At 53.4% G+C, this 57671-nt stretch carries 48 protein-coding genes and 1 tRNA gene (1 of these 49 running past the window's edge); 37 read left to right on the top strand and 12 right to left on the bottom strand.

Going from position 1 to position 57671, the window contains the following annotated elements; all coding sequences use genetic code 11:
* The 4 genes from RDM26_RS01955 to secA form a co-directional block, all read left to right on the top strand.
* Positions 1–260: type II toxin-antitoxin system RelB/DinJ family antitoxin (locus tag RDM26_RS01955; protein WP_307737380.1), on the top strand; the 260-nt coding region annotated here is incomplete at its 5' end.
* Positions 253–516, top strand: a complete 264-nt coding sequence (locus RDM26_RS01960) for a Txe/YoeB family addiction module toxin (protein WP_307737381.1) — start codon at positions 253–255, stop codon at positions 514–516. The genes RDM26_RS01955 and RDM26_RS01960, both read left to right, overlap by 8 nt.
* 65 nt (positions 517–581) lie before the next feature.
* Entirely contained in the window at positions 582–1775 is a 1194-nt protein-coding gene (metK, locus tag RDM26_RS01965; protein ID WP_307737382.1) for a methionine adenosyltransferase, read from the top strand.
* Positions 1776–1937: 162 nt separating this feature from the next.
* Positions 1938–4715, top strand: a complete 2778-nt coding sequence (gene secA, locus RDM26_RS01970; protein ID WP_307737383.1) for a preprotein translocase subunit SecA — start codon at positions 1938–1940, stop codon at positions 4713–4715.
* A gap of 146 nt (positions 4716–4861) precedes the next feature.
* Here the strand turns inward: secA and RDM26_RS01975 are convergent, their stop codons facing one another.
* A complete protein-coding gene (locus tag RDM26_RS01975) occupies positions 4862–5485 on the bottom strand; it encodes an Rv3235 family protein (RefSeq protein WP_307737384.1) in 624 nt (207 codons plus the stop codon).
* A 209-nt stretch (positions 5486–5694) separates the two neighbouring features.
* On the opposite strand from RDM26_RS01975, the gene RDM26_RS01980 reads away from it, so the two are divergent.
* The gene (locus RDM26_RS01980) at positions 5695–6342 is read left to right on the top strand and encodes a hypothetical protein (RefSeq protein WP_307737385.1); all 648 of its coding nucleotides are present in this window, start codon (positions 5695–5697) and stop codon (positions 6340–6342) included.
* Here RDM26_RS01980 and RDM26_RS01985 read toward each other — a convergent pair.
* Complete coding sequence (locus RDM26_RS01985) at positions 6339–6767, bottom strand: HIT domain-containing protein (RefSeq protein WP_307737386.1); 429 nt, start codon at positions 6765–6767, stop codon at positions 6339–6341. The genes RDM26_RS01980 and RDM26_RS01985 overlap by 4 nt on opposite strands.
* Positions 6768–6961: 194 nt before the next feature.
* Here RDM26_RS01985 and ftsZ point away from each other — a divergent pair, with 194 nt between their 5' ends.
* The 11 genes from ftsZ (at position 6962) to RDM26_RS02040 (ending at position 16400) form a co-directional block, all read left to right on the top strand.
* Entirely contained in the window at positions 6962–8299 is a 1338-nt protein-coding gene (ftsZ, locus tag RDM26_RS01990) for a cell division protein FtsZ (RefSeq protein ID WP_307737387.1), read from the top strand.
* 6 nt (positions 8300–8305) lie between these two features.
* A complete protein-coding gene (gene pgeF, locus RDM26_RS01995) occupies positions 8306–9052 on the top strand; it encodes a peptidoglycan editing factor PgeF (RefSeq protein ID WP_307737388.1) in 747 nt (248 codons plus the stop codon).
* 109 nt (positions 9053–9161) lie between these two features.
* Positions 9162–9626: a cell division protein SepF gene (locus tag RDM26_RS02000; protein WP_024059281.1), complete on the top strand. Its 465-nt coding sequence runs from the start codon at positions 9162–9164 to the stop codon at positions 9624–9626.
* Positions 9627–9629: 3 nt separating this feature from the next.
* Complete coding sequence (locus RDM26_RS02005) at positions 9630–9959, top strand: YggT family protein (protein WP_307737389.1); 330 nt, start codon at positions 9630–9632, stop codon at positions 9957–9959.
* A 192-nt stretch (positions 9960–10151) separates the two neighbouring features.
* Entirely contained in the window at positions 10152–10952 is an 801-nt protein-coding gene (locus RDM26_RS02010) for a DivIVA domain-containing protein (RefSeq protein WP_307737390.1), read from the top strand.
* Between the two features lie 124 nt (positions 10953–11076).
* Positions 11077–11619 carry a signal peptidase II gene (lspA, locus tag RDM26_RS02015; protein WP_307737391.1) on the top strand — a complete coding sequence of 181 codons (543 nt, stop codon included), beginning with the start codon at positions 11077–11079 and terminating at the stop codon, positions 11617–11619.
* Positions 11612–12532, top strand: a complete 921-nt coding sequence (locus tag RDM26_RS02020; protein ID WP_307737392.1) for an RluA family pseudouridine synthase — start codon at positions 11612–11614, stop codon at positions 12530–12532. The genes lspA and RDM26_RS02020 overlap by 8 nt, the downstream gene beginning before the upstream one ends.
* Positions 12533–12626: 94 nt before the next feature.
* Positions 12627–13403: a helix-hairpin-helix domain-containing protein gene (locus tag RDM26_RS02025; protein WP_307737393.1), complete on the top strand. Its 777-nt coding sequence runs from the start codon at positions 12627–12629 to the stop codon at positions 13401–13403.
* Between the two features lie 7 nt (positions 13404–13410).
* Positions 13411–15024 carry a ComEC/Rec2 family competence protein gene (locus RDM26_RS02030; RefSeq protein ID WP_307737394.1) on the top strand — a complete coding sequence of 538 codons (1614 nt, stop codon included), beginning with the start codon at positions 13411–13413 and terminating at the stop codon, positions 15022–15024.
* The gene (gene holA, locus RDM26_RS02035) at positions 15006–15974 is read left to right on the top strand and encodes a DNA polymerase III subunit delta (RefSeq protein ID WP_307737395.1); all 969 of its coding nucleotides are present in this window, start codon (positions 15006–15008) and stop codon (positions 15972–15974) included. The genes RDM26_RS02030 and holA overlap by 19 nt, the downstream gene beginning before the upstream one ends.
* Positions 15975–16010: 36 nt before the next feature.
* Complete coding sequence (locus tag RDM26_RS02040) at positions 16011–16400, top strand: transcriptional repressor (protein WP_307737396.1); 390 nt, start codon at positions 16011–16013, stop codon at positions 16398–16400.
* A 17-nt stretch (positions 16401–16417) separates the two neighbouring features.
* On the opposite strand, the gene RDM26_RS02045 is transcribed toward RDM26_RS02040, so the two are convergent.
* The 5 genes from RDM26_RS02045 to rpmB form a co-directional block, all read right to left on the bottom strand.
* A complete protein-coding gene (locus tag RDM26_RS02045) occupies positions 16418–17248 on the bottom strand; it encodes a TrmH family RNA methyltransferase (RefSeq protein WP_307737397.1) in 831 nt (276 codons plus the stop codon).
* 23 nt (positions 17249–17271) lie between these two features.
* Positions 17272–17652, bottom strand: a complete 381-nt coding sequence (gene rplT, locus RDM26_RS02050; protein ID WP_024059267.1) for a 50S ribosomal protein L20 — start codon at positions 17650–17652, stop codon at positions 17272–17274.
* A 21-nt stretch (positions 17653–17673) separates the two neighbouring features.
* Entirely contained in the window at positions 17674–17874 is a 201-nt protein-coding gene (gene rpmI / locus RDM26_RS02055; RefSeq protein ID WP_238127527.1) for a 50S ribosomal protein L35, read from the bottom strand.
* 61 nt (positions 17875–17935) lie between these two features.
* Positions 17936–18691, bottom strand: coding sequence for a translation initiation factor IF-3 (infC, locus tag RDM26_RS02060; RefSeq protein ID WP_307737398.1), 756 nt, complete (start codon positions 18689–18691; stop codon positions 17936–17938).
* Between the two features lie 246 nt (positions 18692–18937).
* On the bottom strand, positions 18938–19123 hold the full coding sequence (rpmB, locus tag RDM26_RS02065; protein WP_038109147.1) for a 50S ribosomal protein L28: 186 nt from the start codon (positions 19121–19123) through the stop codon (positions 18938–18940).
* Positions 19124–19319: 196 nt separating this feature from the next.
* Between rpmB and RDM26_RS02070 the strand changes: the two genes are divergently transcribed.
* The 9 genes from RDM26_RS02070 to RDM26_RS02110 all read left to right on the top strand — a co-directional run bounded on the left by RDM26_RS02070 (position 19320) and on the right by RDM26_RS02110 (position 28596).
* Positions 19320–21254 (top strand): hypothetical protein, encoded by a 1935-nt coding sequence (locus tag RDM26_RS02070; protein WP_307737399.1) that lies wholly within the window; start codon positions 19320–19322, stop codon positions 21252–21254.
* Positions 21251–23488 (top strand): helicase-related protein, encoded by a 2238-nt coding sequence (locus tag RDM26_RS02075; RefSeq protein ID WP_307737400.1) that lies wholly within the window; start codon positions 21251–21253, stop codon positions 23486–23488. Before RDM26_RS02070 ends, RDM26_RS02075 begins: the two co-directional genes overlap by 4 nt.
* A gap of 66 nt (positions 23489–23554) precedes the next feature.
* Positions 23555–24157, top strand: coding sequence for an RsmD family RNA methyltransferase (locus tag RDM26_RS02080; RefSeq protein WP_307737401.1), 603 nt, complete (start codon positions 23555–23557; stop codon positions 24155–24157).
* 63 nt (positions 24158–24220) lie between these two features.
* Positions 24221–24745 carry a pantetheine-phosphate adenylyltransferase gene (gene coaD / locus RDM26_RS02085; RefSeq protein ID WP_307737402.1) on the top strand — a complete coding sequence of 175 codons (525 nt, stop codon included), beginning with the start codon at positions 24221–24223 and terminating at the stop codon, positions 24743–24745.
* 16 nt (positions 24746–24761) lie between these two features.
* On the top strand, positions 24762–25451 hold the full coding sequence (locus RDM26_RS02090; protein WP_307737403.1) for a hypothetical protein: 690 nt from the start codon (positions 24762–24764) through the stop codon (positions 25449–25451).
* A gap of 55 nt (positions 25452–25506) precedes the next feature.
* Positions 25507–26097, top strand: coding sequence for a YceD family protein (locus tag RDM26_RS02095; protein WP_307737404.1), 591 nt, complete (start codon positions 25507–25509; stop codon positions 26095–26097).
* Positions 26094–26813: a ribonuclease III gene (gene rnc, locus RDM26_RS02100; RefSeq protein ID WP_307737405.1), complete on the top strand. Its 720-nt coding sequence runs from the start codon at positions 26094–26096 to the stop codon at positions 26811–26813. The genes RDM26_RS02095 and rnc overlap by 4 nt, the downstream gene beginning before the upstream one ends.
* 55 nt (positions 26814–26868) lie before the next feature.
* Positions 26869–27777 carry a bifunctional DNA-formamidopyrimidine glycosylase/DNA-(apurinic or apyrimidinic site) lyase gene (gene mutM / locus RDM26_RS02105; RefSeq protein WP_307737406.1) on the top strand — a complete coding sequence of 303 codons (909 nt, stop codon included), beginning with the start codon at positions 26869–26871 and terminating at the stop codon, positions 27775–27777.
* 198 nt (positions 27778–27975) lie between these two features.
* On the top strand, positions 27976–28596 hold the full coding sequence (locus RDM26_RS02110; RefSeq protein ID WP_038109924.1) for a response regulator transcription factor: 621 nt from the start codon (positions 27976–27978) through the stop codon (positions 28594–28596).
* A gap of 474 nt (positions 28597–29070) precedes the next feature.
* Here RDM26_RS02110 and dapD read toward each other — a convergent pair whose 3' ends face one another.
* Both dapD and RDM26_RS02120 read right to left on the bottom strand, forming a co-directional pair.
* Positions 29071–30054: a 2,3,4,5-tetrahydropyridine-2,6-dicarboxylate N-succinyltransferase gene (gene dapD, locus RDM26_RS02115; protein ID WP_307737407.1), complete on the bottom strand. Its 984-nt coding sequence runs from the start codon at positions 30052–30054 to the stop codon at positions 29071–29073.
* 23 nt (positions 30055–30077) lie between these two features.
* The gene (locus tag RDM26_RS02120) at positions 30078–30794 is read right to left on the bottom strand and encodes a Maf family nucleotide pyrophosphatase (protein WP_307737408.1); all 717 of its coding nucleotides are present in this window, start codon (positions 30792–30794) and stop codon (positions 30078–30080) included.
* Positions 30795–31006: 212 nt separating this feature from the next.
* Between RDM26_RS02120 and RDM26_RS02125 the strand changes: the two genes are divergently transcribed.
* The 3 genes from RDM26_RS02125 to RDM26_RS02135 are packed head-to-tail and all read left to right on the top strand — an operon-like array spanning position 31007 to position 34177.
* Entirely contained in the window at positions 31007–32107 is a 1101-nt protein-coding gene (locus tag RDM26_RS02125; RefSeq protein WP_307737409.1) for an adenylate/guanylate cyclase domain-containing protein, read from the top strand.
* 60 nt (positions 32108–32167) lie between these two features.
* A complete protein-coding gene (locus RDM26_RS02130; RefSeq protein ID WP_307737410.1) occupies positions 32168–32848 on the top strand; it encodes a response regulator in 681 nt (226 codons plus the stop codon).
* 6 nt (positions 32849–32854) lie between these two features.
* Positions 32855–34177: an ATP-binding protein gene (locus RDM26_RS02135; protein ID WP_307737411.1), complete on the top strand. Its 1323-nt coding sequence runs from the start codon at positions 32855–32857 to the stop codon at positions 34175–34177.
* A 106-nt stretch (positions 34178–34283) separates the two neighbouring features.
* Here RDM26_RS02135 and RDM26_RS02140 read toward each other — a convergent pair whose 3' ends face one another.
* Complete coding sequence (locus RDM26_RS02140) at positions 34284–35564, bottom strand: DUF4032 domain-containing protein (RefSeq protein WP_307737412.1); 1281 nt, start codon at positions 35562–35564, stop codon at positions 34284–34286.
* A 110-nt stretch (positions 35565–35674) separates the two neighbouring features.
* On the opposite strand from RDM26_RS02140, the gene RDM26_RS02145 reads away from it, so the two are divergent.
* From RDM26_RS02145 to RDM26_RS02160, 4 genes are all read left to right on the top strand, one after another.
* Entirely contained in the window at positions 35675–37357 is a 1683-nt protein-coding gene (locus RDM26_RS02145) for a protein kinase (protein ID WP_307737413.1), read from the top strand.
* A 103-nt stretch (positions 37358–37460) separates the two neighbouring features.
* Positions 37461–38366, top strand: coding sequence for a thioredoxin domain-containing protein (locus tag RDM26_RS02150; protein ID WP_307737414.1), 906 nt, complete (start codon positions 37461–37463; stop codon positions 38364–38366).
* Positions 38367–38459: 93 nt separating this feature from the next.
* Positions 38460–38535: transfer RNA gene (locus RDM26_RS02155), tRNA-Thr, on the top strand.
* A gap of 425 nt (positions 38536–38960) precedes the next feature.
* A complete protein-coding gene (locus RDM26_RS02160) occupies positions 38961–42470 on the top strand; it encodes a SpaA isopeptide-forming pilin-related protein (RefSeq protein ID WP_307737415.1) in 3510 nt (1169 codons plus the stop codon).
* A 361-nt stretch (positions 42471–42831) separates the two neighbouring features.
* On the opposite strand, the gene RDM26_RS02165 is transcribed toward RDM26_RS02160, so the two are convergent.
* Complete coding sequence (locus RDM26_RS02165) at positions 42832–44061, bottom strand: MFS transporter (RefSeq protein WP_307737416.1); 1230 nt, start codon at positions 44059–44061, stop codon at positions 42832–42834.
* 61 nt (positions 44062–44122) lie between these two features.
* A complete protein-coding gene (locus RDM26_RS02170) occupies positions 44123–46795 on the bottom strand; it encodes a Cna B-type domain-containing protein (protein WP_307737417.1) in 2673 nt (890 codons plus the stop codon).
* A gap of 304 nt (positions 46796–47099) precedes the next feature.
* Here RDM26_RS02170 and RDM26_RS02175 point away from each other — a divergent pair, with 304 nt between their 5' ends.
* The 5 genes from RDM26_RS02175 to RDM26_RS02195 all read left to right on the top strand — a co-directional run.
* Entirely contained in the window at positions 47100–47543 is a 444-nt protein-coding gene (locus RDM26_RS02175) for a hypothetical protein (protein WP_307737418.1), read from the top strand.
* A gap of 190 nt (positions 47544–47733) precedes the next feature.
* Positions 47734–53604, top strand: coding sequence for an Ig-like domain-containing protein (locus RDM26_RS02180; protein ID WP_307737419.1), 5871 nt, complete (start codon positions 47734–47736; stop codon positions 53602–53604).
* Positions 53601–54569 carry an AAA family ATPase gene (locus tag RDM26_RS02185; RefSeq protein WP_307737420.1) on the top strand — a complete coding sequence of 323 codons (969 nt, stop codon included), beginning with the start codon at positions 53601–53603 and terminating at the stop codon, positions 54567–54569. Before RDM26_RS02180 ends, RDM26_RS02185 begins: the two co-directional genes overlap by 4 nt.
* Positions 54570–54573: 4 nt before the next feature.
* Positions 54574–55824, top strand: coding sequence for a DUF58 domain-containing protein (locus RDM26_RS02190; protein ID WP_307737421.1), 1251 nt, complete (start codon positions 54574–54576; stop codon positions 55822–55824).
* A protein-coding gene (locus RDM26_RS02195; protein WP_307737422.1) for a transglutaminase domain-containing protein crosses the window boundary here: on the top strand, positions 55821–57671 show its 5' portion. It continues 729 nt past the right edge of the window; the window shows 1851 of its 2580 coding nt (coding positions 1–1851); its start codon is at positions 55821–55823; the stop codon falls past the right edge of the window. Before RDM26_RS02190 ends, RDM26_RS02195 begins: the two co-directional genes overlap by 4 nt.

Raw genomic sequence — 57671 nt, forward strand, 5'->3', positions numbered from 1 at the left:
AGATGGCGCAAGCAACTGTTAACTTTCGGATGGACGCGAGCTTGAAAAAATCACTTGAAGCCACCTGTAAGGAACTGGGACTTACAGCTACCAGCGCATACACCATGTTTGCTGCAAAGGTCGTGCGGGAGAAGCGGATACCGTTCGAGGTGTCTATTGATCCGTTCTATTCAGAATCCAATATGAAGCGTTTGCGTAGCTCAATAGCGCAGATGGAACGTACGGGCGGCGCTGTTCACGAGGTTCTGCCCGGTGATTAAGGCGTGGACAGATTATTCTTGGGAAGAATTTCAGTATTGGCTGAAGCAAGACAAGAAAACTTTAAGACGGATATTACAGTTAATACAGTCGATTGACCGTAATGGGTACAACTGCATAGGTAAACCTGAACCTTTAAAGGGAGAGCTATCGGGGTACTGGAGTGCCCGGATCGATCAAAAGAACCGGCTGGTTTTCAAGATTGATGGCCAGGTATTGCGCATAGTGCAGTGCGGAACTCATTATGGTGACTTCTGACGCTTAACTCCGCTTACGTCCCTCCTAATTCCCGCAACCGCCAGCCCTGCCATAAACTGGAAACCATGAGCTCAAAGCAGTCGATTTTTACTTCTGAATCCGTAACCAGTGGACACCCCGATAAAGTCTGTGACCGTATCGCCGACTCCATAGTCGATGCCCTGCTAGAACAAGACCCGGAAGCCCGGTCTGCCGTAGAAGTCATGGCTACCACCGGGCAGGTACATCTGGCCGGCGAAATCACCACTTCCGGATATGTAGACCTGCAAACCCTGGTGCGCGAAACCATCAATGAAATCGGCTACACCTCCTCCGATATTGGTTTCGACGGAGATTCTTGCGGGGTGCTGGTATCTATCGACCGCCAGAGCCCCGATATCGCTCAAGGGGTGCAGGATTCCTGGGAAACCCGCGAAGGCTCGGCGGTAGATGCGTTTGACCAGCAGGGAGCCGGCGACCAGGGAATGATGTTTGGCTACGCCTGCAACGAAACTCCCGATTTAATGCCCGCCCCGATTTGGTTGGCGCACCGTTTAGCGAAGCAACTGGAAAAAGTCCGGCGCGAAAAAATCCTCGACTACCTGTGCCCTGATGGGAAAACCCAGGTAACCGTACGTTACGAGGACGGGCGTCCAGTAGGGCTAGACACCATCGTGCTTTCGACTCAGCATCGAGCATCCGTCAGCCTCAAAGACTTGCGCGAAGAAGTAAAAGCCGCGGTGATCGATCCGGTTATCTCCCAGGTTCCGTGGATTGACGACAGTGACTTCCGCACCCTCGTAAACCCGGCGGGACGCTTTATCTTGGGAGGTCCAGCCGCTGACACCGGAGTTACCGGTCGCAAACTAATCGTCGACACCTACGGGGGGATGGCGCGGCACGGTGGAGGCGCGTTCTCTGGAAAAGACGCTTCCAAAGTTGATCGCTCCGCAGCCTATGCCGCCAGGTGGGTAGCCAAGAACGTGGTGGCAGCCGGCCTTGCGGATCGGGCAGAACTGCAGGTGGCTTACGCTATTGGCTCGGCGCACCCAGTTTCGATAGAACTGGAAACTTTCGGCACCGAAAAGGCGGATAAGACCCAGATTTTGCAGGCTGTACGGGAAACTTTTGACTTGCGTCCAGCAGCTATTATCGACCGGCTTTCGCTGCGCCGACCTATCTATTCGCGCACCGCCGCCTACGGGCATTTCGGGCGTTCCGGGTTCACCTGGGAAGATACCGATATGGCGCGACAGCTGCGAGCAAAGTTAGGGGCGTAAAACCAGCAGGCAAGCTGGGAACGTAATAACCTGCGAACAAACTTAGAGGCGTAAAACTAGCGCCACCAGGGCTAAGCCTAAAGGGAAAACTAGAATAACTAATCGTGCTTTTTGCCGCAGCCATATAGAATCGGTAAACGGAGCGAACACACGGGAGAACTGATGTCATTTTTTGAAAAAATCCTGCGCATGGGTGAGGGGCGTATCCTTAAGCGTCTAGACCGGACAGCTCACGAAGTTGTGGCGAAAGAGGACGAATACGCCGCCCTCAGTGACGAAGAGCTAAAAGCCAAGACCGCCGAGTTTAAAGAGGCACTGGCAAATGGGGCAAGCGAGGATGAAATCCTGGTTGACGCTTTCGCTACCGTGCGGGAAGCCGCCTGGCGCGTCCTCAAACAAAAGCCCTATCACGTGCAGGTAATGGGAGGTATCGCCCTCCATAACGGTAATATCGCCGAAATGAAAACCGGTGAAGGTAAAACCCTGGTTGCCACCATGCCCAGCTATCTCAATGCGCTTAGTGGCAAGGGCGTGCACGTAGTTACGGTCAACGACTACCTGGCCAGCTATCAAAGTGAACTGATGGGGCGCGTCTATCGCTTCCTGGGGCTAACCGTGGGTTGTATCGTCAACGGCCAAACCCCCACCGAGCGGGTAAAACAATACCAAGCGGATATTACTTACGGCACCAATAACGAGTTCGGATTCGACTATCTGCGCGACAATATGGTGCAGCGGGTAGAGGATATCGTCCAGCGGGGACATAATTTCGCGATCGTTGACGAGGTGGACTCGATTCTAATCGACGAGGCGCGTACCCCGCTGATTATTTCCGGTCCTGCCCAAGGCGAGGCAGACCAGTGGTACAACAAATTCGCCTCCCTGGTAACCCGCTTAGAAAAAGATATGGATTATGAGGTCGATGAAAAGAAACGCACCGTGGGGGTTACCGATGTGGGGATCGCCGCAGTCGAGGATTTCTTAGGAATCGAGAATCTCTACGAAGCCTCCCACACTCCTTTAATCGGCTTCCTCAACAACGCGATTAAAGCAAAAGAGCTGTTCAAACGGGATCGTGACTATATTGTTCGTAACCGGGAAGTGCTAATCGTTGACGAACATACCGGGCGCGTAATGGAAGGCCGGCGCTACAACGAGGGAATGCACCAGGCGATTGAGGCCAAGGAACACGTTCCGGTTAAAGCCGAGAACCAGACCCTGGCCACCATTACCTTGCAGAACTATTTCCGCCTATACAACAAGCTCGCGGGCATGACGGGTACCGCGGAAACCGAGGCGGCTGAGTTCATGAATACCTACAAGATTGGGGTAATCCCGATTCCGCCGAACAAACCGATGATCCGCATCGATCAGCCGGATTTGGTTTATCCTTCCCGCCGCGGCAAGCTTAAGGCGATAGTCAGCGATATTAAGGAACGCCACGAAAAAGGCCAACCGATTCTGGTAGGTACTACCGATGTTGCCAAGTCGGAAGAACTTTCCATCATGTTGGACGAGGCCGGGGTACCGCACAATGTGCTGAATGCTAAACAACACGCCCATGAAGCCCAGGTAGTATTCGATGCCGGGCGTAAAGGCATGGTTACCGTGGCCACCAATATGGCTGGTCGTGGTACCGACATTATGCTGGGTGGCAACCCGGAACATATTGCGGATCAGAAGCTGCGTGCGCAGGGACTTGACCCGGAAGAAACTCCCGAGGAGTGGCGTGAAGCCTGGTCTGATGCATTATCTCAGGCGGAGGCCGAGGTGGCTGACGAACATGAAGAGGTCGTCGACCTGGGCGGACTATACGTCCTCGGTACTGAACGTCACGATGCTCGCCGGATTGATAACCAGTTACGGGGGCGTTCTGGACGTCAAGGTGACCCCGGGGAGTCCCGTTTCTACCTGGCAATGGATGACCCGTTGATGATGAAGAATATGGCGGCGTTCGTTACCCGGTTTATGAATTCTTCGCTCTATCCCGAGGATCTGCCGCTAGAATCCAAGATGGTTTCCGGGCGTATCCAATCCGCGCAGCACCAAACCGAAGCGCAGAACTTTGAGATCCGTAAGAACGTCCTTAAATACGACGATGTAATGACCGATCAGCGTGACTTGATTTATACCGAACGCCAAGAGGTTCTGCAAAAGGAAATCGATCTCGATGAGTTGATCCCTTCCTACCTGCGGACTTTGATTAAAGAGGCGGTCGCCCACACTACCAGTGAGGGCGCCGATTCCAATGAATGGGATTTGGAAAAACTGTGGAACAATCTGCGCGCGGTTTACCCGGTGCGTGCTTCTCTGTCGCAGCTAAAAGACGAGGACGGTTCCTTCCTACATATTTCGGCTGCCGAGCTGGAAAGCTTGTTACAAAATGATATTGCCGATGCCTATGAAGAAATTCTCGATCAGGTTAACGAGAACCCGATTGCGATTGATCAGCTGGGTGACCAGCCGATGGCGGAACTGGAACGCCGGGTGCTGCTGGCTACGGTAGACCGCCTGTGGCAACAGCACCTCTACGAGATGGATTATCTTAAAGAAGGTATCGGCCTGCGGGCAATGGGTCAGCGCGACCCCTTGGTGGAGTATAAGTCCGAGGGCGCGCTTATGTTCGAAAACATGATGGGACAGGTGCGTGAAGATACCGTGACTGGGATCTTCAATTTCGCCCACCAGTTCCAGCAGGTCTATGAGCAGCAGCTGGAGGCCGAAAAGCAGCAAGCTGAACAAGCCAAGAAGAAGGCGATAGCGGAAGGCTCGGTTATGGGGGATACCGGACATAAGGAATCCTCGGAAACTGTGCCCGCCATGGCGGGTGCCTCTGGTAAAGGTTCAGCTTTTGGTGCCGAGGCCGCCCGGCAAACTGCCGCGCAAGGCGGTAACCGCGCTCAGCGCCGTGCCCAAAAGAAGCGCAAGAAGCGTCGCTAATCCTTACTGTAGGCGCTATTTGCTAAAGACTTACCGGTACTTTACATATTTCGTTGTGGCTGGTTGCTTTCAGTAATCGGACGGACAATCATTAGTGAAAACCGGGATGGGGCTGATTACTTGCCCGGAGTTGCTGGGGTAGGCGTTCATCCGATCTCGAGCGCGGAGATTCTCCATTTTTTGCCGCAGGGGATTATTCGCATCGCCACCGCCCGTACCCGAGAGCCATCGCTAATGCTCACTGCCACTTCGAAGGCGCCGCAGTCCTGAGTGTCAACCCCAGCTTTGCGGCAGAGAATTCGGCGGATCTGAATCGCTGTAGGCAGGGGACGGTGTCGTTCGCTACGCGCTAATGCCAAGAAGGATCCTTGTAACTCTGGGGTAAACCAGTTGGTTACCGCCTGCGCGGAGCGGCGGCCAGAAAACACTTCGAATATGGTTTTTACGGCAGTGGCCACCCATGGTTTTATCTGGGGTAATGACGATAATGACGCAGCTTTCGGCTTGGCGGAGATTTTCTTGCGGTTTTGAGGGCGAGGCAGCAGGGTTTGCACTTCCAGGGGACCATATTTGGGGCTTAAGGGAATTCGCGGAAGTTCGGGACAAATTATGGCGCACGGTCCAGGGGAGTCGTCACCTTGGGGACAAATTGTTACCAGTGGCTTGCCAGGCGGAAATAGCTCTTGAGCATGGTTTACATCTTCCATCTCTGGGGAAACATCGTTTTTCGTGACCTCCCTGAGAGGGAGGGCTGGCGCTGCTAAACTCATCGACTCAAATCCTTTAAATATGAGAGGAAAACTTTAATTCATTAGAAAGGCGGGGCTAAGGGGGCTCCGTTGCCAATTGGCGTTTTCGAACTGTTTAAACAGGTATATGCAAATTCCTCTTTTAATAAAAGTCTCTGAAAAATGCCTATCAACAATTCCTGAATTAAGAAATAATTAAAGGAAAGTGAGTTTTTAATGAGGTGTTTAGGTTGGAGCTAGTTGACAATCGAGTATTCGTCCAACACCGCACGCCGCAGGCGAAAGAACTCTTGGCTAGCCGCTACAATTGTCAGATGAGAATTTATCTTCCCCTAGCGGTAGCTGGCCTGTTTGAGCCGCACCTAAATTCCCGCAATGCTTGGCAGGGCAGCGCTGATTTCTGCCAGCTGTGGGGGGTCGATCCTCTAGATAGTGAGCAGGCGGAAGATTTGGCGATGAGTATGTCCGCTATGTCTTGTCTTGAGGGGAAAGTGGCCGGGTATCCGGGGAGAATAGTCGCGGCGCTCGATGTTAACTCTCAGGAATTGGGCGCGGAAAATGCTCCCGGCGTATTTGCGGTCAAGTCTGGCTTTGACTGGCAGCGCTTAGTGAGCCTACATGTGGACAGTGCGGATAACTTGGAGCTTTGCACCCAGGTTAGGGCACAGGTTCCTGCAGAGCTGGCGGCAGCGTGGAGCCACGGTGATTTTAGTGATATCCGCAGTGAAATGCCAGAAGACGGCGGCACTGATCTACCGGAAGCAGACTCAGCGCGGCTGGAGCTTTGGGAACAGCTAGCGGCGGAGCCGCTTTCCTGGTTTGATGCCAGCGAACTTGATTATTTACGCGAGGCGCTAGCAGAAAATGCTGTCCCTTAGGCGCGGGCTTCTGCCTCGCGGGCGTGCCCCTGGGCGGCAATTGCCTGGCGCAGCGCTTGCATAGAGGAAGCAATGTCCTCCGGAGTAGCTGGTTGCGCGTGAGCGAACTTAATGTCCTCCATAGAATTTGCCGGAATCAGGTGCAGGTGTAGGTGGGGTACGTCGAATCCCGCGATACTTAGGCAGGAGCGCTGGGATCCGAAAGCCTGCCGTTGGGCGCGCCCGATAATCTGCGCTACTTTCATCAGGTGTTGCAACTCTGCGGTAGGGGCGTCCCAATAGTTTTCTACTTCCCGGCGAGGAACTAGCAATACATGTCCGGGGGTGATGGGGTTGATGTCGGCAAAGGCGACACAGATGTCGTCTTTCCAGCAGAACTCGCCGGGGATTTCGCCAGCGATAATGCGAGTAAAAATAGTGGACATGGTTTCCTCCTGGGGTAGTTCTTGTTTCTAATGATATGCCGGGATGGTAAGCGAGAGACTTTTATGGGGAAATGGGCAACACGCGCCAATAATGCTTGCTGAAAACTCCTCTTTACATAGGATTTTCGTTTGACCAAGAGGGCTAATAATCCTAACTCTAAACTAAAGCTTTAGGGTTAGATCGGAGGGCGACCGTGACAGTACCAGATACTAACCTGGCAGATATTAAAGTCGTAGGCATCGGCGGGGGCGGAGCAAACGCCGTAAACCGCATGATTGATTTCGGACTTAAAGGCGTAGAGTTCATCGCGATTAACACTGATGCTCAAGCGCTGATGATGTCTGATGCAGACGTGAAATTGGATATCGGGCGGGAAGAAACTCGCGGTCTGGGAGCTGGAGCCGACCCCAAGGTAGGCGAACGCGCTGCCGCTGACAACGAAGAAGAAATAAAAGACACCCTGGAAGGTGCAGACATGGTCTTCGTTACCGCTGGCGAGGGCGGCGGTACCGGAACCGGAGGCGCTCCCATCGTAGCGCGGGTTGCGCGTGAAATGGGCGCTCTGACTATCGGGGTAGTCACCCGGCCTTTCTCTTTTGAGGGTAAACGCCGGCAGACGCAGGCGGAAGCCGGGGTAGAGGCGCTACGAAAAGAAGTAGACACCATTATTGTGATCCCCAACGATCGCCTCCTAGAAATTTCCGATCAAAACATCACTATGGTTGATGCTTTCTCGGCCGCTGATGAGGTTTTACACTCCGGCGTTCAAGGAATTACCGATCTGATCACTACCTCCGCCCTGGTTAACGTAGACTTCGCCGATGTAAAAAGTGTGATGAAGGGAGCGGGTACCGCCCTGATGGGAATCGGCTCGGCCACCGGTGAAGATCGCGCGATTCGCGCCGCCGAAGCCGCCTTTATGTCTCCGCTGCTAGAAGCCGATATTGATGGAGCGCTGGGAGTTTTGATGTTCTTCCAAGGTGGCTCGGATATGGGTCTTATGGAGGTACATCGCGCCGCCGATATGGTACGCGAAATGGTGCACCCCGAAGCCAATATTATTTTCGGTGCCAACGTTGACGAATCCTTGGGAGATCAGATTCGGGTGACTATCATTGCTGCCGGGTTTGATGATCCCAAGAAGGGCAAGAAGAGCGCGCGGGTAGAGAAGAAAGCAACGCCCGAGCCGGCCTCTGAACCCGCCGCCTCCTCCGCAAAAGAAAAAACCGGGGAGGATGCCACGGCTACCTCCGCGATCCCGGCTTTTCCGCGCCGCGCAGTTCTGAACCAGGACGAACGTAGCGTGGGGGATCTTCCGCGCTCCAGTGTCAGCGGAGGGGCGCACCGGCTCCCGGTGACCCCGCCCTCGCGCGACGCCTTTAGCCGCAAAGAAAACGAAACCTCCAGCAGCTACCGCGACAATTTCGGAGTTAACCGCAAGAGCGAGGACGATAGCACCTTAACCGTTCCGCGCGTATTCGAGGACGACGACCAAGAATCGGGTTTAGATGTACCCGACTTCATGCGGTAGGCCGCAATGTTTCGCATCGGCGGCGCACAAGCAGTTTTTACCAACCGGATCGGGGGGAAATCCTCCGGTGAGTACGCTACCCTCAACCTGGGAGATCATGTTGGAGATAACCCCGATATCGTAGCGGAGAACCGCAGAATCGTTGATGAGGCGATCGGTCGCAAAGTGGTTTGGATGCACCAGACCCATTCCAACCGGGTGGTGCAAGTCCGTCCTGGTCATACCAATGCTCCGGTAGAGGCCGATGGGATTGTCATCGATACTCGCGAGTTCGCAGAACTGGGACTAACCACCCCGGCAGCGGGGGTGATGGTGGCTGATTGCGTACCCCTATTACTGGCTTCCGATGATGGCCTGCTAGTGGCGGCCGTACATGCCGGTAGAGCCGGAATGGTTACGGGTATTGTGCGCGAGGCGGTGCTGGCATTGCGGAAACTAGGAGCGCAAACGGGCAAGATTCACGCTGCTATTGGCCCGGCTATCTGTGGAGCCTGCTATGAGGTTCCCGAGGCGATGCGAGCCCACGTGACCGGACATGTGCCTGCCGCGTGGTCACGTACCCGGATGGGAAGTCCCGGTTTGGATCTACAGGCGGGGGTAATTTCGCAACTCAAGGCGGCGGGAGCCCGGATCACTTTTGCCTCTAAACGCTGCACTTTTGAAGATCGTAACCTCTATTCCTACCGCCGTGACGCCCATACGGGTAGGTTCGCGGGAATAGTGGTGGGTAAGCGAGAAGTCCCAGCCGGCTGAACTGCGCATTTAGGTGCATAGTTTTGGAAACACGCCGTAGTAATACTTCAAAAAGAACCCGGTCCCGTTTAACGTTTTTGTAGACCAGTATTAAAAGAAGGAGAACCTGATGGGCGCTTTGAGGAAGACGATGGACTATTTAGGCCTGTCCGAACCACAAGAGAACGAAGAATTCAGCGATGAACTGGAAAGCGCAGTTCCGGATGCTGAAGTTCCCACCCCCCGTCCTCGGATTGTAGAACCGGCTTTGCGTTTCCCACATGCAGTCAGTTCCCAGCCTGAAACTGCTTCAGAGCTTAAGCGGATTGTGACGATCCGGCCTACCACCTATAACGAGGCACAAAGTATTGGGGAAGCCTTTAAAGAGGGCACTCCGGTGATTATGAACCTGGGGGCAATGAATGACCTGGAAGCGCGGCGGATGATTGATTTTGCTGCCGGCCTCAGCTTTGCCCTGGATGGGGGAATTGAAAAGGTTACTAACCGGGTATTTTTGCTTTCTCCGAAGTCTGTGCAGGTAGATGAGGGCGAATCTTCGTTGGGATCCAAAAGAGACTTTTTCAATCAAAGCTGATAGATGCTCACTTTAGTCTATTGGGTCGGCCAGATAGGCAGATGGCTGCTCCAGCTGTATATTCTGGCGTTGATAGTACGGGCGGTGCTGTCTTGGGTGATGGCATTGAACCCGAGTTGGCGGCCAAAAAACTCGGTTACATTATTTCTTTGTAACCTGGTTTTTGCATTAACCGATCCGCCCCTACGTTTTTTGGGGAGATTCATTAAACCGCTCCGACTTGGGACTATTGCCCTAGATTTAAGTTTTATCGTACTGTTCTTGCTGGTCACAGTATTGATAAATATTTGGATCCACCTGATCAATGCGCTGCTAATTCTTTTGCACGGATAAAAGTGCAGAAAATTGGCCAAAGTGTTGCTCAAAATGATAGATGTTACTATTGTTGATGATGTGGAAGTTGAGCAGATCTTCGGTATGCTTGTTTCCAACTGCAACCTATAGCAACCTATAGCGCAGAAGTTCCCGCTGGCAGGTAGAGCGCCTACCTCGGGAAAAACACGATAGATAACTGAGGTGACAGGTATGGCTCTGCTGACTGCTGAAGACGTCCACTGGAAGCAATTCCAGGCGACCAAGTTCCGTGAAGGATACGACCAAGAAGAAGTTGACGAGTTTCTAGATGAAGTCGTGGAAACTATCGCGACTTTGCAGGATCAGAACGCATCCTTAAAAGCTGAACTAGATGAGGTTCGCCAGCAGGCAGCTAATGGTGGCCAGATTGCTGCCAGCGACAGCGGTGAAGAAACTGCCGCTCTAAAGGCACAGCTGGAGACGGCTAATGCGCAAATCGCGGAAATGCAAGCGCAGGTGCAACAGTATCAGGCAGCTGCGGCTGAAGGCGATCCGCAAGCCGGGGAGCAAATCCAGGCTTTGCAGGCACACTTGGCGCAAACTCAGCAAGAAGCCCAAGCGGCGCTGGCGCAGTCTCAAGCAGAGACCCAACAGGCTGTGGCCGAGATCGAGCAGTTGCGCGAACAATTGGCACAGGCAGAACAAAACGCGCAGGCCGGCGCGCAGCCTAGTTCCGAACAGCCAGAGGACGCCACCTCCATGCTGGCGCTGGCACAGCGGGTGCATGACGAATACGTGCGCAACGGACAGCAAGAAGCTGATCAGATTCTGGAAGATTCCCGCCTAAAGGGTGACCAGATCGTACGGGAAGCCAATGATGAGCGTCGTCGTGTGCTCGAACAGCTAGAATCCGAACGTGCAGACCTAGAGTCTCGAGTCGATGACCTTAAAGCCTTCGAAAACGATTACCGCCAGAAGGTGCGCGAGCACCTACAGGCCCTGATTGGTCAACTAGATGCCCAAGGGGCATAGCGACTAACTCAAACTTAGTCCCTCCTAAGAGCCAAGGAGGATTAGAGCGGCGCCATCACGTAAGTGGTGGCGCCGCTACTTTTTTATTAAATTTAGGCATAGAGCAAACCGACCTGGAAAGAATATGAATCAGCGAAAAAAGCAAAAATCAGCACCGCTCCTGGTGATATTCATTTTCGTAGCGCTACCGGTGTTAATCGTTGACCAAGCCACTAAAGCCTGGGCACTTAGCGTTCTGGAAGTGGGAGCGCCTGAGAAACCTTTTATTGGCCGTTTTATTGGTCTGCAATTGGTACGCAACCCCGGGGCGGCCTTTTCGCTGGCAGAGAGCTTCACTTGGGTGTTCTCGGTGATAGCTGCGGTGGTGCTAGCCATTATTATTTGGACTGGACGGGCAATGACTAATCGCGCCTGGCAGCTTTCTCTAGGGCTGCTGGCCGGAGGGGCACTGGGAAACCTGGTTGATCGTCTCATTCGCCCTCCGGGAATCTTCCGGGGGCACGTGATCGATTTTTTGAATTACCGTTCGATGTTCGTCGGTAATGTTGCGGATATTGCTATCGTCGTCGGGGTAGTTGCCGTAGTAGTGCTGGTGGTGCTGGGGGTACCCTCGGTTAGCGGTAATCACTCCTACCAACCGGCGCGGGTGCGGGGCAAGGATGCGTGAACGGGTTCGCCTGCAGGTTTCAGAGTGCGCCCCAGGAAAGCGCCTTGACCAAGTGTTGGCAGCCGAACTGGGGATTTCTCGCTCGCTGGTTGCCAAACTGATTAAACAAAATGAAGTAAAAGTAAATGGAATCGTTCCCCGAAAATCGGCAGAGGTAGCTCGCGGGGATCAGGTGGAAGTGTTGCTGCCCGATGCCTCCCCTAAAAATCTAGAAACCCCTGCACCGCTGCCGCTTCTTTACCAGGACGAAGATATTGTGGTGGTCAATAAGCCGGTGGGGATGGCGGCGCATACGGCTCCTGGGTGGGACGGACCGACGGTCATCGGTGCCTTGTTGGCGGCGGGACAAGAAATCATTACCTCCGGTCCAGTAGAGCGGAAAGGAATCGTTCACCGCTTAGACGTGGGAACTTCCGGGGCGCTGGTAGTGGCCAAGTCGGAGTTAGCTTACCGGCAACTGCAAGCAGATTTTCGCGCCCGCCGGGTGAAGAAGACCTATCAGGCTTTGGTACAAGGCTATCTGGATCCCGCCGAGGGCACTATTGACGCTCCGATTGGGAGGCATCCGTCCCGCGACTTCAAAATGGCGGTAGTAGCGGGAGGCAGGTCGGCCATAACTCACTACCGCACCTTGGAGTCCTTGCCGAGAGCAACCCTGGTTGAGCTGCAGCTAGAGACAGGACGGACCCATCAAATTCGAGTACATATGCAGGCAATCGGGCACGCTATCGTGGGCGACCCTACCTATGGGGCAAATCCACTTCTAGCGAAAGAGCTGGGGATGACCAGGCAGTGGCTACATGCAGTGAGCTTAGGATTTACCCATCCAGTAAGTGGTGAACAGGTGAGCTTTGAGGCTCCTTTGGCCGCTGATTTAGAGGACGCATTAACCCGCTTGCGCCGCGGATTCTGATTTAACTTTGTCCCCCGCACTAGACGGGATTCTCTTTTCCTGTTGCAATTTATTAAAGATTGTGGAGGGTGGGTCAGCGGCTTATTTTCGTTCTATGGCTCCAGAAAAACCCAACTATACCCGCTCGCAGTTTCGCCAGGCGTCCTCTCAGGCTCCGCGGGCACAACAGCTTTTGCAACAGGCGGAAACCCGGCTGCGCTCTGGCGAGGGCGGTGCCCGTCTACGCTGGGCTCCTTCCCCACGAATCGTGCTAGCTGCGCTAATAGCAGTGGTGATAGTGACGGTGATGGCAGGGTGGGCACAAGGGAAAACTCCTAACAGCGGGGTGTTACCGACAAGTCCTAGTTTTAGTGCGACAGCTAAAGAGGCGCCGGGGTCCTCACCTGCTGCAACTGGTGAGGTATGGGTGGATGTAGTGGGCAAAGTTAAAAAACCGGGAGTGGTACGTCTGGAGGCTTCCGCGCGGGTACAACACGCGATAAAAGCCGCTGGGGGAGCGCTTCCAGGTACAGACCTGTCGGGACTGAACCTGGCGCGTCGCCTCAGTGACGGCGAACAGCTGAGGGTGGGAATCGACGAGAACAGCGCGCCAGACTTAGGTGCTGAGCCAGCCGAGGCAGGCGCGGTAGAAACTACCAAGCAACAAGCTGGTGAGGGCGCTGCAGCACGCTCTGGTGGCGGGAAAATCTCTATTAATGAGGCCTCGAAGCAACAGTTAGAGCAGCTTCCGGGGGTGGGGCAGGCACTTGCGCAAAGGATTGTAGATTATCGCCAATCCCAGGGACGCTTTCAAAACCTGGAAGACTTGAAGAATGTGTCTGGAATTGGGGAGAAAAAATACGCGGCCTTGTCGGCAATGATCAGACTCTAGGTAAGCTATGAAGGGAAGAATCCTAGATTTACGTTTAGCGCCGGCAGCCATTATTGCCTGGTTGGGCGCCCTGGTTTTACCCGCTCTTCCCTTACAATGGGTGCCATTTATCGCTGCTTTAACCCTCGGGGGCGCTGTTTTACTATTGCTGGTCAGCTACTGGAAAGTTCTGCCCGGAATTATCTTGGCGGGCGCTTTGGCTTTAGGGGCGCTGGGCGGGGTGGCGCTGGCAATCAGTCAATCGGCGCGGGTGCTAGCCGCTGACCCGTTAGCGCGTGCCTGGCAGGGGCAGATCGACCGCGTCCAGGCGATAGCGATGGTAGAGACGCCGCCGCGAAAATATGACCCGGCAAGCGAGCAACAGATAACCCAGTTACGTCTATTATCAGCGCGCCTGCCAGATACCCCAGCGGTAAATACTCGGGTGAAAGTCGTGGCGTTTGGTCAGCAACTGCCAAAATATCCTCGTGGAACGGTTATAGAAACGGTGTTACAGCTAGAAAAGCCATCCCGCGGCAGGGAATCTAGCCAAGATTTAACCACGGTAATCAGCGCCAATGCTCTCTTTGAGATCCCCGGAAGAATCATCGCTAGCCCCAAGGTGAGAGCCGGGCCGCGCGGGGCGGCGGCCCTTAAAGAAAAGTTCGCGACCCGGTTGGAAGAAAAACTGGTAGCTGCAGATTCTCCGGCAGCAGCTACGCTGCTGCCGGCCATGATTCTCGGAATCAGAGCTGATGCGTCGGAGAATACCGAAGCATTGAAAACCGCGGGAATAGTGCATATTACCTGTGTGTCCGGGATGCATATCTCGGTGCTACTTTCCTTGGTAGCGCTACTTAGTGCGGGGTTAAAACGCCGCTGGCGTCTGCTGGCGGGTGCCAGCTTGTTAGTGGGGTATTGTCTGCTCCTGGGGCCTTCTCCCTCATTGCTGCGGGCGGCGGTAATGGGGATGGTTTCTCTGCTGGCGCTAGCTAGAGGCAAAGAGCCATATTCTTTTACCGCCCTCGAAATCGCGATCATCGGTCTGCTAATTTTTGAACCCGGATTCGGAGCCGATACCGGTTTTTTGCTCTCAGTTAGCGCTACTGCAGCGATTGTGTTGGCGGCGCGTTCTTTAGAACAAAAACTGCACCGGGGAATAGCGGCAGTAAAAAGACAGGGGAGCGGGCGAACCCCTCGGTTATTGTCGAAAAAAAATTCCGCGCTTTTCCGCAAGTTCTTAGCGGCATTCCTGTCCGTTAGCGCAGTGAGCCTGGTGGCACAACTAGCTTGCCTGCCGGGGCAACTGTTAATCCGTCCTGGAATCAATACCTTGACCGTCCTCGCAAATGTAGCTATCGCACCGATAGTGACCCTGCTGATCTGGGGCGGAGCCTGCCTGACATTCCTGCCACTGCCTGGAACATTTTTGGCAAAAATACTGGGGATAGGCTGCACTTGGGTGATGACAGTTGCTCGGGTGGTCGCCTCTAATAGGTTCGCAATCTTGCCGTGGCCAGCAGGCGCGCCAGGGATTTTAGCGTTAGGGATAGTGGTGGCGGGGCTGACCTATATTTACCATTGCTACTTTCCAAAACGGAAGATAAATGGCAATGTTAAATCATGGCCTCAAAGCAAATGAGTTGGCGCGATTGCACCTTAAGTTCCGGGGTGCTCATACGCGGCCCCGAGAAGCTGCTGGCAGATCGCGCCCTGAATCGTTTAAAGCAATTGGGGCGCAACCAAGATCCCTCCCTAGCAGTGACCGAGGTGACTGCTAACGGTTACCAGGCCGGTTCCCTAGATTCCCTGACTTCGCCCTCATTGTTTGGGGAAGCTCGCCTGGTGGTGATCCCCGATTTTGAATCCGCCGCTGATGATTTGGGGCAAGACCTGGCAGCCTACCTAGCTGCGCCGCAAGCAGATTGCTGGGTAGTCGCACTACATGATGGCTCAAATAAAGGAAAACGCCAGGTAGACAAGATAAAGAAAGCGGGAGCACAGGAAGTAAAAGTCGCGAGGATTAAGAATGCGCGTGACAAACTATCCTTGGTGGTCGAAGAAGTGCGCACTGCCGGCGGACGCATAGAGCCGGCCGGGGCGCAGCTGCTAGTAGATGCGCTCGGCGAGGATCTCGCGGAACTAGTCGGGGCGGCTCGCCAATTGGTTTCCGACTATCCCCAGGCCGTAACTTTGCAGGCAGTACAACAGTTCTACGGGGCTCGAGTGGGGGCTAGTGGATTTAACGTAGCCGATGCCGCCGCAGTGGGCAATCTGTCGCGCGCCCTAGTGCTGCTGCGGCAAGCGTTTTCTTCCGGAGTTCAGCCGGTCGCTATCGCAGGTGCGCTCGCCCTAAAGTTCCGCAACCTGGCAAAAGTTAGCGCCCGGGGAGTAAACCCTTCCCAGCTAGGGATGGCGCCTTGGCAGATGGAAAAAGCACGGCGAGAAGTACGCGGATGGAGCGACGCTCACTTGGCGGAGGCGATTAAGATTATTGCGCAAGCCGATGAAGATGCTAAAGGTGCTAGCCGGGATCCGCAGTATGCGCTGGAGGCGGCAGTTAGGAAAATCTGTCTTTTACGGCAAAGCTGAGCAGATGCAGGAAAGTAGGTAAAACAGGCAATGGCAATGCAGCGCAAAACCCGGCAGCGGGACGCAATTATGGCAATCATGGCTGATGAAACGGATTTTCGTTCTGCCCAACAAGTGCATACCGCCCTGGTTTCAGCCGGACAAGCGGTAGGACTGGCTACTGTTTACCGCAACCTGCAGGCTCTAACTGAGGCCGGGGAACTCGACAGCTTGCGTTCGGAGGAAGGGGAAATCCTCTATCGGCGTTGCGCGGCGCGCCGCCATCATCACCACCTGGTATGTCGAAACTGTGGCTATACGGTAGATATTCAAGATGACCAGTTAGAACAGTGGATCGGCGAGATTTCTCGGCGCTATCACTTCAGCGATATTGAACATATGGCCGATGTGTTTGGTCTGTGTGCAAATTGCGCAAACCAGCATTAAGAAACAGTACCAGTATGCTACTTAGTGCGGGCACTCGCGATGGCGTGCAGGGCGATGGCGGCGGCGCTAGCCACGTTTAAGGATTCAGCGTGCCCCCACATGGGAATAGAGATGGTTTCATTACAGAGGGCGATTTCCTCGTTACTTAAACCTTGGGCTTCGTTACCCAGGCAGATAAATAGGGGAGAGTCGGTTGCGTTATTGGAGGCAGTAAAGCTAGGTAAATCGACAGTCGCTTTTCCTGATAATCCTACTAGGCAGCCGTCATCTTCCTCGCTGAGCCTCGCTAAATCGGTAAAAGCCGCACCGGAATAGACCGGCAAGTGGAATAGGCTCCCGGCGCTGGCGCGAATAACTTTCGGGCTAGAAACATCAGCGCAGCCTGATAGGGATAAGACCCCCGCTAGACCGCAGGCATCAGCAATCCGGATAATAGTTCCCAGGTTCCCGGGGTCTTGTACCCGCGCACATACTGCCCAGGCGCCCTCTTTCAAAACCTCCGAGGACGGAAGTTCTTCGCTAGGGAGCACTGAGAGGTCAGCTGTAGCCGCGATTCCTTGAGCCGAGGGCGCGAATAACTTCATTACCGATGGAGTAACCGGGTGTACCCAGGTAGTTACCTCTAGCGCCTTCCGCGCCACCTGGATAGCGGGAGAGGGAGCACGGTTATGAAGATAAACATCCCGAACCGCTTCCGGATAAAAATGCAGCAGTTCCGCGCAAGCTTGCGATCCTTCTACCAGTAGCAATCCTTGCTTTAAACGAAAACTACGCCTAGACAGATTGACCAGTGTCCGCACCCGCTGGGAGCGAGGATTATCAATCGTGTCTAGGCGTAGATTAAGCAAAAAGCTAACTTCTGTTAGAGGCTTTAAGCAGCTGGAGCGTTTACGTCCTCAGGTAGAGCAGCTTTCGCTTTTTCTACCAGCTGATTAAAGGTGTCGATATCGTAAACCGCGAGTTCGGAAAGCATCCGGCGATCAACTTCGATTTCGGCTAGACGCAAGCCCTGGATGAACCGGTTGTAGGTCATTCCTTGGGCGCGGCAAGCGGCATTGATCCGCTGAATCCACAGTTTGCGGAAATCATTCTTGCGCTTGTGGCGATCGTTGTAGGAATAAACGCCCGAGTGCAGCAGCTGTTCTTTGGCCTTACGGTATAGGCGGGAACGCTGACCGCGGTAACCAGAGGCGCGATCCAGTACGGTGCGACGTTTCTTCTTGGCGTTGACTGCTCGTTTTACGCGTGCCATATCTCTTAATCCTCTCCTTGCCTACTTGTTGCCAGCCAGCAGTTTGTTTATGCGCTTGGTATCGGCAGGAGCCACTACCTGATCACGGCTGAGGCGACGGGTCTGTTTGGAAGACTTGTGTTCTAGCAGGTGGCGTTTGCCGGCCTTTTCCCGCATCAGTTTGCCACTTCCGGTTCTGCGGAAGCGTTTCTTCGCACCGGAGTGCGTCTTCATCTTCGGCATTGTATTTCCTCTCTACCGGCACGCCGGTGGTTCTGCCTGTTTCTTAGGCGTTAGGACGACCCTACTTTTTCGCTTTCGCGGCGGCTGCAGCTTCCTGAGCCTCTTTAGCTTTCCGCGCTTTACGGGCATCCTTAAGTTGTTGCCGGTTCATAGTCTCGCCGTTTTGTTGATCACGGCGACGACGCTGATCCGACTTGGTGTGGTGTTTACGTTTCGTGGGAGCGAGCACCATAGTCATATTGCGCCCGTCTTGGCGGGGCATTGATTCTACGGTGGCCATCTCGGTTACGTCCTCGGCTAGGCGCTCTAATAGTTTTACGCCGAGCTCTGGGCGAGACTGTTCGCGCCCGCGAAACATAATCATGACTTTCACTTTGTCCCCGCCCTCAAGGAACCGCACTACGTGACCCTTCTTGGTTTCGTAGTCATGATCATCGATCTTTAGACGGAAACGAATCTCTTTCAACTGGGAGTTTGCCTGGTTGCGGCGAGCGTTACGAGCCTTTTGTGCGGCCTCGTATTTGAACTTGCCGTAATCCATCAACTTACAAACCGGAGGTTTCGCCGTGGGCGCGACCTCCACTAGATCCAAGCCCGCTTCGGTGGCTAGGCGCAATGCATCCTCGATCCGGACTACCCCTACTTGTTCACCACTGGGGCCAACTAGGCGTACTTCTTTCACCCGGATGCGGTCATTAATGCGTGTCTCGTTGCTGATAGCTACTCCTTGCTTGAGATTTCTGGAAGCTTTACAAAATAAGAAAAGCCCCCGCTTGTTTGGCGGAGGCAGCGAAAAACGCGCAGACGCGTTAAGCATCTGTTCTTACCCGATACCCGAGAGCATCCAGGTGGGAAAACCTCCACTTTCGCACCAGTTTCCTGGTCGGTTACTAACTAATCTAGCAGACCAGGCGGCCTTGATGAAAGCTGAGAGCACTCCGATAGCCTTTGAACTTCCTCACATCACATCTTTGGTAGGGGGTCGGCTGGGACACCAGTAGGAGGAGCTAGAAATAAGAAACGCCGCCTGCTTTTCGCAGACGGCGCCAATTTTACCTCTCAGCTAGCGAGCAACCCGCCCAGATTTGAGGCATTTGGTGCAAACATTCATGCGCTTGCGCGTGCTACCAACAACGGCGCGCACGCTTTGAATATTCGGGTTAAAACGGCGGTTCGTGCGCCGGTGGGAGTGCGAAACGCTCTTCCCGAAACCGGGGCCTTTTCCGCAGATGTCACAGGTGGCAGCCACGATAGTCTCCTTCAAGTATTCTTCTAGGTCTGGGATAAGATATCCAGATATCGGCAACCCGACTAGGTTAACCGATTCAGGGGGCAACAGCCAACTACCAGGTGGTTATTGTGCCGGGCTTCACTGAAAACTCGCTAAACTATTAGAGCAAGTAGACGATAACCCTGTGCATCTTTAGGCAGTGAAGGAGGCGGCGGTGGGAGAAGAACAACCCCTCGCGGATCTGTTTTCTTTTGCAGATTTCGCTCGCGCCGCCCGGGATAAACGCTCGGTTAAAGCAGCGAAAACTGCAGCTGCTTCGCAAGCAGATGATTTCCAGGAGGGAAAGTTAACTGATAGCGGCAACCAAAGCGCTAAGAAGAGTAAAAACCCCGCGCGTCCTCGTGATCAGCGAAAAAAAGATAGTTCAATGCAAGTGTCGCAAAGCGCAGAGCCAAAGGGAACCACCGGTTTACTTGATTTTGAAGTACCACAGGTAGCGCCGAAGTCGGCGAAACCCAAAGCTAAACGGCACCGGGAAAATGTGGCGCAAACCCTGGAATCTGCCGAACGTATTGACCTGCTAGTGACCGGGGCTAATATCCGCACCTGGGTAAAGATTAGCGGGGAAGTTCTACAGGCGGCTCAGTCAGCCCTAGACGCCATGGATCTACACAGCGAACTTGATTCCGACACCGGAGCTAATGCCCTATACACCTGGGATAAGGTGGCGCTAACAGTTGCCGGATTACCTGCTGGTGCCGATAAGGATGCTCGCTGGGTGCTAGAGGCTGTCGCCGATGCTTCCTTGGCGGGAGCCAGAGGAATGATCGGGATTGTACTGGCGGAGTTAGCCAGCGTTGCTGCCGGGACGACTAGCACCCCCACCCTAAACCCGGTGCAGCTGTTAAAAATACTGCGCTCCAGTAGGGATTGTCCTGATCGCTGCCTGCTGCCCGCAGTTGAACGTCTAGATCCCCCCACTCTATCGGGGCTGATAGAAGAGGTAAACGCAGAGCTAGAAACCCAGCCAGAACAAATGTCGATCGAAGATATTCTTTCGCGGGCTTGGCTAGCGAGCCAAGTCGCCCTAGTTGAGGGCGCAGAAGATAACCGAGGGCGTCCCGACGCGCGGGCAGCGGTATTAATGCTGTTAATAGCGGCCATGCTGGAAACTTATGCTCGAGAAAACCAGCAAGAGATCGGAGCGGTAAACACCAGTTTGCAGATGGTACGGGACATGGTTCCTAAGTCCCATTCTGCAGTGCACACGCCCACGCAAATGAACTCTTTGATGCTTACCTGGCGCGGAGAAACCGATAACTCACGTTTCGATAAATTGCGCAGGCAGTTAGAAGAAAATGGGGTTTACGGGGCGATGACCGGCAGGGCAGACATGCTGGGGATTGGACCGCGCATATTGCTGGTGCGCAGCCGACATCCGCGCAGAGTAATCGAACTTTTACCCGAAAAATCGGGAATGGTTTTAATTCGTCCGCCGCTACCAGTCGAAACCGAAGCCTCATCTTCCAACCTGGTGAGCCTGGGATCTTCCCATACGATCCACCCCATTAGACCAGCGGTGTTAGCCTACACTTCGGCTCCCGGTCTGGTCGCAGACATAGCTAACTTGGGGGCAACGGTAGTGTATTCTCGCCGTGGAATCCCGCTGCAAATACTGCCGGTAATCGCGGAAATGGAGCAAGAAGTAGTGCAAGTCTTACCCTGTGACCAGGTGAGCGCGGCAGAACTAACCAACCTAGTCCGGCCGGCCAAAGATCAAGGTATCGATCTGATGGTGGCTCCCACGCAAGATGACCTACAAGTGCTAGAAGCTGCCCGCGCCCTCACCCAAGTGGTTTCTTCAGCAATTGTGCCTGCTGATTTAATCCAGTTGCAGCGTTCGCGTACTTTTGATTCTCTGGCCAGGCAGCGTACTTTTAGTGTTTCCCCGCAAATGCCTTTTGAGTTACTCTCTGCCTCGGTGAACCGCGATGATGTACAAGCAAGGATCTTGAGCGGGCGGGGAGAAGACTCGGAGCTGATCTCCCGGGTACAAAACGCGCTGTTCCAAGGGGCTCCGGGAATCCGTATCGAACTTATTAGCGGCGGGCAAAGCGGAGCCACCGTAGTGGGAGTGCTGTCTTCGTGAGCGATAAATCAAACTCCCTGGCTCGCGAATCTTTAAAGAAAATCTTGGGACGGGCAGGTGGAAAACTAGAAAAGAAATTTGGGATTGAAACTCCCCTGGAACTGCTGTATTTCTTTCCTCGCCGCTATCACGAGTTGGGCGAACTTACCGCGTTTTCCGGGCTTCTTTTAGGGGAAGAACAATCGGTAATCGCCCAAATAGCTGACTCTTCGCGCCGGCGTACCCGGGGAGGAAAATGGATGCTTTCCCTGCAGCTTAGTGATGGAGAAGGCCTAATGGATGCGGTGTTTTGGGCAAAAAGCCAGCATCTAATCAACTGGATGTCCTCCCAATTGCAGGTGGGGCAAACAAAACTCTTTTCTGGTCGCCCCAGTCTTTACCGCGGACGCCTGCAGCTGTCCCATCCTTCCTACCAGGAGGTGGAAGACGAAAACCTCGATGCCGCCAGTAATCAGGCCGCTAAAATGCAGGCGCAGCGTCCTGAACCGATTTATCCCGCGAAGGCAGGGTTGCCGACTTGGACTACCCAAAAAGCGATTGCGGTAGTTTTGGAGTTATTAAAGTCCCAACCTTTCGATGACCCCCTGCCTACCGATATTCGCGCAGAACAGGGACTGTTGGAACTAAACACCGCACTGGAGCAGATTCATCGTCCGCAAACTCGCGCGCAATATGAGGCGGCTCGCCAGCGTTTCCGCTACGAAGAAGCCTTTCTGTTGCAGGCGGCTTTAGCCCAGCGGCGGCAAGTTCTGGCCGAAGATGCCCCGATTCTGCCGGCGGTACCCGGGGGTTTTACCGAGCAGGTTGCCTCGGCGTTGCCTTTTACCTTAACCGACTCCCAACAACAGGCCTTAACCGATATTGATCAGCGAATAGCATCTGCGCGCCCTATGAATTTGTTATTGCAAGGGGATGTTGGATCTGGGAAAACCGTGGTGTCACTCCTGGCAATGCTGCGAGCCGTAGATGGAGGCCGGCAAGGGATCTTCATGGCTCCCACCGAGGTCTTGGTGCAACAGCATTTTTCTACCCTTACTAACCTGTTAGGGGAGCTGGCCGAGCCGGGAGGGTTTAGTTTGCGTGGGGGACAGGGGATCCCGATTTATCGCCTGACTTCCTCGATGCCGGCCGCGGAAAAACGCCGCACTTTAGATGCGCTTAAAACCGGGCAACCAGCGCTGATTGTGGGAACTCACGCGCTACTATCTAAACGGGTAATACTTACGTCTCCCGGTGTGGTGGTTATCGATGAACAGCACAAGTTCGGGGTGCGTCAACGCGACCGGTTGCGCCAAGCTGAATCGGGTACTCCCCATCTGCTAGTGATGACCGCAACCCCGATACCGCGCTCGGTAGCTATGACCTCTTTTGGGGATCTAGATTACCTGACCTTGCAAGGGGAGCCGCCCGGGAGGGCAAAAGTCGATACATTCCGGGTGGATACCGCTAATCGGGCTTGGACAACGCGTACCTTCCAGCGCGCCGCCGAAGAAATCAAAGCTGGTCATCGGGTATTTGTGGTGTGCCCGGCGATTAATCCCGGCACACAAAGTGAAGAAGGGGTGACCCTGGTAGCGGACGAGGACGGTGCGCAGACTAGCCCAGCAGCTGAAAAAGAACCCCTCGCTAACGTTTACGACACCGTAAGCCAGTTGCGCACGCTTCCGGCACTGCGCGGAATTGAAATCGGGATGCTACACGGTCAAATGGATGCGGAAGAAAAAGATCGTGCTATGGCTGATTTCATAAGCGGGAAAACGCCCCTATTGGTGTCTACCACGGTAATTGAAGTGGGAGTCGATGTGCCCCAAGCAACCATGATGGTGATTCTAGATGCTGACCGTTTCGGTCTCGCCCAGTTACATCAGCTGCGAGGACGGATAGGGCGGGGCAAGTTCGGGGGAGTTTGCCTGGTCTGGTCGGGGGCGCAGCCAGATACCCTTGCCAGTAACCGTCTCGATGCTTTCACCAAAACTACCGACGGTTTTGAACTGGCGGCGATTGATTTACGCCTACGCGAAAGCGGAAATATTTTGGGGGATAGTCAATCGGGGCGCGCCTCCTCTTTGAAAATTCTGGATCTATTGGCGGACGAAGCGGTAATTTCCCAAGCGCGAAAGGATGCAAAACATCTGGTTGAGACCGATCCGCAGTTAGAACAGCATCCCGGGTTACAACAGGCGATATCACGGCGGATTAGCGAAGAAGAACAAGAATTTTTAGAACGAGGATAAGGTGCGCTGTAATCGCTATACCACGAGCTGCTACTCTGTGAACGTCACTAGGGTTAGAATGTCATCATGATGAGAATAATAGCTGGAACTGCCCGAGGTACTCAGCTAGCCGTACCCTCCTCCGGTACGCGCCCCACTCAAGATCGGGTTCGGGAAGCAATCTTCTCCGCTCTACAATCTCGCGGAGCCACGGAAGACGCCTGTGTTTTGGATCTTTTTGCCGGATCGGGGGCTTACGGTTTCGAGTCGCTGTCGCGCGGGGCACTCAGTTTAGATTTGGTAGACCATGCCCACAGCGCCGCCAAAACGATCCGAAAGAACCGGGCTGCCTCTCCAGTTTTTTCCGCTGCAAAACTATATGTACAGCCGGCTCTTTCGTTTTTATCGTCGCGCCTTTTAGGAGCTAACCCCAATCCCCAGTGGGAATTGGTTTTTATTGATCCGCCCTACGCTATGAAAAACAGCGAAATCCTGCAGGTACTAGACCAGCTGCATCCGCTATGCGACCCGGATGCCTGGATAGTGGTGGAACGTTCGGCGCGCGACGAGGCTCCTGCTTGGAAAACAGAGCAGTGGGAGGAAGAATCACGCAAACTCTACGGAGAAAGCGCGGTTTACCTACTGCGTCCCGCCCTCGAATACCCGGAAAATGAGGGCGCACAAGCCTAGTTTTAGCTCTTTGTCCGCGTGGGACGCCGCGCACCGGGAGTGCTTACCGGTATTTTGGTAGCTATGAGTACTGTTGTCTGCGTCGGATCCTATGATCCCCTTACCTATGGGCATCTGGACGTAATTAGCCGCGCAGCCCATATTTTTGATCGCGTGATCGTGGCGGTAGCGAAAAACTCCAAGAAAACCTATCTCTTCCCGGCCAGCAAACGCGAAGAATTTATTGTTCAAGCCACCGCAGACCTAGCGAATGTGCAGGTCGTGATCTGGGAGGGGCTAGCTTGCGATCTGGCTACCCGCTATGAGGCGCTAGCGCTGGTTAAAGGGATTCGTAACTCTAAAGACACCGACAGTGAAATGACCCAGGCTTTCGCTAACCGGCAATTATCGGGCATTGACACTATTTTGATTCCCACTTCCCCCGAAAATGCTTTGATCTCCTCTTCGGTAGTTAAAGAAATAGCTGCCTATGGAGGAGACGTTTCTGGATTTGTTCCCCCCGAAGTAGCCCAGGCGCTGCAACGAGAATTCGATGCGTCCTCGGGAAATGGAAACCCTACCCGTGAATCCGACAACCGGCCAGCCTAAAACAGGAAGGAAGAATATGGAACCCCAGGAAGAACCGCAGTATGCACCTTCAGACGTTATCGCAGTCCTTGATCGTCTGACCGAGATGATTGAAGCCGGACGCAGCGTTCCCTTTTCTGCGTCAGTCATGATTAACCAGGCCGAAGGGGTCGAGTTGCTCGACAATGCGCGGGCAGCGCTACCGGCTGACCTGGTTAATGCGGATCGAATTGTGGCCGATGCTAATAAAGTGCTGGATGCCGCCGATGAAGAGGCCGAACAGACCATCTCGGATGCGCGCGCGGAAGCAGAGCGAGTAACTACCGAAGCGAACCAGAACGCTGAAGAAACTATCGCGCAAGCTAATGCCAAGGCGCAGGAAACTATTGATGACGCTGACCGGCAGGCAGAGTCGGCAATTTCCCACGCCAGCGCCCAGGCGGAAGAAACCGTTGCCCAATCCAATGAGCAGGCGGCTCAGATTTTGCAGGAGGCGCGAGCCCGCGCGGACCAGTTGGTTTCGCAGGACAATGTTTACCGCGAAGCGAAACAGGCAGCACAACAGATGACCGATACTGCGCGCGCGGAAGCCAAAGACTTTATGGATCAGTCTGACCAGTACGTTAACCAGGCACTGTCCCAATTGGAAGAACTGCTGGGGGCAATCGCGGAGCAAACTCGCAGCGGCCGTGCCCAGTTTTCGCGCCTGGAGCGCCCACAGTTCTAGTAGCTGAGGGTCAGCCTGCTAGCGCCGAAGCTGAATACCCCTTAGGGTAAAGGGCATGAAGCAAGTTAAGAAGGCCGCGATCCCGCTGGAGTTAACCGGATTAGGTACTGGCGAGGGGGATAGCAAAACTTGGCAGCTGAAAGTAACTTTACCTAGGGCTATCGGAACCGAAGATATGGCGGTTCCGGCGGGACAGTCCCTAGATTTACAGCTGCTAGCGGTGGCAATTTCCGAGGGAGTATCCCTGAGCGTTAGGGGAACTGCCTACGCTGAAGGGGCGTGCGTGCGTTGTCTGCAAGCAGTAGAAAAATCCCTTGATTTTTCCTTGAGTCGTGTCTACTACTATCCTGAGGAACTCGCGCACCTGCTAAATGAGGTGAGTGAGGACTTAATCGTGTATGCTGACGTGGACGAGGCCTATCAGGTGCTGCCAGATTCACGCTTGGATCTCGAGCCACTTTTGATAGACGCCCTCGTTCCACAAATTCCCTATTCGGTGCTATGTGCTCCCGATTGTCCCGGGCTTTGCCCCGAATGTGGAATCATGCTGGCAGATGCGGGGGCGGATCATCACCACGAAAAGATAGATCCGCGCTGGTCAGTGCTAGCTAACCTATTTGAGGAACAGGAGAAAAAGGACGAATGAGTCGCGGTTCGCAAGATCTAGCGGAGCTGCTAACCAGATGGGGAATCGAGTTAGACTCCGAAATGGTGATATTGGCGCTAACTCATCGTTCTTTTGCACACGAACAAGATAATCTCCCCAATAATGAGCGGCTAGAGTTTTTAGGGGATGCGGTTTTACAGCTGATAGTGACGGAACGTCTGTACAAAACTTATCCCTCTCACCCAGAGGGGCATCTGGCAAAAATGCGATCGGCCACGGTTTCGCAGCCCGCTTTAGCTAGGGTTGCCCGCGATATAAATCTGGGAGAATTCATACTACTAGGGCGCGGAGAAGAAAAAACCAAAGGGCGAGAAAAAGACTCGATTCTTTCCGACACGGTAGAAGCAATGATTGGAGCGACCTATCTGTGCCACGGATTAGAAGCCACTCGCAAAGTAGTTGAAAACCTATTGCAAGATTTGCTCGATCACGCCCTAGAGCGGGGAGCAGTAATGGACTGGAAGACTACCTTACAAGAACTTACTGGTCAGCTGGGGGTGCGAACTGTTGAGTTCGCGGTGGAAGGTACCGGTCCTGATCATGATCGACGTTTTACTGCCAGAGCCCTAATCGGGGAACGGGTACTTGGATCCGGCAAGGGACGCTCGAAAAAGGTGGCGGAACACGAGGCCGCCCGCCAGGCGGTTATGACCCTGCGCGAAGAACACGGGGTGACTACCCCCCTAGGGTTTTAAAACGTTTGCCAGTCAGATTTAGATGGTTACATTAGGTTTTGAGGGGAACTGAAACATGCCAGAATTACCAGAAGTTGAGGTAGTGCGGAGCGGCTTAGAATCGCAGCTGCTGGGTGCCAAGATAAAGCAGGTCGAAGTATTCTTCCCCGGCTCATTGCGGGGGCAGGACAGTAAACGGTTTCGTGCTGCTCTCGAGGGATGGACCATTACCGCTGCGGTACGGCGCGGTAAGTTTTTGTGGTTGCTGGGAGAAAACCAAGAAGGTAAACAAACCTTGTATTCGCTAGTGATTCATTTGGGAATGTCCGGCCAGTTGCTGATTAATCAACCGCAAATAGAGCTGTCCCATAAAAATCAAGGACATCTGCGGGTGCGATTAACTATGGAAGACGACAGAACCGTCTTCTTTGTTGATCAACGCACTTTCGGACGGATGGTAGTAGAACCGCTGGTAGAGACCAGAGATAAGAAACCGGGAGGCCTGGGGGCAAAATTCCACCTAGTTCCGCGCAATGTGGAACTGAACGTTGCCCGCGACGCCCTCGATCCCCACGTTGATTTAGAAAAAGTATCCACCACTGTTCGTAAACGGAAGAGCTCCATTAAACACTCCCTTTTGGATCAAAAGCTAGTATCCGGGATCGGCAATATTTACGCAGACGAAACCCTGTTCGCCTCCGGAGTAAACCCAGGGCAACGAGCAGACTCTCTTTCAGAAAAGCAGATCCAGGAACTGTTTAAATGCGCCGGGGAAATCATGAAAACCGCAATCAAACACGGCGGAACCTCTTTTGATGAGCTCTACGTGGACACCAGCGGAAACCCCGGGTATTTCGAGCAGGAGTTAAAAGTATATGGACGCGGCGGTGAGCCCTGTAAAACCTGTGGCACCACCTTGGAGAAACTGCAACAATCAGGACGTAACGCCACTTACTGTCCGAAGTGCCAGCCACTACAGGATTAACTGGATTCAACCAGAGCTCGTTAGCTGCAGCTAGTTCAAATAATCGCCACCGGAACCACAAATCGTATGATTGTTTGTCGCTGTGCCCCGCCGCTAGGTGCAACTTTGTGGAATGGTTGATTCTTAACTGACAGGATTAGGTAGACTCAAAGAGTGAAGATCCAGCAATCGCAGACAGTAGAAGAACCCACGCGGGTAATGATCATTGATGACCACGAAATTGTGCGTCGGGGGATTGCCGAAATCGTAGACCGAACTGCCGGCATGGAGGTAGTGGCCGAAGCGGGAACCGTAGAAGATGCGGTACGCCGCGCTGAACTGGTTTGTCCAGATGTAGTGCTGGTAGATTTGCAAATGCCCGATGGTACCGGCATTGACGTTATGAAACAGTTGCGGGAAGTGTCACCAGATTCGCTGGCAATTGTGCTCACCAGTTTTGATGATGACGATGCATTAGCAGAATCCCTGCAGGCCGGGGCAAAAGCCTATGTGCTAAAAACTGTGCGGGGGGCTGAAATTACCGATGTTATCCGGGCAGTAGTCGGAGGGCGAGTACTGCTGGATGATCGCACCGTGACCCGCCGCCGCGCCGGGAACGAAGACCCCACTGCCAATCTAACCCCGGCAGAACGCAAAGTGTTAAACCTAATCGGGGATGGCCTTTCTAACCGGGAAATCGGCGAAAAGCTGGGAGTTGCGGAAAAGACAGTGAAGAACCATATCACTTCGCTGCTGGCCAAAATGGGGTTGCAGCGCCGCACACAGGTCGCTGCCTGGGTAGCCAGTCAACGCTCTGCCGCATGGCGGCATCAGTCGTAATTCTCGTAAGCAGAATCAATAGCGTACCCAGCGCGGGGGATTAGTTTTTCCTCCTGCCCAAAAACTTGGAAAACGTAGTGGCGTTTTCCAAGTTTTGCGCCCACCTAGCCTGCTCGGATAAAACTAATCCCCCGCGCACAAGGTTCGAGCGGTAAAAGTGCTCGGGGGACCCCGGTGAGCCTTGCAAAAATTAAAACAAGGGCAGAATAGAATCTGTTCAAAGGGAAACGTACCCGATGCGAAGGGTAACGGTTAGCGGCGTGTCCCCTCTCGCATCTTTTTCCGCCCGACCCTTGCGGGGAATCAGCTACGATCAGTATTTGTAAAAAATAGTTTTCGAGCAATCGTTTGTTTGGTGGGTATTCGATGCTGTTAGTAATGAGTTCTTGTCCGTACGTGCTCTAAATCCGCGCCTGCACGCGAGATGAGTTCGGTATCGCCCGCGACTCCGCGCTGTACTTGGCGGGATAAAAATTACGGGTTGATGCGAGAGGTGGCGGGGAGCTTGATTTCCTTGCCGGCACGAGGCAGTGCCTCTACGCGACCAGATTGGGAGTTTCGCCGGAAGATGACGTCGGAAACTCCCGAGAGTTCCGAGGCGGCAACCACTACCGGCTCCGCGAAGTAACCTTCCACAGTGGGGGCTACCCCGGCGTGGGGGAGAACCGACACTTTGGTACCGGCAGTCAGATTCAATCCGGCTTCCACCACGCAGTCATTGCCCAGCGCAATCCCTAACCCTGAATTTGCGCCCAGTAGGCAGCGTTTTCCTAATGAAATCTGTTTCCCGCCTTGACTGGAAACCGTGGTTGCGGTGGAGGCTCCCCCTCCGATATCGGAGCCGTCGTCGATAACTACTCCTTGGGCTACTCGCCCCTCGATCAGGCAAGCCCCCAGGGTTCCGGCATTAAAGTTAACGAAAGCCGCATGCATCACGGTGGTGCCCGGTGCTAAATAGGCGCCGAGACGAACTTTTGCGCCATCGGCGATGCGTACTCCCGAGGGAATAATGTAGTTAACCATCGGAGGGAATTTATCTACGCTAAGTAGGTGAATCGGGTGGCCAAAGCTTAAACGCATCCGCATACGGGTGTTTTCAAAATCTTCGACCGCACACGGTCCTTCAGTTGTCCAGGCAACAGTAGGTAGGCGAGCAAAAATACCATCTAGGTTAATGGTGTTCGGTTTTACTAGACGGTGAGAAAGTAGATGTAAACGCAAGTAAGCATCGGCGGTAGAGCGGGCAGATTCGTCCAGATCGATCGATACCACGGTAGCGGTACGGTTAACCCCGCGCCCATCATCGCGCCCTTCAATCTGGCTTAGTTTTTCGACTAGCTGTGCATCTGATTCGTCTGGCTGGTCACCTAGGTAGGGACGAGGATACCAAACGTCCAGGGTTTGACCAGTTTCGCTTACGGTTGCGAGGCCTACCCCGCGTGCTTTTCTTTCACTCATAACTCCACCTTATCCGCTCAGGATTAGTTTGGTAAGACCTTCCATAAATTTGGCCAAAAAAAGCCAAGTTCATTTAATAGTTTACGCACTAATGGTAAAGAAATGCCAATAATTCCATGAGGGTCGCCCTTAATTGCTTCAATAAATGCCCCGCCGAAGCCATCGATGGTAAAGCCTCCGGCAACTTCTAGTGGTTCCTTGGTTTTAGCGTAGGCGCGGGCTTCCTCTGCGCTGATCTCACTGAAATATAAGGTGGCTTGCGAATGCTCTGCCACTTCGTTTTCCCAGGTAAAACCGGTAGCAGAACGTTTTAAGGCGAGGGCGCAGTGTCCGGTGAATAAAGTGGGACTAGCTCCTGAAAGTTCATGAATCTGCAATAGAGCCCGTTCAAAGCTGTGGGGTTTTCCCCGTAACTCTCCGTTAAGTAGCAACATGGAATCGCAACCTACAACCACTACACGCTCACCTGCTGGAATGTTTTCCAACTCTTCGCGAACCTTAGCGCCTTGAGCGAAGTCCTCCGGGTGCAAGCTATCGGGGCTAGTTAATAGCTGACCTATATGACGGGCTTTCGCTTGGGCAAGAGCGGTAACTACCTGCGCCGGATCTGTGGTGTTTAGTTTGCCTCGCACCGCGTCCTCGTCAATATTTGCCGGCCAGGCCAGCGGGGGAATGCCCGCCTGGGTTAAAACTTTAAGGCGAGCCGGGGAGGCGGAGGCTAAAACAAGTCGATCGGTCATAGCGACTATTTTAGGAGATGGAACTGGGAAACCGCAGGAAGTGGAGGTAACAAGTTGGGCAGCGAGTGGCGCTCAGACCAAAAGCCGATATATGAGAAGAAGATGGCAAGAGTGGAACTCTCAGAGTTAATACCGGGAAAAGTTTCCGCTTAATATGCAACGAATACCGGCCCTGCTGGAAAAAGTGAGGTCGTTCACCTTAAGGTTGAAGGGTGAGTGAATCCTTGTCTGCAGCCCAGATAGCGCGTAACACCGTGATGCGTCCGGTGTGGAAACTTATCGGGGGCGCGCCCACTATGACTATGCGGGAAATGGCGCAGCAACTAGGGGTCAGTGTTGCAGAAATCGACCACTTTTGGACTTCTTGTGGATTTCCGAAAGCTGATCCCGATACCTACATGTTTACCGAGCAAGACGCGCAGGCAATCATGGAATGGCGGCAAGAATTTGGTGAAGGTACCCTGGGACGCAGTACGGTGACCTCCTTGCTGCGTGCACAATCTTATATGGCCGATCGCCTGGTGTTATGGCAGTTAGAGGCGATTGTGGCGGATTTTCAAGAACGCATGAGCCTAGATGACACCTCGGCGCGTTTGCTGGTCTTAGATAAAATTGACGAATATGTCGATCTGTTGCAATCGCAACTGGGATATGCCTGGCGTCGACAAATGGCGTATCTATTGCTGAATACTAACCGGGAAGTGGAAACGCGGGAAGGTAAAGCAGACGCCAGCGATTCCTATCCTTTGGATCGTTGTATGGGGTTTGTGGATATGGTGGCATTTACGCGCCGCTCTTCCACGATGAGCGGAGCCGCTTTAGCTGATCTGGTGCAAAGTTTTGAAATGGCCTGTCGGGATGTCGTTACTACTCGCGGAGGACGAGTGGTGAAAACCCTGGGGGATGCAGTCTTATATGTTGCAGACGAACTGCTAGTAGCTGCGGATATCGTGTGTGCCATCGTAGAGTTTTTAAACTCTCGGCCGGAAATCCTGCCGGTGCGCGCCTCCCTAGTTCATGGACGGGTAGTTTCTCGTTCTGGTGATATTTTCGGCCCCCCGGTTAACCTGGCTTCGCGTTTGGTAGATATCGCACCGCGGGGGCAAATCTTGATGGATGCTGATTCCGCCAAGCAGCTCCAAGCGCGTGATAGAAAAGGGTATTTCGCGGTTAGGCCAGCTACAACTCAAGAACTGCAGGGGTTAGGTGAGGTGGAAGGATGGCTGCTTACCCGCGGAGAGGGTAAACAGGGCGAACAGCCCTTGATTCGTCGTAATACCCTAGAGGTATCTTCTTCGGCAGTAAAAAAATAGTAAAGCTATTTTCAGTTCGCTGTAGTGGCGACAAAGTTTTTTTTAGATTAGCATGGGAATATGACTACAGTTTTACTTGTTGAAGATGACCCGGCAATCTCCGAACCTTTGGCACGAGCCCTCGGCCGCGAAGGTTATGAGGTACGCTCCCACGGCACCGGTCGGGGAGCTCTCGGCGATATTTTAGGAGCCGATCTGGTGGTTTTAGACCTAGGTCTGCCCGATATTGATGGTTTAGATGTGGCTCGGGAGATTCGCTCTCAGGGGTCATCGGTGCCGATCTTGGTACTTACCGCCCGTACTGACGAAGTTGACATGGTGGTGGGCTTAGATGCCGGTGCTGACGATTACGTAACCAAGCCGTTCCGTTTGGCGGAGTTACTTGCTAGAGTACGTGCCCTGTTACGTCGGGCAGGCAGCGACTTCCAGGACGATACTCTAGAGGCACAGGACATTAAGATTGATGTTTCGGCTCACCGGGCGTTCCAAGATGGGCGGGAACTGCAGCTAACCGCTAAAGAGTTCGACCTATTGCGGATCTTGATTAAGGAAGCCGGGAACGTGGTGCCGCGTCAGGTAATTATGCAGGAAGTTTGGGGTTCGGATCCGGCTGGATCTACCAAGACCTTAGATATGCATATTTCCTGGCTGCGCCGCAAACTGGGAGACGACGCCACCTACCCCTATTACATTTCAACGGTGCGGGGAATGGGCTTCCGGTTCGAGACTGAACGAAAGTAGCCTGCCATGCGCCGGCGTGCGCTGTTAATGGTTTTCCAGTCTGTCCTGGTTTCCCTGACCCTGCTGGGGTTGCCGCTGGCGATTTTGGCGCCCTCCTATGTGTGGCAGTCTAGCCAGACTGGTCAAGATCAACTCACGGTTAATCTTTCTCGTTATTTGGATCAGATTGGTACCCGCGATCTGGGGTATACCCGGCAAGCGGTTTCCAACTGGCAACGGGTTTATGCACCCGAGTCGGAAATCAGTATTGATCAACGGGAAAGACGGATCTATCACTCGGGCTCGGTAGACGCTAACTGGCAGCTGTATTCCCATGCCCGCAGTGCCGGTGGTGTTTATGTGTCTTTGCGTTCCTCGGCTCTGCCGGTGATTTGGTCGGCGGTGGGGGCGGTCTGTGCGGTGTTGATATGCGGAGCAGTAGCACTAGGTGCGGGTACTGCCTTTGCCTTCCGTGGTTCCCGACGCTTGGCGGCACCACTGATCTATCTTTCAGCCCAGGCTGAGCAAATTGGATCGGGAGCAGTCCAAGCTCGCATCCAGCCTACCGGGATTGAAGAAATAGACCTGGTCAGCGAGGAACTATCGCGGTCTGGGGAACGGATTATTGGCCGGATCGCTAAGGAACGCCAATTCGCTTCCGATGTTACTCACCAATTGCGCACCCCTCTCACTGCCCTGTCTATGCGGATTGAAGAAATCGAATACCTCACCGATGATCAGGAAGTACGCAGCGAAGCCGAAGCCTGCCTCGAGCAAGTAGAACGAATTACCCAAGTGGTAGAGGACTTAAAGAAGCGCGCCGCGCAAGCTAATCATGGAAATACCCAAGCGGTGAAGATAGAGGATATTTTCCGTCAGCAAAAGAATGAGTGGGCATCCCAATTTGCAGCGGTAGGCCGGGAGATTGTTTTCGACAACCAGGTAACCGATCGTTTACCACTGGCTACTCCCTCCTCATTGTCGCAGGCAATCGCCACTTTAGTGGAGAACTCTTTGAAGTATGGGGCAGGTACGGTCACGGTTTCTACCCGTAAAGGAGTCTCTAGCCGCTCCATATTTGTGGAGGTTACTGACGAGGGCGAGGGCGTGAGCGAAGAAATAGCTCCCCATATTTTCCGGCGCGGGGTTAGTGGTCATGGCTCCAGCGGTATTGGGCTGGCGCTGGCGAAAGATCTGATAGAAGCCGATGGGGGGCGTATTGAGCTCACCAGTCGCCAACCGGTAGTATTCACGATTTCGCTTTCGGCGGTATCCGAATCTATGTCTCCGGACCGCCTCTTGCCGCAGGGAGGATTAGTGGTGGTGGGACGTCGCCACGGACGGAAGTAAGGTACTAGCGTAGATCGCTGTTACTGGTAGGGATAGGCTAGAGGAACGCTCACCCCGATTAATTCATGGCGAAATAAATGCCTGGTGCGCGCGGGTAAAAAGGTGGTTACCGCTCCTTTAGATCCAGATAATCTATAGCATCCGCTGTCGCCGTCAACGGCATAGGTAGCACTACCTGTTCGTCAGGGCGAACCGCCAACTGGGTGCGGATATAATCTTTAACCGCTTTGCGGGTGTGGATATGATGGCCTGCTTTTTCCGACATAAACCAGCGATGCTCCAATACTTCATGGAAAATCTGGGCTGGCTCTAGTTTTGACCGTAAATCATCGGGAATCGCACTAATAGTGGGCAGGTAAACCCGTTCTAGCCAAGTGGTTGCCACCAGACGCAAAGGCATATTCTCCAGTTTCTTACGGCGTTGATAGGTCACAATATCGGTGTAGATCCGTTTGGCTTGTTCTTCTTGAACTTCCAGACCGGTTAGATCTTTTACTCGCCGCTGGAAATGACCGGCCTCGACTACCCGCGGAGCAAAACTTAAGAAATCTCCGTCCTCGTCACTTTCGATTTCTACCTGACCGATATCGAAACCGAGTTGCCCGAGCCGCTCGGCCCGTGCTCCTACTCGCCAAATCTCATCGGCCGGGATACGTTCGGATCCGGTTAAATCATTCCAGAGATCGTGGTAGCGTTTCTCCAGGTAATCGCCAATAGTAGTGACGTCAAAGTCTTCATCTACCAACCCTCCGGCCTGTAAATCCATCAGTTCCCCGATAATGTTCATGGCGCCCAGAGAAACATCATATTCGCGGGAGCGGTCAGAGATATTGTCATAAAAACGTCCGGTTTCCGCATCTACCAGGTAGGCAGCATAGGTGCCGGCATCACGGCGGAAAAGGGTGTTAGATAGGGAAACATCTCCCCAATAAAACCCGTTTAGGTGTAGGTGAACCAGCAAGGCAACCAAGGAATCAAGTACTCGATTGAGATGGTCTTTAGATAAATGTTTGGACAGTAACACCCGGTAGGGCAGGGAATACTGCAGGTGATGGGTAACGAGGGCGGCTGGTAATTCTTCGCCGTTTTCGTCGATTCTTCCCGCTACCACCGCGGCCACGGACACGGTAGGTAGATCTTTGCTTTGCAGTTGACGCAGCATTTGGTATTCATGCAGGGCGTGCTCTTCGGAAATCTCTTTTACCGCATATATTGCGCCCCCCGCCTTAATGAACCGCACTACGTGACGAGAAATTCCTCGCGGAAGAGCCGCTAGCAGCTTGTTTGGCCAATCTTCCAAGGGTAGCGACCAGGGGAGAGTAGGAACTAAAGAATAGAAAGAGGAGGTACCAGAGGTAGTAACCCGAATTTTCTGTTTGCTAGGCATTGTCCTTCTCCTCGTTATTGCTAGGACAATTCTGGCATAGGTAGTTGGGTAAGTGCGAACGCATTTAGCTAAACTCAGATAAAGAGAGTTTGAAAACAGTTAGGGAGACAGTGCTCGAACAGGAAATCGGCGGATACAAGGTACTTAAGGCCTTGGGCGCAGGGGGGATGGCGTCGGTTTATCAAGCTGAATCTCCCGATGGGAGCGAAGTCGCACTGAAGTTCTTGCACCCGCAGATTGCTAACGATCCCAATGCTCGCAAGCGTTTGCAACGCGAGGCAGATGCGATTAACCGAGTCAGCTCCTCTGGGGTGGCGAAAGTTTTTGAGGTAAACACCGCCGGACAAACCCCGTATGTGGCGATGGAACTGATTCGGGGGGTCACGATTGCCGAGGACGTGAGTGCCAATGGTACTTGGGATTTGCCTGACTTGATTGACTTGGCGCAATGGTTAGCAAAAATACTGGAGGAGTTACACCACGCCGGGGTGGTTCATCGTGATATTAAACCAGCTAATATCATGATTGCGAAGCAAGGGCCGGTTTTGATTGATTTTGGGATTTCTCAAACCCCAGGTGCCGAACGTTTGACTGCCACCGGACTGGTCACCGGTACTCCCGGCTATATTTCGCCGCAGCTTATCCACGGCGAGGACGCGTGCCCGCGCGATGACTGGTGGGCTTGGTTGTGCGTGCTGCTGTACTGTGCAAGTGGGCATCCGCCCTTCGGGTCGGGCCCGGTGGAAGTGGTATTAGGGCGCATTAGTACCGGTAATCCCGACTTGTCAGGTTTGCCCGAGTCCTGGCAACGGGTTTTTGCGGCTGGTTTTCAGGTTGATCCAGCGCACAGAGCCGCTCCCCAGCAACTTATAGCGGCTTTGCAGGCAGTAAATGAGGGTAATGACCCGGCACCTTATTTGCCGGCAGATTTATCAGCGGGAGCTACCCTTGGGGCTGAAGGAGTGGAGGCCACCTCTGTTTCCGGCCCTGAGGTGTTTCCTCCCGAGCAGGACACCCGACGTTATCCTCCTGAGGCGCCAGCGATTAGGGGGGAAGCCGATAAATTTTGGGAAGCAAATGGCGGTTATGGGAATAACTTACCTGTAGGCAGCGTGAATGAAGAGCCGGGAGTTACCCATTTTCGCGTTCCCGAAACTGGACACGCGGATGAGGTACCAGATTCAGCTGCGCAATGGCAGCCCCGTTATATTCCCCAAAGGTTACCACTGGCTTGGATATCGTGTGTGCTGTTGATGTTGGCCTTGTGTTTTGGGGTGGGCAGCTTCGCCCTGAAACAAGATACGCAATTAGGGTTAGACCCTTATCTTTATGCGGCAGCTTTGATGGCAATAGTTGCTATTCCCTCGCTTTTTGGGGTTTTCCGAGGGCGCTTGCGGGATGCCCAGCTGGCTTCAGGGTTGCTAAAGCCTCCCCGTCCAGCGCTTCGAGCCCAACCGGTTATCGGGCCACTAATAGGGGCGATAGTGGTGACCGTGCTGGTGGGAGCAGGGGTAGTGCTGCTAGGACAGTTCGGTTACCATCCGCTGGCTAAGGTAGCCTATCCGGTATTGCCTCAAGGCCTGCGGGAGCGACCGGAAGTTTATAGAGCGCTTCTATATTTGGCGTATTCACTGTACGGGATGATTATCGCGTTCTGTTCCCGGGCTTTCCGTATCGGGTTTGGCAGTATGGTTCGCTTATTAGGCGGAGCCGGGGCGCGTTTCTTTTGGTGCATAGTGGCACTGGCTGCAGGTGCCGGTTCGCAATACCTGGTAGTAAGTGGGTATTGGTAGTGGAATCTGGGGAGTACGTTGCGCCCTGCCCGGATCAAGTGGGAGGATAGCGCGTCCTCGTCTATGCTTAAAGCAAGAAAATCAGCGAAGTTACGGGAAAGTCATGGCACAGAAAAAAGGTAAAATGCAGGCCGCTAAGGCCAAAGGTTCATCGAAGAATGAAAAGAATCGGCAACAAAAAGTTTGGAAACAGGTAGAGACGCAACGGGAAGCCGCGCGGCGCAAGCAAACCCGTAAACGCGCGATAATCGCGATAGTTTCGGTGCTGGTGGTAGCGGCAGTCGCCCTCGCCGGATACCTGGTTGCCCAGAGCGGAAATGATAAAGCTAATGGGGAAGTGCTTTCCGGTCAGCACCCAGAAAAAATCGCTGCCCTGTCGGGTAAGGAAGCAGTTAATGCGGCGCAGGGGATTTTGGTCGGTAAACAGGGGGTTTATAAAGCCGAATCTGGAGTACCTACTATTGAGATGTGGTATTCCTATGGATGCCCGTCTTGCCTGGGGTTAGAGCACCAGTTGGGGAAGCAGATTATGGCTTTGGCTACCGAAGGTAAAGCCAATCTGGTGCTGCATACGGTGGTGACTCACGCCTTGCCCTGGACCGTGATTGCTGGCGACGCTTCCATGCTGGTAGCTATGGAGCAGCCAGACAAAGTGCTCGCCTTCCATCAAGCGTTGGTTGATACTGGATATAAGGTGATGTTTGCCAAAGGGGAGGAAGCCGGCTGGAAAGATCAAGGAAACTCCACACTGATGGCGGATCCGAACAAATCACTGGAAAAAATTAAAGAAGTTGCTAAGAAGGTTGGGGTTAAAGGCGAAATTATTAGCTCCTTTAAGGCCGAGACCCAGTCTGCACTACTTGAGAAGTGGCAAAAGCAATGGGCAGATGCCGCTGGAAAGCAGACTCAGGGGGTGGGTACCCCGATGTTTGCCTCCAATGGAAAGGTGATCGAAAAGCCGTACAAGAATGATGGAACTTTGGACGAGGACGCGCTACTGGGTAAATAGCAGCGGTTTTGTTCATTGATAAAAGACATGGCAAACTAAAGGCGGCGTCTTTTTGAAGGCGCTAGGGTAGTGCTTATTTAAGCGCTTCCTAAGGCCGACTTAGCTCAGTTGGTAGAGCAGCTGTCTTGTAAACAGCAGGTCATCGGTTCGAGCCCGATAGTCGGCTCCACTTCGGCATTGGCGTCTGGTTTCTGTATACGGCATAAATGGCAGTAAATGCCAGAACTCTTTAGGCTTAAAATATCTGTCTTGTTTACCTTTCAGTCTTGCCATGGCATGTTTCTTTTCTTCCCTGGGTGCAAAATCGCCCTCCCGTTCGAGCGGGGAAAGAGTACTTTCGGGAGGGGGCGTTGCTGGGGGAGGTAGCTCCAGGAAACTTGACGTTAGGGCGGCGGAGTAAAAACCGGGAAGTCGCTATTGTTGTCCCAAAATGTAATTCGGAAATAAAAATTATTCCGGTATTTTCAAAGGTAGAGGCTATATAGTATGGTGATATGTGAGAAGCTAATTAATGGGGCTTAATCGCTGTAAATAGGCGAAATATCCGCATTAACTCGTGGAGAGATAATCATGAAATCGGGATTGACTCGCGCAATGGAGCAAAATCGTAAACATCGTGTCTTAAAACTATTACTGCCTTTACTGGCCATTACTCTGGTTTTTGCGTTTGGCCCGCATGTCGGAGTTAGTTATGCCCAACCAGGTGATCAGGCAGCTCCTGTCCCTGTGCAGACAACTAGCGATCCTGCGGACACTGTGGCATCAGATCCAGCCGATGCTCCTGCGTCCGCAACTGGTGAAAACCCCGATCCTGTGGATCCTGCGCCGCAAGCTGCCCCCGCGCAAGAACCGGGTGGTTCCGAGCCTGGAGAGGCTCCAGAGGCGGGTTTTCCCCTCACTAAGTTCCTAACTGAGGACGCAAAACTGTTCTACGGGGGCGCAGAGCTGACAAAAAACGCCGACGGGAAATATGTCGTCCACCCGGATACTCCTTACCAGTTGAAATTAGGGTTCGCCGAGAAACCTGGTGGCGAATGGCAAATACCTAGCAATACTGAACTCGTCTACGAATTGCCGGCTACCTTGCAGGCTTTCCCTATCGAAAAACCGATTGACTTCTCCATCGTTGCTCAAGGTGAAACCGTCATCGGCAATAGCTACTGGGTAACGAAAGACAATAAGATCCATGTAAAGCTGGCTGATCATGAGAAGTTAACTGAATCCCAGCAGGCACAGTTTTATGTCACTTTGGATGTGAAGTTTGCAAAAGATGCCACCAAGATTGAACTGAATGATGGCATCCACATGGATGTACTGATTTCAAATGATCCCGATTTGTCTATCACTAAGAGTGCCCGACATGATTTTTCTGCCGGTAAAGTGTTCTACACCCTGACGGTTACCTCAATCGATACTAACGAAAATGTAGTGGTCTCTGACCAGATTCAAGGTGACGACACCGCACTGCACCTAGATGAAAATCCGAAGGCTTTCAAGATTAAGTCCACGAATAAGAAAGCGCCCAAACCTGGGGAATTAAAGATTGAAAATAATGGGTTTAGGCTGACTATCCCCAAGATGACTCATGGGGAGAAGGTTACGATCGAGTACTCCGCCAGCGTTGATTACTCAAAGATTAACCCCGACGAGGCGGGAACCGCAGCTCAAACCGAGAATAAAGCCAATGTGCTTTCTGACCAGATTCCTGCCCCCAAAGAAACCACTAATAACCTGGAGCATAAGTTAAAGATTGGTACTATCACCAAGAATGCTGGCTCCGCCGAAGAAACAGCTCCTAAGTCGGGAATCTACCAGCAGTCCTGGACCCTTAACGTAAATAAATACTCGAAGCTGAACGTAGCTGGCAATACCGTCAAAGACTCCATTCCTGAAGGGTTCCGCGAAATGATGAAGTATTCCGGAGACGGTATCAAGATCGTGGTGAACAAGGGGAAAGAGGACGCAGAGGGAAACTCTATCGAGAAAACCCGCGAGATTAAATGGGCAGACGTTGGCATCACCGATTTGGATACACAGTTCGAGTGGTCGTATGTGTTGCCCGGTACTGAAACTGACCCAGAAAACTCTAGTTACGAAATCACCTACACCACTGAAGTTGATGTCAATAAACAGATCGTGCCGACTTCGGTGAAGAACGGTGCTTCCAGCACTACCCCTCAAAACCCGAATGGTCCAGAGGAAGTCGTTGCGCCCACCATTAGGCTTACCCCTCCGCACGTCTTTAACGTTCAAAAGAAAGCTCTCTCCACTGATGCAGATGAGGTCACTTGGGAAGTAGCTGTCAATGTGGTGCCGCAAGGCTATGACTCCCTAGTATTGACGGATACTCTGCCTGCGGCCAAGAGTGGAGATAAATCTTTCCAGGACACGTTGAAAAAAGGCACCAAAGTCACGGTTGAAGGCTTGCTCGACGGTGAAAGCTGGACGTTCGCGAAAGATGAAAAGAACCCCGACAGCGGATTTAGCATCACTTTCTACCAGGACGAGGGAAAGACCAGACCTGGTCTAAAGCCCAACCCCGACACTGATGAAGCGGGCAATCCCGTTGAGCGCACGGTAAAACTTACTTTTACTACCACCAATGACCAGGAGTGGGTAAAAGCCTACCGTGATGGTGACGAGAGCCTCTATCGGCACGTCAACCGGGTGAAAGCCACTGCCAATGGTAAAGACCGTACCGCCTCGGCGTCGGCTACCCCGGATCCCGAGGGGATCCACAAAACCTTCGACGGCATTAAATTCAAGGAAATCGGTGGGGTCGACTATCCGGTATTCAACTACCGGCTACGCCTGGAAGGGTTAGATCAGTACAAAGGGGACGCTTTCAAGATTACTGACCAGTTTGATGCTCAGCAGTTAAAGCTGGCGAACGACCCGAAGCCCAATTTGTCCGGGGTAGAGACTCTTAGCATTCACCAGCAAGCTGGCGAGATTATCTTCGAGATGGAAACCGCTAAATTGCCGAAGGATTCGGATGGCAAAGTGAAATCAGTCTACTACTTGGATTACTCACTAATTCCGGTTAGTAGGGATGCGCTGGATGCCATCAATAAGAACCCCGAAGGTTTAAAGGTGAGCAATACTGCCACCTGGGGACCGGTGACCACGAAAGCAGTGGATGCCGAATATCGGTACGGCCCGCTCACCAAAGAGCTGACTGATAAGCCTACCAGCAGTAATAATTACGAGGCTACTTTCAAGGTCACTATTAACCCCGGGGCACTAGATATTGCTGGTGGGGCGCCGACTGCGAACTTTAAAGACCAGATGACCAATCTGCGTCTGCAGCCGGAAACCTTAGAGATGACCCCGAAGGACTTCGACTATCATCCGGTCTATAAGGACGGGGTGCTCACTATGAAAGTTCCCAATAAACGGAAAGTAGTGGTCACCTACAAAGCGAAAGTAATCGGGACAGACCTGGTCAACTACGGTAACGAGGTTGAGGTAGGGAAGGAACAGTCCAAGGTCGAGGGATCCGTAGCCGTACGGATGGCTGCGGGCGGTAGCGCCCCCAACCCGGGAATCACTATTCACAAGCATGATTCGCGTGATCTGACTACTCAGCTGGAAGGTGCCGAGTTTGAGCTTTACCAGATTATCGATGGCGAGCCGCAACCGGTAGTTGGTAAACTTAGTGCTGACCAGGAAAAAGCGGAGCCCTTAAGGTTCACTACCGATAAGAATGGGGAAGTCACCATCAAGGGTGACCAGGGTAAACTCGGATGGTCGCTGCTGGTTAGCAATCAGAAAGATCAATATGAGTACCAGCTGAAAGAAGTGAAATCTCCTGAAGGCTACCAGCTGCTAGAAGAACCGCTTAGCTTTACTATTTGGGAAAATCCGGCAGATGAAAATCAGCAATATGACGGCGCTTACCTGTACGTGGCTAACGAGCCAAAACCGGGTACCGATATTCCGGACAATCCCGACAAACATGGTCAGCCTGACCAATCGGGTAAGTCAGGTAACGTGCAGCAGAAGCTAGAAAAGACCGGTGCACAAGTTAGCGTGGCGCTCGGGGCAATGCTGGTCTGCCTGGCCGGCGGATACCTGATCCTACGTTGCCGCGAACAGCGGTAATACTGTCTCAGACACGGGGCGGTAAAAGCGCGCCGTGTCTCTGGTCTACGCGGGGAATATATTTTTCCTCCCGCCCAAGAAATCGGGGAGAGACTAGATCTCTCCCCGATTTCTTATGCCCACCGCGCCCACTCAGATAAAATATATCCCCCGCGCAGGTCTGTCTCGGAGCGGTAAAAGATGCGAGAGACACGCAGGTAGTCACTACTTTCCGAATCGGAAACCTACCTATTTAACCCGCAACTGTAACTCCCTTTCCTCGCTCTCGCGAGGAAACGGGGTCCCCCGAGCGCTTTTACCGCCCCGAGACCGCACAGGTTGCGTCTGGTATCTCCCGCGCGTAGAGAGAGCGATAAGAATTTTAGTACCCCAATTTTTCTAGGGGTGGGATTTTCCGCAGGAGCAGGGCGAACACCACGACCAGAGCGATCAGGGCGGCGGTGAGGGCGACTAAACCTGACCAACCCCAGTGGTACCAGGCGATCCCTCCTATGGTTCCGAAACAGGAGCCACCCAGGTAGTAAGAAATGGAATAGGCGGAGGCCGCTTGCCCGGCAGCCCCCACTCCGGCCACGGCGCGGGCAGTTACCCATCCGGAGGCGGTCGCGTGGACTGCGAAGAATCCGATAGCGAAAACTATTAGCGCGGGAATCACGATCCACAATGTCTCAAAAATCGTGAGTAACAGCCCGATTAAGGTCAGTAGCGCGGCGAAAGGCATTACCCGCCGTCTGCCGTAGCGGGCAACGAGGTTGCCGCTCACCGACGCGGCCAGGGAACCGAAGGCGTTGACTAGGAAGAACCCGGAGACGATCCAGGTGGGGAAGAGGTAGGGGGCAGCGCTGAACCGGTAGGGCACCATATTGAAAACCGCCTGGTAGGCTCCCAGAGTCAAGGCGCCAATTAGAAATAACAAGGCTAATCCCGGCTCGGTCAACACCGCTTTGGTGTGGGCAACTAGAGTTTTTATACCTGGGGGAGACTTGTGGAAGTTTTCTTGGGGAGGCAACAGCCGCCAGACCAACAGCGAAAATAAAATTCCGGCCACTCCAATCACGGTTAACACCCAATGCCAAGGCAGGAAATGGGAGATGACCCCGCTGAGGATCCGCCCGAAAAGACCGCCTAGTCCGGTGCCAGCGATATAAACTCCGGCTGCCCGGGGTAAATCCCGGGCGCGTACTTCCTCGGCCAGGTAGGCGGTCGCCACGGCAGGTAGACCTGCCGCCGCTATACCTTGCAGGAATCGCCCGGCAAGCAGCAGGTGCCAGCTGGGTGCAAACCCGAGCGCCATGCCCACCAGAGAGGTTACAAAAATCGAGGTGAGGATGATCGGGCGGCGCCCTAGTCGCTCGGAGGAGGGACCGACCAGGAATAAGGCAAGCGCTAAGCCTGCGGTGGTTAGGGAAACCGTTAGGGACGCAGCCGAAGGATCTAGGTGAAAATGCTCCGAGATTTCCGGCAGTAACACCTGGGTTTCGTACATTTGCGCGAAACTGACGAATGCCGCAATAAATAGCGCGAGTTCGATGCGGCGATATTCGGGATCTCCCCGGCGGTAGCCGCTAATGTTGCTCGATTCTGCAGCCATAGCGGCAGTTTACGCCCTAAGCGCGATTACCTTAAATAGCTTTCCGAATCTAAGCGTTCGGTTAGCGGTTGTTTGCACGTCGGCGCATCATGACTACTCCGCTCGCTAGTGCCAAGATCCCTAGTGCCAAGGCGGCGCTGATTTCAGAGCCGGTAGGTGGCAGCGGAGGAGTCTTAGCGCTCGGAGGTGGAGGAGTATTTCCTGTCGATGGAGGAGTCTTTTCTGGCGGAGGCGGGGTGGTAGTGGTAGGGGGAGTAGTTTGCGATGGAGGCGGGGGAGTGATATCAGCGGGCGGAACCGTACACTTGTTAGTAATCAAGAACCCTCCGCTAGCATCTCCCATAATTTCACTGCGGTATCCCTTAATCTCTACCTCGGAAATGGTGTATTCAGCGAGTTTACCGTCAATATACTTCGGTAGATCGGTGAACTTACCTTCCCAAGAGTTATCGGCATTTAACAGCAGTTTCTTCCCGGTATCTTGCCCATTTGCCAGTAGCTTCACCTCAATTTGGGAGGCATCTGGACAAGTCTTGTGGGGATTAGACCATTTCTTGGTTACTTCCACCTCGGTGGTCATCTTGTTGACTACCGAAATTGTGTAGGTCTTGTTGGCTTCATCTTTGGACTCATCGGTTACCGCTAGCTGGTAGCCATCTAGCTGTTTGCCGTTTTCGTCATGTTCTCTGAAAGTGATCGGCAGTTTCTTCCCGGTCTTCGCGTCGATGAGGGTATCGGGATCGGGGAAGTTCTCGACTGCGGCTGTCCAGTTGTTTTCTTCGCTCAGTTCTACCTGGTCAACCTGGAAACCGCCAACCAGAATATCAAGGTTGATCTTCGTGGGACGCTGCTCCGGGTCATCGCCTTCCCAAGACTTCTTTACCTGGAGCTTCCATCTGTCGGGGCTGCCGAAAGTGAGCATGCCATTGTTGGCAATACCTCCCCCACTGATGCCTACACCAGTAGCAGCATTATTTTCGATCACTACTCGGGCGAGTTTCTCAGCGAGTTTCTTAGAGTCCTCACTGAGAACCGACTTGAAAGCTTTGTTTTCATTGATTTCGGTGTCGTAGGGGATCAGCTTGTTTTCGCCGCCATCTTTATAGCGAGGCTCTCGTGGAGGATCCCAGTTAGAATGGATGCTGTAGATGGAGCCGTCCTGATACCAGAGGCGCTGTCCGCCACCCAGTACCCGTGGACTAACGGAAACTGGTTTTCCGCCATCGAAATCGGTGCCGGACTTATGCTTGGTTATACTTGCAAAATCATCACCGGCACCCTTGTATTCCTTGTTTTTCCCCGCATCTGGGGCAGTGTTATCGAAAATAGCTGCACCCTTGGTGATGTTTAGGTGGGTTTGGCCAGTAGGACAGTTCCAGACCCCACCGCCTTGAATACTAACCGTATGATTCCCGGCTTGAACCAGTCGCCAGTCTCTAAAGGAATTATTTCGAATCAGCGCATCATTAATGGTCAAAGAAGAGAAAGTGTCGTTGTAGATAGCCCCGCCACCCCAGAATCCTGAGGATTTATTATTAGCAAAATAGGCAGAAGTGATAACGGTTTTTGCGCCGTTCTTGTCCTCCTTTGTTCCCCCAGATAGGCTAAGCGCCCCGCCGGAGGAGCCTGCAGTATTTCCGGTGAAGGAGCCACCATCAATTTTTACGGTGCCGCCTACAACGTTAATAGCTCCACCCCAGGCTAAACATTCATTTTCAGTGAAGTTTCCACCGGTAATATGCAAATCGCTATTAATAATCTTTATGGCACCGCCGCCCTTGTCGCTACCGAGATTGCCTTTGAAAGTGCCACCAGAAATCTTGGTATTGACTTTATTTAGAAAGAGGGCTCCGCCTGCGCCGCCATATTCGGATCTCTTATTGCCTTGTAAGGTGCCGTTACTAATGTCTAGGGAACCATTTTCCATAACCATGGCGCCGCCGTACTCGGTGGAGTTGCCGTGAATACTTCCGCCGGAGATGTCTACGTTGGTGTATGCGGTAAAAACTGCACCGCCATATCCGTTAAATCTGGAATGCTGCACGCTGTTTTCAAAGATTTCTCCGTCCTTGATGTTTAGGGAGGCAGGTTTTTCTTTACTGCCCCAAATTCCCAGCGCGCCACCTTTAAGGACACCTTGGTTACCTTTAATAGTCCCGCCATTTAGCGATACTGTCCCGTTATAGACGGTGATGGGGGCGAGTTTTTGGATATCGACACCTTCGGGAGTGGCAGCGCTAGCTACCTTTTTCTCTGGCGTGAGGTTATTGGAAAAGTCAGCCGTGCCACTCATGGTGAAAGTGCCACCATTAACAAAGATGACCGCGCCGGCAGGATCGGAATCGTGAATAGAACCGGCGCTAAAGTTTAGGTCACCGTTTACCGTGAACTGCGTTTTGGTGAAGGAGGGACCCATAAGGTTCAGTTTTCCACCGGATTTAACTTCCACTGCCGGTAAGTTAGAGCCGGTAACTGTGCCCGGCCCCTTAAGAGTTAGCTCTGCGCCCTCGGAAACCACCAGTGGTTTTGCCTGTTCATCCAAGGTGAGCTTCCCGGTGATCGTCAGCTCATGCTGTCCGGAGGTGAGGGAATTGGCTTTAGCTACCAGGTCGTCCCAGGTGGTTACGCCCTCTGCCGCAGCCGGATTGGTTGACCCCAGCGCCACAATCACCGCGAGGGTGGCGAGAGTGGCTAGGAACTGAAAAACGGAGGAAACCTTTTTCTTTATTAGCATATTTTCATTTTATGTTAATGCGGAGTGGTGTGCAACCGCTACGGTTTCCTTGCGCACGCAAATCAATCCGCTGTGGTGGGGGATATTAGAGGACGGTAAAGGTAGTTGTTGATTCCGCATAGCTTCGCGCGTCTTTGACCAAGCAATTCACGTTTTTTAGTTACGAGGGCGTGTTGCTCAGTTGTGCGAGCAAGTGCCTAAAACGCCCTATCTTTATTTCCGTGCTGACCAGGAGCTACCTTGAAAAGGCAGAGATGCTTGCTGAGAGAAAACCGCTGTGAAACAATAACCACCGGTGGGGTTAATGCGCAGCAAGCAGGAATGCCGACAGGTAAAAATGTCAAGAAAAACTACCGGTAAGCGCCTTATTTGGCAGGCGGTTATTGTCCTCGAAATAGTTGCAATTGCCCTTTGTCTTGTTTGGGGAGTGAAAACGCTTAATGCTTGGCTTGAAAGTCACGAGCGCGATAAAGCCACTAGTGCGCAGATGGAGCAGCAAAGCCGGGCGATTGCGGCTGCCCTCAGCCGAAAAGACCAGGCAGAGACAGCCAAATTGGTGGGTCGCGTTGAAACCGCGAATTCCCTGATAAAACAGACAGAGGGGCAACAAGTAACGTTGCCTAAAAGAGCGGTAAATAACGAAAGTGGAGCTCAATACCTGGTTACTTTCCAAACCAGCGGAGGGCAGAAAATCTATCTGCGGTTAAGGTGTACGAAAAACCTAAGCTGCACCGGAAGTATCCCCTAGAAGTCAAACCATAGCTGTGGATAACTTTTTAAAACAGTCGAAAGTGGGGGTAGGTTTAGTAGAGTGATTAATTGCTGATAATCTGCAGGTTGTTCCCCATCTGCGTGCCATATCCAGGTCTGTCGCGGGGAACCTTCGATCTAGTGAAGAGGACGAGCTTGTGGCTGGAGTGCGGGGAAGAAAAGGGAGGATGGGCAGATCCTCGCGTCCTAACCGGGGGAAAACTGGCAGTTTTGTAAATAGTAGCGGGCGGCAACAAAACGCCGGAGTTACTGGGTATTCTGCCCTCCAGCACCGGAAACAAAACAATCTCAAACTACGGGGACGCTTGCGAAAAGCTGCAATCGCCACACTAGCAGCCCTAAGCATGGTAATCGTTTACCTGGCTTGGCAGCACCCCGGCATTACTCGGGCGCAGGTGGATCTAAATGATGGCGGAATTTGGGTAACCAATCAATCTCAGCATCTAGTGGGACACCTTAATTTTCCGGCGCGCACCCTGGATGGGGCGGTGCGATCCAAAGCGGGAGATTTTGACGTCACTCAGGCGGGCGAGAATGTAAATTTCCAGAACCAGGCCGCCAGCGAAGTCGCCAAAATTGACCCTAAGAAGGTGCGCCTGGAGACTTCCTCTTCCCTGGAGAAAGGTGAGCAGATAGCCCAATCGGGGACAAACTTGGCGATCCTAGACCCGGAAGCCGGCCTACTTTGGAGCGGAGAAGACCTATTATCTCAAGAGCGCACTCGAGCTAACGCTACGGTGCGTTCCCTGTGGGGAGCCCAATTAGCAGGAGGGGACACCGGAGCATTCTTCCTGGCCTCACCGACTTCCAAAGAGCTAATTACCGTGACCAAAGAGGGAGAACTTTGGAAAGATGAACGGGTAGAATTATCGCAAATCCCGGTTAATGCCCAGCTGCAAGTGGCGGGAATCGGCAAGCAAGCGGTCGCCCTCGATAGTTCCCAAGGGGTACTGTTCCTGCCCAGTGGAAAAAGAATAAAAGTGGCCGGTTCTCAGTTGGCGCTGCAAGAATCCGGGCCGGCAAAACCCTACGCGCTGCTGGCAGACCAAGACAAATTGATAAAAGTGGATTTGAATAGCGGATCCACCCGGGAGATTCCTTCCGGGTCGAGCGCGGGCAAACCGGCCAGGCCAGCAGTAAAAGCCCAATGTGTGTATGGAGCCTGGGCAGGGAGCGGCAAATTTGTGCGTGAATGCGCTGGAAAGGTTTATCGCCCCACCCAAGAACTCGCGCGCCTAAAAACCGCCAAGACCCCGGTATTTCGCAAGAACCGCGACTTGGTGGTGCTTAATGACACCACTGATGGGGCAATATGGTTAGCTGATAAAAACATGGAACTGGTGGATAACTGGGACGAGATCTCCACCATGTTGAAAAAAGAGGAAGAACGAGAAGATTCTCCCCAGATAACCGAACAGATAGCGCAAAAAGATCGGCAAAAAGAAAACACCCCGCCGGTGGCTCGCGATGACGTGTTCGGGGCTCGGCCAGGAAAAATAACTACGTTACCGGTGCTGGAGAATGATTCCGATACTGATGGAGATTTACTAACCGCTGAAGTACTAGGCCCAGTCAGCCAAGGTGAAGTAAAACCCGTACGCGCAGGTGCAGCATTACGCATAGAACTGCCCGCCGCTGCCTCCGGAGTCATTAAATTTACCTACCAGACAAAGGATGGCCGCGGCGGTGTCGATACCGCCAATGTGACCGTGAATGTCACCCCGGAACCACAAAATTCCGCGCCAGTACAAAAACGGGTACCCACGGTAGTGGTCGAATCTGGAAAGCAAATTGAGTACAACGCGCTCCCGGTATTTTCGGATCCCGATGGAGATCCGGTGTTTTTATCGGGTGCTTCCTCTAACGGCTACAACCAGGTGGAATATCGTCAAGAAGGCACCTTGGTGATCCGTAACCAGGCCAGTGGAGTTGGGAAAAAAGAAGTAAAAGTACTGGTCTCCGATGGGCGACAAGAAATATCAGGGCGCGTGATTGTGGATGTGCGTGCCGCTGGAAACGTGCCTCCGGAAGCTAACGGAGATATCGCGTTCGCTAGAGCCGGAACCACTATCACTATTCGTCCCCTGGCAAATGATACCGATGCCAATGGTGATCCTTTGACCCTGGCGGGGGTAAATATTGAACGTACCGGACCGCTGGTCACCCCGGATTTGGCGGGAGGGACTCTCTCCTTCCGTTCAGATCAAGAAGGGATCTATTACTTGACCTATACGGTCTCTGACGGGCCAGCCACTGCCACCGGAGTTATCAGAGTTGATGTTACTGCTTCTGGAAAACGCGGAAAACCGGTGGTAGAAGATGATATGGCGGTACTGCCGGTAGGCGGGCAGGTATTAACCGATGTGCTCGCCAACGATTCCGATCCAGCGGGGGAAGTGCTGGTAACCCAGGCGGTTACCGTGGGCGCGTCCTCACCCCTGCGGGCAACCGTGATGGATCATTCGCTGTTGAATATCACGGCGCCCCGCGGAATCACTAAAGCCGAAACCTTGAAATACCAGGTGTCAAATGGGCACGAGAGCGCCGAAGGGGTAGTTACGGTTATTCCGGTAACCACTCAATCGGCAACTACGCCCCCCACCGCAAAACCAGATGAGGCCAAAGGACGAGTAGGGGATGTGGCCACCGTAGATGTGCTGGCAAATGACCATTCCCCGGTGGGTTTGACCCTGAAAGTGGACTCGAAACTAACCACCTCCACTCCACCGGAAGCCGGGAAGTTCTTTGTAACCGGAAATCAAGTACGTTTCCTGGCTAAAAAAGCTGGAAAATATGACGCCACCTATACGGTGAGGGACACTAACCAAAACCAAGCTAGTGCGCGGGTCAGTGTAGAAATAAAACCGGCAAATGCTTCCGATAATTCTGCTCCCGAACCGCGAGTAGTCACCGGGCGGGCAATTTCGGGGCAAGCCACCCGGATTCCAGTAGATCTGACCAATATCGATCCCGACGGAGATTCAGTATCCCTAGTGGGGATTGCCGATGCCCCCAAGATGGGGATAGTTGATATTGGCTCCAGTTGGCTCAACTATCAGCCAATATCAGGAAAAATTGGAACCGATACTTTTACCTATATCGTCGAAGATCGCTTTGGTAAGCAAGGAACCGCGCGGGTGCAGGTAGGGGTAGCTCCCGCTGCCAGTCTTAACCAAAATCCACAGGCTAACCCGGATCAGGTGCGAGTGCGGCCGGACCGCCCTCTAGCGGTGGCAGTGACTGCTAACGATACCGACCCTGATGGTGACGGGGTTAGCTTGATTGCCGAATCGCTACAAAGTCCGGGGGATAGTTTGCAAGTGGCTGCCCGCGAAAACGCGGTAGTGCTCAACACCCCCAAGAAAGCTGATTCGTACGGGATTGAGTATTCTATCGATGATGGACGCGGCGGACAGGATACCTCTATTGCTACCGTGCAAGTAGACCCCTTTGCCCCTTTGCAAGCCCCCGAGGCCGCCGATGACCTGGTAAGCGCGAAAGAAGCGGGAAGAAAAGTGGGCGAGCCTATCGAAGTGGACGTCCTCGCCAATGATGTTGACCCTGATGGGGATGGAGCGGCGTTGACGGTTAGTTGTCAGCAAAATGGAGTAACCGTCAAGGGTAAAAAGCTAGTGATTCCCGCGCCCTCGCAGCGCCAATTGGTGCTCTATACTGTTACCGACCAGGACGGGTTAAGCGCTAACGCCATAGTTAATGTCCCTGGAGTTTCCGAACAAAAACCCTATATCGACCCCGATACTATCCCTATAAAAGCTAAATCCGGCGAGACCTTGACCGTTGATTTGACTTCTTATGTGATTACTCGCAAGGCACGCACCCCGCATATTCATTCCGCCAAAGCCATTACCCTGGGTGCCGGGTTTGCAGGCGGAGTCAAAATGTCCGGAGATGATTCCTTCCAAGTAAGTATTAACCCTGTGTTTTTCGGGAAAACCTCGCTGGTAATGCTGGTCAGCGACGGTAAAACTAACGATTCCTCCGCCCTGAGTGCCTCTTTAACGCTGCCTATCGAGGTGAAACCCTCCAGTAATCGCCCGCCAGTTTTTACCCCTACACGCATAGAAGTAGCTGCTGGTGAAGACGCGGTTAATGTCAATTTGGCGGATATGGTTAGCGATGAAGATGGGGACGACCCCGCAAAAATGCGCTACCGCCTGGGAGCGCTTCCTGCAGGTATTCAGGCCTCGTTGAGGGGCAGCCAGCTTTCCGTTTCGGCCGAAGCTGGTAAAGCTAAGGGAGATGCCGGCTATATCGAAGTCACGGTAGAGGACAGCTCTGGGCCTACCATCGGGAAAATCCCGGTGCGAGTGGTCAGCTCCACTCGTCCCTTGATCCAGGTAACCGCGATTGATTTAGAGGGCGAATCCGGCAAGAGCGTCAACATTGACTTAAGTCGCTACGCTACGAACCCGTATCCCGGAAAACCTTTGAAAACCGTAGGCTCACCTAGCATTGTGCAAGGAGCCGGACAGGCGTCAGCCTCCGGAACCCACCTGGAAGTAACCCCGGCAGCAAGTTTTAAAGGTGACTTGGCGGTTTCCTTTACTCTGCAAGATGCCAGTGGCGATCCAGATCGCCAAGTAACCGGTACCGCCCGGATTCGGGTTCTGTCTGTGCCCGATGCTCCTACGGCAGTCAGCGCCACCATCAGCGAATCCACTACCGCCACCATTAGCTGGATCGCCCCTGCCGCTAACGGCACTCCTATTACTAGTTACAAAGTTACCGATTCGGTTTCTGGGAAAACGGTTACTTCCCGGGCAACGCTGGTAGATTTTCCGGGCTTGGAACCAGGGAAATCTCATAGCTTTACCGTAGTGGCCACTAACCGGGTGGGAGATTCTAAGCCTTCGGGGGCTTCCCCGCCGATAGAGGTAGAGGTTACTCCCGGTGCCCCCGGCAATCCGAGTGGCACCATCGGTAGTGCAGCTGGAACCGCGACCCTTACTTGGGAGGCACCCAGTACAAACGGGGGTTCTCCTATAGACCACTATGTGGTGACTATAGATGGTGGCGGTGCTCGGGAAGTTAAAGACACCAAGCTAGAGGTTAAAGACCTGCCTGGCGGAGAACATAATTTCACCGTCATCGCGGTCAATACCAAGGCGGGGCCGGCGGCTACTGGCCGATTCGAAACTTTCGCTTCCTTCAACGAAAGTACAGTTAGCGCTACTTTAGAGCGCGCGGGATCTAAACTGGCCAGAGTATATTTGCAGGGGGCGGATGCCCCTGTCGGAGATGACGGAAGCTGTAGACCCACCAGGGTAGCGGGAAACCCAGTAGCAGACGATGGAACTTTCTATTTCACTGACCCGCGGGCACGAACTGGTCTGAAAGTCGAATACACCTGCAATTTTAGATATAACAAAGGTGCCTACAAGCCGCTAAGTGCAAATCTCGGAGCACAAAAGAGTCCCCAAATCACCAATATGAGAGAGCTGGAAAGCAGCAGAACACAGACCGGAACGGTAATACAAGTAGACGTTTCCGGCTTGGATACCTGGGATAGCAGCTCCTTGGAGCTGTCGGTATCGGGGAAAGAATCAGGAGGATCAGCTCTCGCAGACTACCAGTATCAAACCCAGATGATTGCGGGATCGGGATGGGTGATTAAGCTCAAAGAATTGCAACCCGGGCAGAGCTGGATAATAACGGCAGATCTGAAGCTAATTCCGGAAGGAACTCGGCTGAGTAGAAACAACGTGGAGGTTTCGACCCTGCAGGTTACCCCCGATCCCGGTAGCGAAAACCCCGGTGATAATGAGCCGATAGAGTCGGTGTCCTACCTGCAAAATTGGTATCAGCTGACCCCGTTGATGCCGGTTTCAAAGCCACTCTGGCCGCACCTGACACCCCTAATAGAGCTGCCGGTATTCCCAACCACCGGTGACGATTGCTGGCGGTATGCAGATTCCCAGTTTCCGCTACACGCCCTCGGGGACAATAAATACCTAAAAACTAGTCTTAACGGGCAAGATTTACCTGCCCGGCAAACCGAAAAGGAGCTCGCAATATGATCCTGAAACAGGCTGAAGCCGCTGAGTTTGCTACCCGTTTCGCGCAGATAGCCGAAAATGTTGATCAGGCGATACTCGGTAAAGGGCACCAGGTGCGCCTAGTGTTAGCAGCTTTCCTAGCAGGCGGACATGTGCTGCTAGAGGACGCGCCCGGAACTGGTAAAACCGCCCTGGCGCGCGCCCTCGCCGCTTCTGTCGATGCTACCCATTCTCGTATCCAGTTCACTCCCGATATGTTGCCCACTGATATAACCGGGGTAACCGTCTATGACCAGGAAACTAAAGAATGGGATTTTCATGCCGGGCCGATTTTCGCCAATATCGTCCTCGCAGACGAAATCAACCGTGCCAGTCCCAAAACTCAATCTGCCTTGCTAGAAGTGATGGAAGAGCGGCAAGTCAGCGTAGATGGAGTGGTGCACCCGGTGGAATCGCCATTCCTGGTGATCGCCACCCAAAACCCGGTAGAGCAGGCGGGCACCTACAAGCTTCCCGAAGCGCAGCTAGACCGCTTCCTGATTAAGATTTCCTTAGGCTATCCCGACCAGGAAACCGCGATCAAAATCCTTTCCGGTGCGGCTCAGCCGGATCTATCTAAAGATCTAAAACCGGTAGTTGAATCTGAGGAAATCGCTACCTGGGAACAGCTAGGACTGCGAAATTACGTAGATGGGCAGATTACCCGGTATGTGCAGCAACTCGCGGAAGCTACCCGTTTGGATGATGCGGTGAATTTGGGGGTTTCGACCCGGGCGACAATCGGGATGATGCGGATGGCCAAAGTGTGGGCCGCTTCCCAAGGACGCCACTATGTGTTGCCCGATGATATCAAAACGCTGGCAGTACCAGTTTGGGCGCACCGGATTATTATGGACTCCGATGCCCTCTTTGAAGGAGCCACTGCGCAAAGCGTAGTTGCGAGGGCGCTGAACGAGGTACCTGCGCCAGTGGATTCGCAGGCCTAAAATAATGAAAGTTCCCGAAACCACCACTACCGCGTTAAAAGATGCGCTGAAAAGCGGAAATAAAGCCTGGAAACCGGTGCGCACGCGTGCCTTGCTTCTTGCCGTGCGCAAAATTCCGCTTACTGGTTTGGGGTGGCTAGTTTTGTTCGGGGGACTAGCTAGCCTGGGTGCCTACTGGGCTTGGGATTGGGCGGAAGCTGCGGCGATAATGTTTGCTGCGCTATTGGCACTGCTGGCGGCGATAGGGCAGACCTGGGGCGCGGGCGAGCTGGCGCTGCGGGTAACAGTTGAGCAAGATCGGCTCCGCAAAGGACAAGAACTACTAGGGCGCATGGTAGCGACCAACCAGGGGCGTCGCGCGGTGCGTGGCCTGAAAATAGAACTGCCATTGGGAACAGAACAAGCCGATATAGCGGTACCTAGTTTGCGTTCCGGAAAAAGTTTCACCCGGGAGTTTCAATTACAAACCAGACGGCGAGAAAAGATTGTGGTCGGCCCGCCCCGCACAGTGCGGGAAGATATTTTAGGGTTGATCCGTCGGGTGCGGTCCTGGCCGGAATCTCAAGACGTATATGTGTATCCCAACTTCACTTCCGCGCTGGGGACATTAAGTGGCTATTCCCGGGATATGGAAGGGGCAACCTCGCAGGTCATAAGCAGTTCAGATGCGGTTTTTCATGCTTTGCGTCCCTATGAAAGCGGGGACGACCGTAGGCATATTCACTGGAAAATGTCTGCCCATACTGGCCAGTTAATGATGCGACAATACCTAGAGACTCGCCGCTCCCACCATCTGATTGTGCTGGATTTAAAGCGAGAAAACTATGGGGAAGCCGACTTTGAATTGGCGGTAGAGGCGGCGGCTTCTCTGGCGGTTTCCTCCCTTTCCAGTGGGCAGCCCCTGACCCTTTATGCGGGAAAAACCGTATTAAAAGCGGCAACTGCTCGCACCGTCCTAGATTTCTTAACCGAAGTGCAACCCGTGGAGGCCGCTCAAGACTATCGCCACTTGGTGCGCTGGGCGCTAGCTCATGAAGCGCAAGCCTCGGTGTGTTCCTTGATCAGCGGGCCGGGAGTAACTATGCGCCGGATGCAACAAATCTGTTTGCTACCGGCAGCCGATATGGCTACTACCGGTATCCGATCTGATGCCGGCGCTACTTTTACCCGCCGGGGAGCCGCCTCTCATAGACTGCTAAATATCGGGGAGCTCTCACAGCTACCACGGGCATTAAATGGGGTGAGTCTAGCGTGAAAAGATCCCAGCTTGTAGGCTTGAGCTCTCTGTTGCTGCTGATCGTTCCCTGTTACCTGTTTTCTTTGCCATTTGTAGGTTTCACCGGGGTAATAGCTGCCGGCAGCGGAGCGCTTTTAGGGTGCCTAGTAGCCCTGGTTAGCCGTCTTTGGCGTTTGGGGATAATCTCCACTTTAACTTTAATGCTAGGGGTATTTTTACTCTTTGGCTGCACTTTGGCGGCTACCGACCCCTGGGGGCGAAAGTTTTACCCCACCCTATCGGGCCTACAAGTTCTAGTTACTTCTACGGTGACCTGCTGGCGAGATACTCTTACGGCTCCCTTGCCGCTAAGCCCAGCCGGAGGAGCCGCGGTGCTACCTTTCCTCACCTGCCTCATTACCGCGCTTTTAGCGGGGTTAGCCGCAGCTTCGCGTCGACCTTGGGTAGCGCTAATACCTGCCACTATCAGCCTAGTGGTAGCGATCGCCTGGGGGTCTCAATTAGTTCCGGTAGCTCGTTGGGCAGGAGCCGCCTATTTCTTCCTCGCATTGCTTTGGTGCGGACTGGTTAGCGAGGCCGCGTCCAAGGCACGCAGGCGCGCAGTGAACCTAGCGGGAACAGGAAAGAAAAACCGCTTGATCCGTCCGCTGGCGATGGTGGCAGTTACCCTAATTATTTCTCTAGCTTCAGCATCTTTGGCGGGGATTACCGAGCGGGGAAACCGGGAAGTGTTGCGCAGCCACGTCCTGCCCCCGGTGGAACTAGAAGACTTTATTTCTCCGTTAGCCTCCTTTAGGCATCTTTCGCGCGACTGGAAAGACAAAACTATTGCTGAGGTGAAGGACTATCCAGCGGGTAGTAGGATGCGTTTTGCCACTATGAACGCTTATGACGGTACCGTTTTCAAAATAGATCCCCAATTGAACGCACAGTTCCTGCAGGTTGATTCGATTCTAGATAAAGGGGTGTCCGCCGACAGTAAAGCCGAAGTTAAACTGGTTAACTATGATCAACCTTGGGTTCCGCTGCTGGGTAATGCGCAATCACTAAAATTCGCAACCCAGCCCAAACCGGTGGTTTACTATTCGACCTCTCTGCGCTCGGCTTTTACCGCTAACCCTGGGAGCCTTTCTTATCAGGTAAGTTTCGCAAAGGAACGTATTCCCAGCGATGCGAGGGTGTCTGGCCTAGAGTTTGATCCCATTCCGCAAGGTAAAGATGAAGCGGTGCCGGTAGAAATTACTGAGCTTAACAACCAGTTAACTGCCCGGGCGACCAGTCCCTTGCAAAAGGTGCGCAATGTAGAGTCCTACCTATCAGGACAAGGTTTCTTCTCCGATGGTTCCGATGGTCTTTCTCGCCCCGGACATCGCGCCGCCCGGATGAGCCAGTTTTTCCAGGGGCAAGAACTGATCGGTGATGATGAACAATACGCGGTAGCTATGGCCTTGATGGTGCGCGCTTTTGGGGCTCCGGCGCGAGTAGTGCTCGGAGCCTATCCGGGTGATAAAAAGGCGGGCGGGAACCTGAAACTTAAAGGGGATAACGTTCATGCCTGGGTGGAAGTAAAATTTAAAGAGGTCGGCTGGATCCCCTTTGACCCCACGCCTCCCCGTGATCGCGTACCCCGCACCGATCAACCGCAACCCAAATCGGTTCCCAAACCCCAGGTACTGCAGCCCCCGCCTCCACCGGCTACTCCACCGGTGTTACCCCATGTGGAAAAACAAGCGCATGCCGATAATCATTCCACGGGAATGCAAATTCTGGCAGCGCTGGCGCAAGTGGCCAAATATGGTGCTTGGCTGCTGCTACTACTTTCTCCTATCTTGCTAACTCTCTTAGCTAAATGGTATCGCTCCCGC

Origin of the sequence: uncultured Varibaculum sp., from assembly GCF_902489465.1 — a bacterium.
Taxonomy (GTDB): Bacteria; Actinomycetota; Actinomycetes; order Actinomycetales; family Actinomycetaceae; genus Varibaculum.

Coding starts and splice junctions, on each gene's coding strand:
- metK (WP_307737382.1), top strand. CDS start 582: ATGAGCTCAAAGCAGTCGATTTTTACTTCTGAATCCGTAACCAGTGGA.
- secA (WP_307737383.1), top strand. CDS start 1,938: ATGTCATTTTTTGAAAAAATCCTGCGCATGGGTGAGGGGCGTATCCTT.
- RDM26_RS01975 (WP_307737384.1), bottom strand. CDS start 5,485: ATGAGTTTAGCAGCGCCAGCCCTCCCTCTCAGGGAGGTCACGAAAAAC.
- RDM26_RS01985 (WP_307737386.1), bottom strand. CDS start 6,767: ATGTCCACTATTTTTACTCGCATTATCGCTGGCGAAATCCCCGGCGAG.
- pgeF (WP_307737388.1), top strand. CDS start 8,306: ATGTTTCGCATCGGCGGCGCACAAGCAGTTTTTACCAACCGGATCGGG.
- RDM26_RS02000 (WP_024059281.1), top strand. CDS start 9,162: ATGGGCGCTTTGAGGAAGACGATGGACTATTTAGGCCTGTCCGAACCA.
- RDM26_RS02005 (WP_307737389.1), top strand. CDS start 9,630: ATGCTCACTTTAGTCTATTGGGTCGGCCAGATAGGCAGATGGCTGCTC.
- RDM26_RS02010 (WP_307737390.1), top strand. CDS start 10,152: ATGGCTCTGCTGACTGCTGAAGACGTCCACTGGAAGCAATTCCAGGCG.
- lspA (WP_307737391.1), top strand. CDS start 11,077: ATGAATCAGCGAAAAAAGCAAAAATCAGCACCGCTCCTGGTGATATTC.
- RDM26_RS02020 (WP_307737392.1), top strand. CDS start 11,612: ATGCGTGAACGGGTTCGCCTGCAGGTTTCAGAGTGCGCCCCAGGAAAG.
- RDM26_RS02025 (WP_307737393.1), top strand. CDS start 12,627: ATGGCTCCAGAAAAACCCAACTATACCCGCTCGCAGTTTCGCCAGGCG.
- RDM26_RS02030 (WP_307737394.1), top strand. CDS start 13,411: ATGAAGGGAAGAATCCTAGATTTACGTTTAGCGCCGGCAGCCATTATT.
- holA (WP_307737395.1), top strand. CDS start 15,006: ATGGCCTCAAAGCAAATGAGTTGGCGCGATTGCACCTTAAGTTCCGGG.
- RDM26_RS02040 (WP_307737396.1), top strand. CDS start 16,011: ATGCAGCGCAAAACCCGGCAGCGGGACGCAATTATGGCAATCATGGCT.
- rplT (WP_024059267.1), bottom strand. CDS start 17,652: ATGGCACGCGTAAAACGAGCAGTCAACGCCAAGAAGAAACGTCGCACC.
- rpmI (WP_238127527.1), bottom strand. CDS start 17,874: ATGCCGAAGATGAAGACGCACTCCGGTGCGAAGAAACGCTTCCGCAGA.
- infC (WP_307737398.1), bottom strand. CDS start 18,691: ATGCTTAACGCGTCTGCGCGTTTTTCGCTGCCTCCGCCAAACAAGCGG.
- RDM26_RS02080 (WP_307737401.1), top strand. CDS start 23,555: ATGATGAGAATAATAGCTGGAACTGCCCGAGGTACTCAGCTAGCCGTA.
- coaD (WP_307737402.1), top strand. CDS start 24,221: ATGAGTACTGTTGTCTGCGTCGGATCCTATGATCCCCTTACCTATGGG.
- RDM26_RS02090 (WP_307737403.1), top strand. CDS start 24,762: ATGGAACCCCAGGAAGAACCGCAGTATGCACCTTCAGACGTTATCGCA.
- RDM26_RS02095 (WP_307737404.1), top strand. CDS start 25,507: ATGAAGCAAGTTAAGAAGGCCGCGATCCCGCTGGAGTTAACCGGATTA.
- rnc (WP_307737405.1), top strand. CDS start 26,094: ATGAGTCGCGGTTCGCAAGATCTAGCGGAGCTGCTAACCAGATGGGGA.
- mutM (WP_307737406.1), top strand. CDS start 26,869: ATGCCAGAATTACCAGAAGTTGAGGTAGTGCGGAGCGGCTTAGAATCG.
- RDM26_RS02110 (WP_038109924.1), top strand. CDS start 27,976: ATGATCATTGATGACCACGAAATTGTGCGTCGGGGGATTGCCGAAATC.
- dapD (WP_307737407.1), bottom strand. CDS start 30,054: ATGAGTGAAAGAAAAGCACGCGGGGTAGGCCTCGCAACCGTAAGCGAA.
- RDM26_RS02120 (WP_307737408.1), bottom strand. CDS start 30,794: ATGACCGATCGACTTGTTTTAGCCTCCGCCTCCCCGGCTCGCCTTAAA.
- RDM26_RS02130 (WP_307737410.1), top strand. CDS start 32,168: ATGACTACAGTTTTACTTGTTGAAGATGACCCGGCAATCTCCGAACCT.
- RDM26_RS02135 (WP_307737411.1), top strand. CDS start 32,855: ATGCGCCGGCGTGCGCTGTTAATGGTTTTCCAGTCTGTCCTGGTTTCC.
- RDM26_RS02140 (WP_307737412.1), bottom strand. CDS start 35,564: ATGCCTAGCAAACAGAAAATTCGGGTTACTACCTCTGGTACCTCCTCT.
- RDM26_RS02150 (WP_307737414.1), top strand. CDS start 37,461: ATGGCACAGAAAAAAGGTAAAATGCAGGCCGCTAAGGCCAAAGGTTCA.
- RDM26_RS02160 (WP_307737415.1), top strand. CDS start 38,961: ATGGAGCAAAATCGTAAACATCGTGTCTTAAAACTATTACTGCCTTTA.
- RDM26_RS02165 (WP_307737416.1), bottom strand. CDS start 44,061: ATGGCTGCAGAATCGAGCAACATTAGCGGCTACCGCCGGGGAGATCCC.
- RDM26_RS02170 (WP_307737417.1), bottom strand. CDS start 46,795: ATGCTAATAAAGAAAAAGGTTTCCTCCGTTTTTCAGTTCCTAGCCACT.
- RDM26_RS02175 (WP_307737418.1), top strand. CDS start 47,100: ATGCGCAGCAAGCAGGAATGCCGACAGGTAAAAATGTCAAGAAAAACT.
- RDM26_RS02180 (WP_307737419.1), top strand. CDS start 47,734: ATGGGCAGATCCTCGCGTCCTAACCGGGGGAAAACTGGCAGTTTTGTA.
- RDM26_RS02185 (WP_307737420.1), top strand. CDS start 53,601: ATGATCCTGAAACAGGCTGAAGCCGCTGAGTTTGCTACCCGTTTCGCG.
- RDM26_RS02190 (WP_307737421.1), top strand. CDS start 54,574: ATGAAAGTTCCCGAAACCACCACTACCGCGTTAAAAGATGCGCTGAAA.